General features: G+C 71.6%; 47 protein-coding genes and 4 pseudogenes (1 of these 51 cut by a window edge). 38 read left to right on the forward strand and 13 right to left on the reverse strand.

Going from position 1 to position 57,671, the window contains the following annotated elements; translation table 11 throughout:
* On the forward strand, positions 1-894 hold an 894-nt coding region (locus ACFV88_RS15395; protein ID WP_385490791.1), incomplete at its 5' end, for a DUF11 domain-containing protein.
* Between the two features lie 86 nt (positions 895-980).
* Here the strand turns inward: ACFV88_RS15395 and ACFV88_RS15400 are convergent.
* Complete coding sequence (locus tag ACFV88_RS15400; RefSeq protein ID WP_385490793.1) at positions 981-1,688, reverse strand: L,D-transpeptidase; 708 nt, start codon at positions 1,686-1,688, stop codon at positions 981-983.
* A gap of 383 nt (positions 1,689-2,071) precedes the next feature.
* Between ACFV88_RS15400 and ACFV88_RS15405 the strand changes: the two genes are divergently transcribed.
* Both ACFV88_RS15405 and ACFV88_RS15410 read left to right on the forward strand, forming a co-directional pair.
* Positions 2,072-2,845, forward strand: a complete 774-nt coding sequence (locus ACFV88_RS15405) for a class I SAM-dependent methyltransferase (protein ID WP_385490796.1) — start codon at positions 2,072-2,074, stop codon at positions 2,843-2,845.
* Positions 2,846-3,159: 314 nt separating this feature from the next.
* Positions 3,160-4,428 (forward strand): sulfite oxidase, encoded by a 1,269-nt coding sequence (locus ACFV88_RS15410; protein ID WP_385490798.1) that lies wholly within the window; start codon positions 3,160-3,162, stop codon positions 4,426-4,428.
* Here ACFV88_RS15410 and ACFV88_RS15415 read toward each other — a convergent pair.
* Positions 4,383-5,423, reverse strand: coding sequence for a zinc-binding dehydrogenase (locus ACFV88_RS15415; RefSeq protein WP_385490800.1), 1,041 nt, complete (start codon positions 5,421-5,423; stop codon positions 4,383-4,385). The two genes, ACFV88_RS15410 and ACFV88_RS15415, sit on opposite strands and share 46 nt — an antisense overlap.
* Positions 5,424-5,516: 93 nt before the next feature.
* Between ACFV88_RS15415 and ACFV88_RS15420 the strand changes: the two genes are divergently transcribed.
* From ACFV88_RS15420 to ACFV88_RS15475, 12 genes are all read left to right on the forward strand, one after another.
* Positions 5,517-6,158: a TetR/AcrR family transcriptional regulator gene (locus ACFV88_RS15420; RefSeq protein ID WP_385490802.1), complete on the forward strand. Its 642-nt coding sequence runs from the start codon at positions 5,517-5,519 to the stop codon at positions 6,156-6,158.
* A gap of 169 nt (positions 6,159-6,327) precedes the next feature.
* Positions 6,328-7,176, forward strand: coding sequence for an IclR family transcriptional regulator (locus tag ACFV88_RS15425; protein WP_385490805.1), 849 nt, complete (start codon positions 6,328-6,330; stop codon positions 7,174-7,176).
* A 393-nt stretch (positions 7,177-7,569) separates the two neighbouring features.
* Positions 7,570-8,289: an aspartate/glutamate racemase family protein gene (locus ACFV88_RS15430; RefSeq protein WP_385490808.1), complete on the forward strand. Its 720-nt coding sequence runs from the start codon at positions 7,570-7,572 to the stop codon at positions 8,287-8,289.
* 44 nt (positions 8,290-8,333) lie between these two features.
* Positions 8,334-9,317: a membrane dipeptidase gene (locus ACFV88_RS15435; protein WP_385490811.1), complete on the forward strand. Its 984-nt coding sequence runs from the start codon at positions 8,334-8,336 to the stop codon at positions 9,315-9,317.
* 52 nt (positions 9,318-9,369) lie between these two features.
* Positions 9,370-10,980, forward strand: a complete 1,611-nt coding sequence (locus ACFV88_RS15440; RefSeq protein ID WP_385490814.1) for a phytoene desaturase family protein — start codon at positions 9,370-9,372, stop codon at positions 10,978-10,980.
* On the forward strand, positions 10,977-12,623 hold the full coding sequence (locus tag ACFV88_RS15445) for an ABC transporter substrate-binding protein (RefSeq protein ID WP_385490816.1): 1,647 nt from the start codon (positions 10,977-10,979) through the stop codon (positions 12,621-12,623). The genes ACFV88_RS15440 and ACFV88_RS15445 overlap by 4 nt, the downstream gene beginning before the upstream one ends.
* A 13-nt stretch (positions 12,624-12,636) precedes the next feature.
* The gene (locus ACFV88_RS15450) at positions 12,637-13,587 is read left to right on the forward strand and encodes an ABC transporter permease (RefSeq protein ID WP_385490819.1); all 951 of its coding nucleotides are present in this window, start codon (positions 12,637-12,639) and stop codon (positions 13,585-13,587) included.
* Between the two features lie 19 nt (positions 13,588-13,606).
* Positions 13,607-14,554 (forward strand): ABC transporter permease, encoded by a 948-nt coding sequence (locus ACFV88_RS15455; RefSeq protein WP_385490822.1) that lies wholly within the window; start codon positions 13,607-13,609, stop codon positions 14,552-14,554.
* Positions 14,555-14,569: 15 nt separating this feature from the next.
* Positions 14,570-15,610: an ABC transporter ATP-binding protein gene (locus tag ACFV88_RS15460; protein ID WP_385490825.1), complete on the forward strand. Its 1,041-nt coding sequence runs from the start codon at positions 14,570-14,572 to the stop codon at positions 15,608-15,610.
* A complete protein-coding gene (locus ACFV88_RS15465; protein WP_385490827.1) occupies positions 15,607-16,662 on the forward strand; it encodes an ABC transporter ATP-binding protein in 1,056 nt (351 codons plus the stop codon). Before ACFV88_RS15460 ends, ACFV88_RS15465 begins: the two co-directional genes overlap by 4 nt.
* A complete protein-coding gene (locus tag ACFV88_RS15470; protein WP_385490830.1) occupies positions 16,659-18,137 on the forward strand; it encodes an aldehyde dehydrogenase in 1,479 nt (492 codons plus the stop codon). Before ACFV88_RS15465 ends, ACFV88_RS15470 begins: the two co-directional genes overlap by 4 nt.
* Positions 18,138-18,191: 54 nt before the next feature.
* Positions 18,192-18,509 (forward strand): muconolactone Delta-isomerase, encoded by a 318-nt coding sequence (locus ACFV88_RS15475; protein WP_385490833.1) that lies wholly within the window; start codon positions 18,192-18,194, stop codon positions 18,507-18,509.
* Positions 18,510-18,531: 22 nt separating this feature from the next.
* Here ACFV88_RS15475 and ACFV88_RS15480 read toward each other — a convergent pair whose 3' ends face one another.
* Complete coding sequence (locus tag ACFV88_RS15480; RefSeq protein WP_385490835.1) at positions 18,532-19,416, reverse strand: ANTAR domain-containing protein; 885 nt, start codon at positions 19,414-19,416, stop codon at positions 18,532-18,534.
* 334 nt (positions 19,417-19,750) lie between these two features.
* Between ACFV88_RS15480 and ACFV88_RS15485 the strand changes: the two genes are divergently transcribed.
* Positions 19,751-20,236, forward strand: a complete 486-nt coding sequence (locus tag ACFV88_RS15485) for an STAS domain-containing protein (protein ID WP_385490837.1) — start codon at positions 19,751-19,753, stop codon at positions 20,234-20,236.
* Between the two features lie 221 nt (positions 20,237-20,457).
* Here ACFV88_RS15485 and ACFV88_RS15490 read toward each other — a convergent pair whose 3' ends face one another.
* The gene (locus ACFV88_RS15490) at positions 20,458-21,651 is read right to left on the reverse strand and encodes an alpha/beta hydrolase family protein (protein ID WP_385490840.1); all 1,194 of its coding nucleotides are present in this window, start codon (positions 21,649-21,651) and stop codon (positions 20,458-20,460) included.
* 365 nt (positions 21,652-22,016) lie between these two features.
* On the opposite strand from ACFV88_RS15490, the gene ACFV88_RS15495 reads away from it, so the two are divergent.
* From ACFV88_RS15495 to ACFV88_RS15515, 5 genes and pseudogenes are all read left to right on the forward strand, one after another.
* Positions 22,017-23,783 carry a dihydroxyacetone kinase subunit DhaK gene (locus ACFV88_RS15495; protein ID WP_385490843.1) on the forward strand — a complete coding sequence of 589 codons (1,767 nt, stop codon included), beginning with the start codon at positions 22,017-22,019 and terminating at the stop codon, positions 23,781-23,783.
* Between the two features lie 148 nt (positions 23,784-23,931).
* On the forward strand, positions 23,932-24,174 hold the full coding sequence (locus tag ACFV88_RS15500; protein WP_385490845.1) for a DUF5133 domain-containing protein: 243 nt from the start codon (positions 23,932-23,934) through the stop codon (positions 24,172-24,174).
* A gap of 22 nt (positions 24,175-24,196) precedes the next feature.
* A pseudogene (locus ACFV88_RS15505) lies at positions 24,197-24,556 on the forward strand (IS5 family transposase); the annotation flags it as partial.
* A pseudogene (locus tag ACFV88_RS15510) lies at positions 24,556-24,701 on the forward strand (IS5/IS1182 family transposase); the annotation flags it as partial. The pseudogenes ACFV88_RS15505 and ACFV88_RS15510, both read left to right, overlap by 1 nt.
* Positions 24,702-25,117: 416 nt before the next feature.
* Entirely contained in the window at positions 25,118-28,369 is a 3,252-nt protein-coding gene (locus ACFV88_RS15515; protein WP_385490848.1) for a DNRLRE domain-containing protein, read from the forward strand.
* Between the two features lie 889 nt (positions 28,370-29,258).
* Here the strand turns inward: ACFV88_RS15515 and ACFV88_RS15520 are convergent.
* Positions 29,259-29,591: pseudogene (locus ACFV88_RS15520) on the reverse strand (transposase family protein); the annotation flags it as partial.
* Positions 29,592-29,841: 250 nt separating this feature from the next.
* On the opposite strand from ACFV88_RS15520, the pseudogene ACFV88_RS15525 reads away from it, so the two are divergent.
* The 4 genes and pseudogenes from ACFV88_RS15525 to ACFV88_RS15540 all read left to right on the forward strand — a co-directional run bounded on the left by ACFV88_RS15525 (position 29,842) and on the right by ACFV88_RS15540 (position 34,423).
* Positions 29,842-31,376: pseudogene (locus ACFV88_RS15525) on the forward strand (IS1182 family transposase).
* Positions 31,377-31,587: 211 nt separating this feature from the next.
* The gene (gene pcaC, locus ACFV88_RS15530) at positions 31,588-32,880 is read left to right on the forward strand and encodes a 4-carboxymuconolactone decarboxylase (RefSeq protein WP_385490849.1); all 1,293 of its coding nucleotides are present in this window, start codon (positions 31,588-31,590) and stop codon (positions 32,878-32,880) included.
* A gap of 47 nt (positions 32,881-32,927) precedes the next feature.
* Positions 32,928-33,560 (forward strand): MBL fold metallo-hydrolase, encoded by a 633-nt coding sequence (locus tag ACFV88_RS15535; RefSeq protein ID WP_385490852.1) that lies wholly within the window; start codon positions 32,928-32,930, stop codon positions 33,558-33,560.
* Positions 33,561-33,643: 83 nt separating this feature from the next.
* A complete protein-coding gene (locus ACFV88_RS15540; protein ID WP_385490855.1) occupies positions 33,644-34,423 on the forward strand; it encodes an exodeoxyribonuclease III in 780 nt (259 codons plus the stop codon).
* Between the two features lie 47 nt (positions 34,424-34,470).
* Here ACFV88_RS15540 and ACFV88_RS15545 read toward each other — a convergent pair whose 3' ends face one another.
* Positions 34,471-36,276 (reverse strand): GDSL-type esterase/lipase family protein, encoded by a 1,806-nt coding sequence (locus ACFV88_RS15545; RefSeq protein ID WP_385490858.1) that lies wholly within the window; start codon positions 36,274-36,276, stop codon positions 34,471-34,473.
* A gap of 239 nt (positions 36,277-36,515) precedes the next feature.
* Here ACFV88_RS15545 and ACFV88_RS15550 point away from each other — a divergent pair, with 239 nt between their 5' ends.
* From ACFV88_RS15550 to ACFV88_RS15570, 5 genes are all read left to right on the forward strand, one after another.
* Positions 36,516-36,956, forward strand: a complete 441-nt coding sequence (locus ACFV88_RS15550) for a DUF6278 family protein (protein ID WP_385490860.1) — start codon at positions 36,516-36,518, stop codon at positions 36,954-36,956.
* Between the two features lie 139 nt (positions 36,957-37,095).
* On the forward strand, positions 37,096-37,839 hold the full coding sequence (locus tag ACFV88_RS15555) for an amino acid ABC transporter ATP-binding protein (protein WP_385490863.1): 744 nt from the start codon (positions 37,096-37,098) through the stop codon (positions 37,837-37,839).
* 11 nt (positions 37,840-37,850) lie between these two features.
* Positions 37,851-38,786: a glutamate ABC transporter substrate-binding protein gene (locus ACFV88_RS15560; RefSeq protein ID WP_385490865.1), complete on the forward strand. Its 936-nt coding sequence runs from the start codon at positions 37,851-37,853 to the stop codon at positions 38,784-38,786.
* An 11-nt stretch (positions 38,787-38,797) separates the two neighbouring features.
* Positions 38,798-39,442: an amino acid ABC transporter permease gene (locus ACFV88_RS15565; RefSeq protein WP_385490868.1), complete on the forward strand. Its 645-nt coding sequence runs from the start codon at positions 38,798-38,800 to the stop codon at positions 39,440-39,442.
* Entirely contained in the window at positions 39,439-40,353 is a 915-nt protein-coding gene (locus ACFV88_RS15570; RefSeq protein ID WP_385490870.1) for an amino acid ABC transporter permease, read from the forward strand. Before ACFV88_RS15565 ends, ACFV88_RS15570 begins: the two co-directional genes overlap by 4 nt.
* A 293-nt stretch (positions 40,354-40,646) precedes the next feature.
* Here the strand turns inward: ACFV88_RS15570 and ACFV88_RS15575 are convergent, their stop codons facing one another.
* The 5 genes from ACFV88_RS15575 to ACFV88_RS15595 all read right to left on the reverse strand — a co-directional run bounded on the left by ACFV88_RS15575 (position 40,647) and on the right by ACFV88_RS15595 (position 46,735).
* Entirely contained in the window at positions 40,647-43,181 is a 2,535-nt protein-coding gene (locus ACFV88_RS15575; RefSeq protein WP_385490873.1) for an ATP-dependent Clp protease ATP-binding subunit, read from the reverse strand.
* 120 nt (positions 43,182-43,301) lie between these two features.
* Positions 43,302-44,558 (reverse strand): Ig-like domain-containing protein, encoded by a 1,257-nt coding sequence (locus ACFV88_RS15580; RefSeq protein WP_385490876.1) that lies wholly within the window; start codon positions 44,556-44,558, stop codon positions 43,302-43,304.
* Positions 44,559-44,714: 156 nt separating this feature from the next.
* Positions 44,715-45,041 (reverse strand): hypothetical protein, encoded by a 327-nt coding sequence (locus ACFV88_RS15585; protein ID WP_385490880.1) that lies wholly within the window; start codon positions 45,039-45,041, stop codon positions 44,715-44,717.
* A 38-nt stretch (positions 45,042-45,079) separates the two neighbouring features.
* Complete coding sequence (locus ACFV88_RS15590; RefSeq protein WP_385490884.1) at positions 45,080-45,463, reverse strand: hypothetical protein; 384 nt, start codon at positions 45,461-45,463, stop codon at positions 45,080-45,082.
* Between the two features lie 72 nt (positions 45,464-45,535).
* Complete coding sequence (locus ACFV88_RS15595) at positions 45,536-46,735, reverse strand: helix-turn-helix domain-containing protein (RefSeq protein ID WP_385490887.1); 1,200 nt, start codon at positions 46,733-46,735, stop codon at positions 45,536-45,538.
* Between the two features lie 96 nt (positions 46,736-46,831).
* Between ACFV88_RS15595 and ACFV88_RS15600 the strand changes: the two genes are divergently transcribed.
* The 3 genes from ACFV88_RS15600 (at position 46,832) to ACFV88_RS15610 (ending at position 49,437) form a co-directional block, all read left to right on the forward strand.
* A complete protein-coding gene (locus ACFV88_RS15600; RefSeq protein WP_385490890.1) occupies positions 46,832-47,515 on the forward strand; it encodes an HAD family hydrolase in 684 nt (227 codons plus the stop codon).
* Between the two features lie 91 nt (positions 47,516-47,606).
* Positions 47,607-48,371, forward strand: a complete 765-nt coding sequence (locus ACFV88_RS15605) for a helix-turn-helix domain-containing protein (RefSeq protein ID WP_385490892.1) — start codon at positions 47,607-47,609, stop codon at positions 48,369-48,371.
* 274 nt (positions 48,372-48,645) lie between these two features.
* Positions 48,646-49,437, forward strand: a complete 792-nt coding sequence (locus tag ACFV88_RS15610; RefSeq protein ID WP_385490895.1) for a class I SAM-dependent methyltransferase — start codon at positions 48,646-48,648, stop codon at positions 49,435-49,437.
* Between the two features lie 50 nt (positions 49,438-49,487).
* On the opposite strand, the gene ACFV88_RS15615 is transcribed toward ACFV88_RS15610, so the two are convergent.
* On the reverse strand, positions 49,488-50,246 hold the full coding sequence (locus ACFV88_RS15615; protein WP_385490897.1) for a hypothetical protein: 759 nt from the start codon (positions 50,244-50,246) through the stop codon (positions 49,488-49,490).
* Between the two features lie 142 nt (positions 50,247-50,388).
* Here ACFV88_RS15615 and ggt point away from each other — a divergent pair, with 142 nt between their 5' ends.
* Positions 50,389-52,218: a gamma-glutamyltransferase gene (gene ggt, locus ACFV88_RS15620; RefSeq protein ID WP_385490899.1), complete on the forward strand. Its 1,830-nt coding sequence runs from the start codon at positions 50,389-50,391 to the stop codon at positions 52,216-52,218.
* Positions 52,219-52,293: 75 nt separating this feature from the next.
* Here the strand turns inward: ggt and map are convergent, their stop codons facing one another.
* Positions 52,294-53,061 carry a type I methionyl aminopeptidase gene (gene map / locus ACFV88_RS15625; protein ID WP_385490901.1) on the reverse strand — a complete coding sequence of 256 codons (768 nt, stop codon included), beginning with the start codon at positions 53,059-53,061 and terminating at the stop codon, positions 52,294-52,296.
* Positions 53,062-53,093: 32 nt separating this feature from the next.
* Here map and ACFV88_RS15630 point away from each other — a divergent pair, with 32 nt between their 5' ends.
* From ACFV88_RS15630 to ACFV88_RS15645, 4 genes are all read left to right on the forward strand, one after another.
* Positions 53,094-53,345, forward strand: a complete 252-nt coding sequence (locus tag ACFV88_RS15630; RefSeq protein WP_385490904.1) for a helix-turn-helix domain-containing protein — start codon at positions 53,094-53,096, stop codon at positions 53,343-53,345.
* A 395-nt stretch (positions 53,346-53,740) separates the two neighbouring features.
* Positions 53,741-55,621: a hypothetical protein gene (locus tag ACFV88_RS15635; protein ID WP_385490907.1), complete on the forward strand. Its 1,881-nt coding sequence runs from the start codon at positions 53,741-53,743 to the stop codon at positions 55,619-55,621.
* 252 nt (positions 55,622-55,873) lie between these two features.
* A complete protein-coding gene (locus ACFV88_RS15640; protein ID WP_385490910.1) occupies positions 55,874-56,716 on the forward strand; it encodes a nitrilase-related carbon-nitrogen hydrolase in 843 nt (280 codons plus the stop codon).
* On the forward strand, positions 56,713-57,671 hold the 5' portion of the coding sequence (locus ACFV88_RS15645) for an aspartate aminotransferase family protein (protein WP_385490913.1). The gene runs 325 nt beyond the window's last position; only the first 959 of its 1,284 coding nucleotides appear in the window; it begins with the start codon at positions 56,713-56,715; its stop codon lies off the right edge, out of view. Before ACFV88_RS15640 ends, ACFV88_RS15645 begins: the two co-directional genes overlap by 4 nt.

The following is a 57,671-nucleotide window of genomic DNA, read 5'->3' on the forward strand; positions in this document are numbered from 1 at the left end:
GTGACCGGCACGGTTGCGTCGGATGCCACGGGCATCACCAACACCGCCAAGGTGACGGGCAAGGAGGACGACCCCGACCCGGGCAACAACACCAGCACGAAGACCACGGACGTGGTCGCTCCCGAGGCGGACCTTGCGGTGGTGAAGACCGGCCCGGCCACGGTGACCGCCGGTGGGCAGGTGACGTACTCGATCACGGTGACGAACAACGGTCCGCAGGATTCGACGGGTTGGACGTTGACCGACTCGATTCCGGCGGGGTTGACGGGTGTCACCACGGATTCGTCGGGTTGTGGCATCGGTGGTGGGGTGTTGACCTGCACCGGTGGTGCTCTGGCCAACGGTGACAGTGTGACGATCGAGGTGACCGGCACGGTCGCTTCGGATGCCACGAGCATCACCAACACCGCCAAGGTGACGGGCAAGGAGGACGACCCCGACCCGGGCAACAACACCAGCACCACCACGACCACCGTCGGCTCGGTGGAGGTCGTCAAGAAGCAGAACGGCCCCGCCACCGTCCGCCCCGGTGACACGGTGTCCTACACCGTCACCGTCAAGAACACCGGAGGCTCCACCACCGAGGCGTCCTTCACGGACGACCTCAGCGGTCTGCTCGACGACGCCGACTACGACGGCGACGCCACTGCCTCCACGGGAACCGTCACCTACGACGAACCCGTTCTGAGCTGGGAGGGCCAGCTCGACCCGGACGAGACCGCGACCATCACGTTCTCGGTCACGGTCCACGACCGTCCGTTCGGCGACCTGAAGCTCGACAACACGGTCGTGTCCCCGACGCCGGGCAGCAACTGCCCGGCGGACAGCACCGATCCGCGCTGCACGACGCACGGAACGGTCACCGTCAAGGACAAGGACAAGCGCGCGGCCTGACCGCTCGCCCACGAGAACGGCTCCCCCCGGCGCAACGCCGGGGGGAGCCGTTCTCGTACCCGGCGCACGCCGCCCGGGCGCTCGGCTCAGCTGTCGCGTGCACCCCAGACCCGTACGGTGTCCCCGATCCGTAGGGCCCGCCACAGCCGTTGGGCGTCCGCGTAGCGCAGGTTCACGCAACCCTGGGACCCGGGCTCCTCCCAGATGCCGCGGTAACTCCCGTGGAGGGCCTGCCCGCCGCTGAAGTACTGACTGAACGGCATCGGCGAGTCGTACAGGTCGGACCACTCCTCCTCGACCCGCTCGTAGATCGCGAACCGCCCGGTCCGCGTCGCGTACCCGCGCACGCCCGATCGCGCCGGCACCGGACCGTAGACCACTCGCCCGCCGTTCGTGACCCAGAGGATCTGGCGGGTGAGGTCGACGCAGACCACCACCCCCTTCTCCGGTGCGCAGCCCTTCAGGCTCGACGGGTCCGCGGCGGCCCGCTCGAACTGGATCATCCGCCACGTCTCCGGCCCGGCGAAGCCGTTGGCCGTCTCCATGCCGTTGCTGAACTGGAAGTGCTGGATCCCGGCGCAGTCGGCGGCCGACTGGAGGCCGTCGCGGGGGAGCCCGAGGTGTTCCTCGGCCTCCTCTTGGTACGGTCCCGCGCGCAGGTCGCACTCGACGAGCCGGACCGACGGGCCGGGCGTGCGCCCCAGCTGCCGGGGCGCGGCGGAGGCCGGACCGGCGAGCAGGGCCAGCGCGGACAGCGCCGACACCACGGACAGGACGCCGCACGCGGTCGCCACCGAGCCCGCGCGCCCGTCGACGGGACCGACGGGTGAACGCCTCCGCCATCCCGGACCACGCCGTGGACGCCTACGCAGGTGGTGCTGGGACATCGGCACAGGTCCTCTCCTCGGGCCCCGACGTACGATCCAGCGACTGCGCGTCGGGCCCGCAGCGGGCCCGACGCCTTCCCCAGCCTCCGTGCCCACCGCCGACCACGCACCTGCCGTTACGCCATGCGAGCGACCCCGGGGTCCCTCCAGGGTTCCGCGGACGAGTGCCCCCACGCCTTCGGGGAGGGCCAACCTTCCTGGCCGAAAAGCCAGTTGATGCGGACGCCGGCCGGACGCGTACGCGGAAAATGCAGTCGATCCGTGTGCGGCCGTCCGCATACCGTCGTCGCATGGCCGACCAAGACTTCGATGCCGCCGCCCTGTACGACGAGGACTACCTGCACTTCTACGCCGGACCCGGAATCCCGGCGGAACACGAACGTCAGGTCGGTGACGACCGCAGCGAAGCCGACGCGGACCTCATCGTCCGGCTCCTGGAACTCCGCCCCGGCGCCCGGGTCCTCGACCTGGCGTGCGGGCACGGCCGCATCGCCAACCGCCTCGCGGCCCGGGGCCACGCCGTCACCGGAACCGACTCCTCGCCGGCCTTCCTCACCCGGGCCCGCGCCGACGCGTCCGCACGGGGCGTCCACGTCGACTACCGGCAGGGTGACATGCGCGACCTGCCGTGGGACGGGGAGTTCGACGCGGTCGTCAACTGGTTCACCGCGTACGGGTACTTCGACGACGACACCAACCGCGCGGTGCTGCGGGGCGTCGCCCGGGCGCTGCGCCCGGGCGGCCGGGTGATCCTGGAGCTGAACAACCTCACCTCCGCCCTACGCGGACACCGGCCCGCCCGGGTCGCCGTCCACGACGACGGAGACCTGTTCGCGGACCGGCACCACCTCGATCCGCTCACCTCCCGTCTGCACGCGGAACGGACCGTGGTGCGCGACGGTCGGGCCCGCACGTTCTCCTTCCACGTACGACTGTTCGCCTTCCCCGAACTGCGGGACTGGCTCCACACCGCCGGGTTCACCGACGTCAGCGGACACGGCGAGGACGGCGGGCCGCTGCGCGCCGACCACGACCGCATGGTCGTCGTCGCCCGCCGGGCCTGACCGCGGCTCCCCGCCGGGCGGGTCCGCTCCCGACGGAACGGGTCCGCCCGGTTCGATGAAGTCCCGGTGCGCCCCGGCTCACCGTCGTACCATCACCGTCATGGCCCTTCGCCACGGACACTCGGAACCGGCCCGCTGCGCCCGCCCCGCGCACGGCTGTTGTTGACCCGAGCCCCACGCCGACCCCGAGCCCCAGGCCGACCCCGCGCGCCGCCCGCATCCGCCCGACCGGGTCACCGTCCCGCACCGGAACGGTCCGCGCGCCGCTCCGTCCGCCTCCCGTTCCGTTCCGTTCCGTCCGTGAGGGAACCGCCGTGCCCGTCACCCCCGAACACCGCTATGACCGGCTCAGACTGCGCCAGTGGCTCGACGGTCGGGCCCGCGCCGACGGCGTCGCCCGGCGGGACCTGTTCCGCCTGCTCGGCGCCAGCGCCGCCCTGAGCGCCCTGCCCACCGCACTCCAGGCCGCCCTGCCGGGTGCCGCGGCCCCGGCGCACGCCGCCGCCGGCATCCGCAAACCGCTGCCGCCCGAGTGGTTCACCGTGCGCGGCACCAACGCCGAGACGAAGTTCGACGCACTGGCGGGCACCGGCTACCACACCCCCAACGAGCGGTTCTTCGTCCGCAACCACACCAGCACGCCCGCGCTCGACCCGGACGACTGGACCCTGACCGTGTGGGGCAGCGGACTCCGCGGCGACCCGGCCGTCTTCGGACTGGACGACCTACGGGCCCTGCCCACCGTCACCCGCAGTGCGGTCGTCGAGTGCGCGGGCAACGGGCGCAGCCTGTTCGCGAGCCAGCAGGGGCAGCCCGTCTCCGGCACCGCCTGGACGCTGGGCGCGATCGGTGCCGCCCGGTGGCGCGGGGTACGGCTGGCGGACGTCCTGCGCCGGGCCGGAATCCGAGGCGACGCCGTGGACGTGATGCCCCGGGGCCTCGACGCCGAGTACGTCACGCCCGACGGGGCGTCCCTGGGCCGGGTGCGCCGCCCGTTGCCCGCCGCCAAGGCCCTGGACGACGTCATCCTCGCGTACGAGATGAACGGCGAACCCCTCCCGCCCGACCACGGCAGCCCGGTGCGCGTCGTCGTTCCTTCGTGGGTCGGCATCGCCTCCATCAAGTGGGTCGGTGACGTCGAGGTCTCCGCCGAGCCGCTCTACTCGCCCTGGAACACCGCCTTCTACCGGCTCTGGGGCCCCACCCACCCGGCCGAGGGCAGCCCGCCGCTCACCCGGCAGACCCTCAAGACGGCCATCGAACTGCCCTGGAACGCCAGCCTCCCGGCGGGGGAGCGGCACCGGGTGACGGGCCGTTCCTGGTCCGGCGCCGGTGGGGTCGTCCGGGTCGAGACCAGCGTCGACGGAGGCCACCACTGGCGGCCCGCGCGGCTCCTCGACCCGCCCCGGCGCGCCGGATGGGCCCGCTGGCACACCGACTGGCGTCCCGCGGTGCCCGGGCCCGCCGTGTTGCTGGCCCGCGCCACCGACACCACCGGCCGCACCCAGCCGCTCAGCACCGCGCACAACACCCAGGGCTATCTGTTCGACGCGGTGGTCCGCCACCCGGTCACGGTGACCTGACCGACGTCCCCCTCGACGCCCGCGGGCTCGACGTCCCCGACGACGAGCAGGGTCTTGCCCACGGTGGCCCGGGCTTCGATGGCGGCGTGTGCTGCTGCCGCCGAAGCGAGGGGGAAGGTCTGGCCGATCACGGGCCGCAGGGTGCCGTGCACCGCGAGCCGCAGGGCGTCGCCGATCAGGGCACGGGTCTCGGCGGGCGTCGGAGCCGCGGACAGGACGAGGGGTCGGACGCCCCGGGCGGCGAGCGCCGCCTCGTCCGGCTCGGCGTCCGCGCCGCTCGCCATGCCGTACCGGCTGATCCGGCCACCGGGGCGCAGCACGTCGGTCGCCTCGGTGCCGATCCTGCCGCCCACCCCGTCGAAGACGAGGTCGACAGCGCCGTCGGCCGCTTCCCGGACCCGGTCGAGCCAGCCGTCCTCGGAGTAGTCGACGGGGCGGGCGCCGAGCGAGGCGATGAGCTCGGCCTTCCGGGCGCCGCGCGCCGCACCCACCACGCGCGCCCCGGCGTGCACCGCCAACTGCACCAGGAGGCTGCCCACGCCGCCCGCGGCGGCCTCCACCAGGACCTTCTCGCCCGGCTCGACGGCCGCCTGGCGGTGGAGCAGCAGCGCCGTGCGGCCGTCCGCGAGGAGCGCGACCGCATCGCGCAGATCGAGGCCCGGGGGGACCGGCACCACGTCGTCGGCCCGGGCCAGGGCGCGTTCGGCGTACCCTCCGGTGCCACCCGTCGTGGTGACGACGGTCGCGTCCCGCAGGGCGGGATCCACTCCCGGGCCGACGGCGGTGACGCGTCCGCCCACGCCGTTGCCCGGCACCCGGGGCAGCGGCGGCCGACCGAAGGGACCGGTGCCGGAACGCACCTGGGTCTCGACGAACGTGACGCTCGCGTAGGCCACGTCGACGCGTACCTGACCGGGACCCGGCTCCGGCTCCGCGACCTCTCGCGCCTCCAGGACCTGTGGCGCTCCGAACTCCTGCATCACCACGGCCAGCACGGCAACCCTCCAGACGCATCCAAACGGATAACTTCGCTTCGTTTGGAAACGTATAACGGAGTGATTCGCTTCGCAAGCCGCTAGAGTGAGGCCATGGCCCGACGAGCTCCCCGGTACGCAGAAGCCGAACGCAACGACCGTGCGCTGCTGGAGGCGGCCAAGAAGGTCCTCGCGGTGGACGGCGCCCACGCCTCCGTGGCGACGATCGCGGCCCGCGCCGGAGTGGGGATCGCCAGCCTGTACCGCCGCTACCGCACCAAGGAGGAGCTGTTCCAACACCTGTGCACGCTCTCGCTCGGTCAGTGGATCGAAGCCGCGGAACACGGGCTGGAACACGAGGACCCCTGGGCGGGGCTCGTCCACTACGTGAGCGCCGCCGTCGAGTTCAGCGGCGGCGCGCTCGGGTCGCTGGCCGGCACGATCTCCGTCACCGACGAGATGGCGGAGCGGTTCACCCGGTCCGAGGAGCTGATGCTGGCCCTGGTGGCGCGTGCCCACGAGGCCGGGGTGCTGCGGGCCGACGCCACCGCGGTGGACGTCGCGCTGCTCATCGAACAGCTCGGGAAGTCCTCCCTGGTCGAGCAGTTCGAGCAGCAGGAGCGGGCGGACCTCCTCGAAGCGGCCGTCAGTGCCCGTCAGCGCACCCTCGCGATCGCCCTGGACGGACTGCGGGCGGGGCACCCCCCGCTGCCGGGTCGGCCGCCCGGCCCGGACCTGCTCACCGAGCGTTGGTGACCCGTCGGGGCGGCTCACTCGTACGGCCCACGGAGAGGGTGACTCCGTGTGGCCCCTGTGTGATAATCGCGAACGATCACGTCATCCAGCACTGACCGACGGCGGAGACCCCCTTCGCGCAAGGGCCCGGAACGGGCTTCCGTCGTGCACAGGGAGAGGACCGGCCGCCATGGCGACCGAGCACGGGCCGGAGCCTGCGGAGTCGGCCCCGTCGGGTCGTGCGAGCGGGCCCGCCTCCGCTGCGGACGAGCCCGTCGCCCCGGCCGGTGGCGCCACGGTGCAGATCGTGGACCACGCCCTGGCCGTCCTCAAGGCGATCGCCGAGGCCGACCGGCCCCGCGGGGTGCGCGAGTTGAGTCGCGATCTGGCCATCAGCAAGAGTTCGACGCAGCGCATCCTCGTCTCCCTGGAGCGCGTGGGCCTGGCGGTCCTGGAGGAGCACTCCCGCAAGTACGTCATCGGCCCGGCCGCGCTCACTCTCGCCTGGAAGCACGCCGCGAACAGCGACCTGGTGGGCGCGGCGGCGGAGGCCACCACCCGGATCGCCGCGGTCACCGGGGAGACGGCGTGCGTGTCCACCGTGGTCGACGGTCGACGCGTGACCGTCTTCGAGGCGGAGAGTTCGCAACCGCTGCGGTTGATCACCGGCGTCGGGCGGCCCTACTCCCTGTTCTCCGGCGCCACCGGCCGGGTGCTGCTCGCGATGGTGCCCGAGGCGGAGTTGGAACGGCTGGTGCGCGCCCGCGAGTCGGGAGACGGCGGCCCGCCCGCCGACTCCCGGGAGGTCGTCGAGCGCATCGCCGACGCCCGACGGCGCGGCTACGCGTTGAGTCGAGGAGAGTGGATCACCGGTGGTTGCGGGGTCGCCGTCCCCATCGGCACCCAGGGGAGCATCACCGCCGCGCTGAGCATCTACGGGCCCGAGGCGCGGCTCAGCGACGAGCGCATGACGGACCTGGTCCCGGCGCTGCGGTCGGCCGCCGCGCAGATCGCCGACCGGTGGCGCCTGCCCGCGTAGCCCACCGGGGGGCGCCCGCGCGGGACCACCGTCGCCCCGCCCCCGCGCCGTTCCTGTGAACCAGCCGCACCGAGTACTCGGTGCGGCTTCTTCGTGCCCGTGGTGTTCTTCGCGCTCGTCACGTTCTTCGTGCGCCCGGTGGCCTAAGTGTTCGTTTTTCGCCTGTGCGCACCCCATTGACCTGGCTTGAAGCCGTCGGTACGTTGTGCCGAACGAGGATCTGGTCCACTGTCCCAGATCATCGGTGGCCGTTCTGGGGGCGGCCGGATTCCCCCGTGTCGTTCCCTCCCGGGCCCGTAGCCCGGGTCCCTCCGTACCCCGGGGCCTCGGGCGAAACCCGACCCGGAGTCACGACCGTTCCCCACACCGTCAGTTGTTGAGGAGAAGTCGCATATGTTGCTCGGTTGGCGTGCACGAATAGGTCAGATCCGTCCGGCCACGGCCATCGAAGGCGCCGAGGAGTGGCGCTCCGTGGCCCCCACGGGCGTCGCGTTCGCCGATGCGCGGACCATCGTCCCCCGCGTGGACGCGGAAGGGCTCAAGGAGATGATGAGCCAGGTACTGGAAGCCTCGCGGCAGCTGGCGACCGCCAAGGTCGACCTGATCGTGCAGTGCGGCGCCCCGGGCACCTTCATCCCGGGACCCGGCACCGACGAGAAGGTCACCGACGAGATCACGGCCGAGACCGGCATCCCCGCCATCACCATGATGCAGGCGACCGTGGACGCCCTGCGGGCGGTCGGCGCCACCTCCGTCGCCGTCGGCAGCATCTACACCGACGAGGTCAACGACGCCCTACGGGACTACCTCACCGCGCTCGGCTTCGAGGTGCCGGTGATGGAGGGCCTCCAGATGACCGACCCCTACGAGGCCAGCGTGCACGACGCGGACAGCGCCTACCGGTTGGGCCGACGCCTGCACCGGGCGGCCCCCGACGCGGACGCCCTGCTGATCTCCTGCGGCACCTACCGCACCTTCGACGTCCTGCCCTACCTGGAGATGGACACCGGTCTGCCGGTGGTGACCAGCAACCAGGCATCGCTGTGGAAGGCGCTGCGCCACCTCGGGCTGCGCGACGAGATCGCGACCCTGGGCCGACTCGGCCGGCTCTGAACCGATCCCGTTCCCCCCTGCCAGACCAGTAGAGGAAGTCAACCGTGCTCGTAGACGCACTCCAGTTCGTCAAGCCCTCCCGCGAACGCTTCGAGGAGTGGCACGCCGCCCGGATCACCGCGGTCCACGCCACCGTGGCGATCTGGGAGGACTCCACCGAGACCCTGCGGGAGGTCGGCCGCTGGCAGCGACTGCTCGCCGAGAACGCCGATCTGCTCGGTGAGGGCCGCTCCGGCGACGACCTCCGGGCGGCCGAGCGGGACGGGCGCACCGCGGTCGTCCTCGGGTTCCAGAACAGCAGCCCGTTCGAGGACGACCTCGACCTCGTCGGCGCCTTCCACCAGGCCGGCGTGCGCATCGCCCAGTTGACGTACAACACCCAGAACTCCGCGGGAGCGGGCTGCTGGGAGGGCGACGACGCCGGGCTCTCCCGGACGTACGGCGTCAATCTGGTCCGCGAGATGAACCAGGTCGGCATGCTGATCGACATCTCCCACTGCAACGAGCGGACGTCACTCGAAGCCCTGGAGGCATCGGAACGTCCGGTCGCCGTCACCCACGCCAACCCCCGCGAATTCGTCGGCGAAAACGTGGAACTGCGTTTCCGCAACAAGTCGGACACGGTCCTGAAGAAGGCCGCCGAGAAGGGCGGTGTGGTGGGCCTGAGCATGTATCCCCGCATCGCCCCCAACGGAGTCGACTGCACCGTCGAGGAATTCTGCGACATGATCGCCTACACCGTCGAACTGATCGGCGTCGACCACGTCGGACTCGGTTCCGACTACTACGCGGGGCAGGGCGACGAGGAACTCCACTGGTGGCGGCAGGGTCGCTGGAGCCGCAAGCCGATGGTCCCCATTTCCGGACCGGTCGAATTCCCCGAATGGTTCGCCGCGGGCCGTGGCTACGCCCAGGTCCTGGAACGGTTGCGCACCCGCGGATTCAGCGCCGCGGAGGTCGAGAAGATCTCCGGCGGGAATTGGCTCCGGATGTTCGACGACGGATTCTCGGCCGTCCCGCAGAACTGACCCGCACGGCGAAATACACGAACACGACGAACACGAAGGGGCTGGGCGAGTCATGAACCGGTTTGACGCGGTGGTCGTCGGAGGCGGTCACAACGGGCTGGTGACGGCGGCCTATCTGGGCCGGGCCGGACTCAGCGTCGCCGTGGTCGAATCCCGCCCGGCGCTCGGCGGGCCCTGCGGCGGCTACGAGTTCCTGCCGGGACGCCGACTCGCCTTCACCAACTCACCCGGCTCCCTCGATCCCGCCGTGGTGCACGAACTGGCGCTCGCCGAGCACGGCCTGAGGTTCGTCAGGGCGGACCCCACGGTCGTCCAACAATTCGACGGCCGCTGCTTCCTCGGCTGGCGCGACCCGACCCTGGTCGACCGTCAGCTCGACGGGTTCGCCCCGGGCGAGGCCCGCCGCTACCGGGGACTGATCCGTTCCCTGGAACGACTCGGCGCGCGCCTCGGAGTCCGACTGGACGAGCCGCCGCCGACCCTGGACGCACTGCGGGGACGACTGACCGACCGCGACGAACGGGAGTTGTTCGCCGCCGTCTTCGACGGCAGCCTCACCGAGCTGCTCCATGCGCACCTGCGGTCCGACCAGGCCAAGGCGCTGCTCGGGATGCTCGCCCTGAACGCGCACCTCGTCCCGCCCTCGGCCCCCGGCACGGCCGTCGGACTGATGATGCGCCCGTTCGCCCTCGCCGCCACCGCGGCGGGCGGGCACCCGGGCCAGGCGGCCGAGCGGGTGGCGCTGCGCGGCTCCACCGGACTGCCCGTGGGGTCCATGAGTGCGATCGTCGACGCCCTGGAGGGCAGCTGCCGCCGCCACGGCGTGGAGATCCGCACCGGAACACCGGTGGCGCGCATCCTCCACGACGGGGAGTCCGCCCGCGGCGTGGTCACCGCCACCGGCGAGGAGATCACCGCCGACCGGGTGGTGGCGGCCGTCAACCCGGTCCACCTCTTCCGCGACCTGCTCGACGACGCGGCGATGGGGGCGTCCGTCCGGTCCGCCGTGACCGGGACCGAGATGCGGGGCTCCGCGTTCAAACTGGTCCTCGAAGTCGACGCGCTGCCCGCCTACGCCGGACTCGACCCCGAGGTCGACCCCGACCGGGTGCGGGCCTGTCAGTTCCGGGTCGGCTCCTCCCTGGGCCAGATCGAGGAGTCCGTCCGCGAAGCCCGCGCCGGACACCCCTCGCCCCGGCCCCTGATGTGGGGACTGATACCCACCCTCACCTCCCCCGGACTCACCCCCGGGAACACCCACCTCCTCAGCGTCAACGCCTGGCACGCCCCCTACCGCCCGCACGACGGGGACTGGGACGCCCGGCGGACCGAGGAGTTCGGCAGGACCTGCATCGAAGAGCTCTCGCAGCTGATGCCGGGCCTGGCGGACCGCATCGTCGACCACCGGCTGATGAACCCGGTGGAGATCGAAAGCGAACTGGGGCTCGTCGAAAGCAACATCACCCACGGCGACATGCTCCCCCACAGCCTCTTCGGCAATCGCCCCCATCCGGCCCTGGCGGGCTACCGCACCCCGCTCGACGGCTTCTACGTCACCGGTGCGGGGACCTGGCCCGGCGGTTACGTCACCGGAACACCCGGCAGGAACGCGGCCACCGCGATCCTCCACGACCTCTCCGACGAACGAAGGCGACCAGCATGAGGCTTTCGCACCGCAGAGTGCGCGCGCACCCACGAAGAAGAAGGCTGCGTACCGGAATCGGCTGTGCGGTCGCCGCCGTGCTCCTCACCGGATGCAGCACCAACCCCGGATTCGGCCGCGACGCCCACACCGTGGTCATCGGAGCCGAGGGCGAGATACCCGCCCTGGACCCGCACCGACTCTCCGGGACCGTGGGCCTGCGCCTGGTGGACGCGCTGTTCGACCCCCTCATCCGGGAGGAGCTGGGCACCAAGACCGACCGGGCACCCGCCCTGCGCCCCGCCCTGGCCGAGTCCTGGAAGGTCTCCCCGGACGCCCGTACCTACACCTTCGCCCTCCGCAAGGGCGTGGCGTTCGCCGACGGAGCGGCCTTCGACGCGACCGCCGTCAAGGTCAACTTCGACCGCATCACGGACGAGACGGCGGACGTCTACGACGCGACGGCCAGCGGGAACATGAAGTTCCTGACCCGCTGGATCGAATCCGTCCGGGTGGTGGACGCACACACCCTGTCCCTGAGGCTCACCCAACCTTACGCCGGACTCCCGCGCTTGCTCACCGACCGCCGGATGTCCATCGTCAGCCCCCGGGCGCTGCGCGAGCACCGCCCCGACGACATCGGACTCCACCCCGTCGGTACCGGCCCCTTCGCCCAGCAGGAGGCCGACCACGGCAAACGGATCAAGATGAAGCGCAACACCGCCTACTGGGGCGGCGCGCCCGCGGCCCCCTCCCTCATCGTGGAGTCGGTCACCGACCCCACCACCCTGGCCATCGCCGCCCAGACCGGTGAAGTGGACGCCATCCTGAGCGCCGGGGCCCAACAGGTCCAACAGCTCACCCACGACGACGTCATGTCCGTCCAGTACCCGGAACCGGCGAACCAGTACTTCCTCCGGCTGAACACCAAGATCGCGCCCACCGACAACACGACCTTCCGGCAGGCCCTGAACCACGCCGTGGACCGCGCGGCCATCGCCACCCTCACCGGCGGCCAGGTGTCCCCGTCCACGGGCCCCCTGCCGCGCGGCAACGAGGCGTACACCGACGACCGGACCCGAGCCGCCGGCGGGAACGCCGCGTACGCTCACGATCCGGACCGGGCCCGGCAGCTCCTGCGCGAGAGCGGGGTGAAGACGCCGGTGCGGCTGAAACTGCTCGCCCCGGACAGCGGACCGGGATTCTCCCAGGCCACCGAGATCATGTCCCTGGTCCAACAGGACCTCAAGGCGGTTGGCGTCCAACTCGACCTCCAGTACATGGAGTTCGCCTCCTTGGTCGCCGTGGAGGGCAAGGGGTACGACGACCGCACCCACGGCTCCTTCAACGGTTGGACCACCGGCGCCGACGCCGCGGACTTCCTCGAACGCATGTTCAGTGGCGCCCTGCATCCCCCCGACGGGGTGAACCGCGGCTGGTACCGCAACCCGGACGTCGACGCGCTCTTCGACCGGGCCCGCGGCGAACGGGACGACCGCCGCCGCATGGCGCTCTACCAGGACGCCGCGACCACCATCGCCTCCGACGCCCCCTGGCTCTTCCTGTACCAGGACCGACTGCCGCGGGTCCTCAGCCACCAGGTCCGGGGCGTCACCCCCGCCGCGTCGGTCTACGTCGACTACACCACCATCCGCCGCCGGTAGGGAGGCAACAGACATGCACACCACTGCGGCACCCGACACCGCCCCGGCCCCGCGCCCCCGCTGGCGCGCCCGACTGCGCCCCCTCGCCGGCGGCAACACCACCGCCGTCATCGGGGGCGCGATCGTCGCCGCCACCGTCCTCGTAGCGGTCCTGGCACCGGTCATCGCCCCCTACGACCCGCTCGCCACCAACCCCTCGTCCGTCGGGCTCGGCCCGCTCAGCGAAGGCCATCTGCTCGGCACCGACGAGGTCGGCCGCGACATCCTCAGCCGGCTGATGCACGGAGCCCGCCTCGCCCTCCTCGTCGCGGTCCTGCCCACCCTGCTCGCCCTGGTGGTCGGCGGCTGTCTGGGACTGCTCTCCGGCTACGTCGGCGGCTGGCTCGACAGCACCCTGATGCGGATCTTCGACGTGATGTTCTCGTTCCCGGGCATCCTGCTCGCGCTCGGCATCAGCGTGGCGCTCGGCCCCGGCACCACCTCGATGATCATCGCCATGGTGGTGGTGACGGTCCCCGAATTCGGCCGGATCGTCCGCGGATACGTCGTCTCCCTGCGGCAGGAACAGTACGTGGAGGCCGCCGGCGCACTCGGGTACGGCCACCTGCGCATCGCGTTCCGCCACATCGCCCCCAACCTGCTCGGCGGCCTGACGGTCTTCGCCACCCTCCAGACCGGCCGCAACGTCATCCTCAGCTCCAGCCTCGCCTTCCTCGGCCTGGGCGCCCAACCGCCCGCCCCCGACTGGGGCCAGATGCTCAGCGGCGGGCGCGCCCTGCTGGTGACGGCGCAGCACGTCGCCACCATCCCCGGGCTCGCGATCGTGGTGCTCGCCGTCGGCTTCAACCTGCTGGGCGACGGCATCCGCGACCGCCTCGACCCGCGCACCCGGCAGTCACGCGCCGCCCGCGGTGCCCGGGGGCCCGCCAAGACCACGCTACGGACCCGGTGGAGCCGGTCATGAACAGTCCTGGAGAAACGGCATGCTGACCTTCACCCTGCGCCGCGCCCTACAGATGCTCCCGGTCATCCTCGGGGTGACCGTCGCCACCTTCGGCCTCGGCCAGATCATCCCCGGCGACCAGGCCAGCGCGCTGCTGGGCCCGACCTCGTCGGAGGAGGACCGCCAGGCCCTGCGCGAGGACCTGGGCCTGGACGAACCCGCCCTCGCCCGCTACTTCAGCTATCTGGGCAACCTCCTCGGCGGGGACCTGGGCCGCTCGCTCTCCTTCGGCCGACCGGTCTCCGAAGTCCTGTCCGAACGGCTGCTCAACACGGTGCTGCTCTCCGGCACCGCCATCGTGGTGGCCGCCGTCGTCGGGGTGGCGATCGGGACCTGGGCCGCGCAGAAACCGGGTTCGGCCCGTGACCGCGGACTGACGGTGGGCGTCCTGTTCTTCAACTCCGTGCCCTCGTTCTGGTTCGGACTGGTGCTGATCGTCGTCTTCTCGCTCCAACTGCGCGTGCTGCCCGCGACCGGGATGACCTCCATCGGCGGCGGAGGCGCCCTGGACGTCGCCGCGCACATGGTGCTCCCGGTGACCACGCTCGCCGCCTGGTCGCTCGCCGTGATCGCCCGGATGACCCGCTCCTCGGTGCTGGAAGTCATCGGCAACGACTACGTGCGCACCGCACGCTCGCGCGGCGTCAGCGAGTTCCGCGTGATCGTCCGCCACGTACTGCCCAATGCGATGCCGTCGGTCGTCACGGTGATCGGCCTCCAGGCGGGCTTCCTGCTGAGCGGGGCGGTCCTCACCGAAACGGTCTTCTCCTGGCCGGGCATCGGACTCGCCCTCCACCAGGCCATCTCCACCCGGGACATCCCCCTCGTCCAGGGCGGAATCCTGGTGATCGCCATCGCCTTCGTACTGATCAACTTCCTGGTGGACGTGGTCCAGGCGTACTTCAACCCCAAGATCAAACTGGCTTAGCGGGAGGGAACCACCATGACCATCCTGGACGTAGCACACCTCAAGGTCGCCCACCGGGGCCGGAACGCGGGCCACGGCGAGCCCCTGGAGACCGTCCGCGACGTCTCGTTCAGCGTCGCGGCGGGCGAATCGCTGGGCGTCGTCGGCGAATCGGGGTGCGGAAAGAGCCAGACCATGCTCGCGGTCCTGCGGATGCTGGGCGACAGCGGGGTCGACATCTCGGGCCGGGTGGACTTCGACGGCAAGGACCTCACCCGGCTCACCCCCCGACAGATGCGCACCGTCCGCGGCTCCGGCATCGGCCTGATCTCCCAGGACGCGCTGTCCGCACTCAACCCCGCCATGACGGTGGGCGCGCAGATGGCCGAACCCCTGATCCACTACGACGGTTTGAGCCGGCGCGCCGCCGCCGACCGGTGCGCCGAACTCCTCGACCTCGTCGGACTCCCCTCGGCCCGGGAACGCCTGCGCAACCATCCGCACGAACTGTCCGGCGGCATGCGCCAACGCGTCCTCATCGCCATGGCGATCAGCCGCGACCCCCAGGTCCTCATCGCCGACGAACCCACCACCGCACTCGACGTCACCATCCAGTCGCAGGTGCTCCAGCTCATCGACCGGCTCCGCAAGGAACTCCGGATGGCACTGATCCTGATCACCCACGACCTGGGCGTGGTCGCCGGCATCACCGACCGCATCGCGGTCATGTACGCGGGACGGATCGTGGAGACGGCGCCCACCACCGCACTGTTCGACGCGCCCGGACACCCCTACACCCGCGCCCTGATGGAGTCGATCCCCCGGATGGACCGGGACCGCGTGGACCGACTGCCCGCCATCCCCGGTTTCCCGCCCGACCCCGCCGCACCACCACCGGGCTGCGCCTTCCAACCCCGGTGCACCACCGCCCACGCGCAGTGCGAGCGTTCCGTTCCGGACCTGATCCCCGTGACCGCGAACGACCCCGGGCACCTCGTCCGCTGCCCGTTCACCATCCCGACCGGTGACCGCGCCGCGGCGTCGACCGGCGGCCGTGCGACGGGAGACGGCGCATGAGCGTCGAAGCAGCAGCAGCCACCGGGACCGCAGCACCCGACGCCGTGGTCGTCGACGACCTCGCCGTCCGCTTCCCGATCCGCAGCGGCGTGCTGCGCTGGGTGACCGGCACCGCGCACGCCGTCGACGGGGTCTCCTTCACGGTGCCGGCCCGCAGCATCGTGACCATCGTCGGCGAGAGCGGCAGCGGCAAGACGACCACGGGCCGGGCCCTCGTCGGACTCTCGCCCGTCGCCTCCGGAAGCGTCCGGGTCCAGGGTGGTGAACTGGACCGACTCCGACGGGACGGACACCTGCCACGGCTCGCCCAGATCGTCTACCAGGACCCCTACGCGAGCCTCAACCCCCGGATGACCATCCGGGCGACGATCCGCGAGGTCGTCACCGTGCACCGGACCGTGCCCCGCGAACAGGCCGCGGAGCGGGTCGAGGAACTGCTCGGCCAGGTCGGGCTCCGCCCGGAGCTCGCCGACCGGTACCCGCACGAGCTCTCCGGCGGCCAGCGCCAGCGAGCGGCGATCGCCCGCGCCCTCGCGGTGGAACCCCGCTTCATCGTCTGCGACGAGATCGTCTCGGCCCTCGACGTCAGCATCCAGGGCCAGATCGTCAACCTCCTGAAGGACCTGCGCCGCGACCGCGACGTGAGCTTCCTCTTCATCTCCCACGACATGAGCGTGGTGCGCCACCTCTCCGACCGGGTGATCGTGATGTACGGCGGGAAGATCATGGAAACCGCCCCGTGCGAGGAGCTGTTCGCCGCGCCGCGCCACCCCTACACCCACGCCCTGCTCAGTGCCGTCCCCGTGCCGGACCCCAGGGCGCCGGGGCCGGGCAGCGCCGTGCGCACCCGGGCCGAACCACCCGACCCGGCGGCCCCGTTGCCGGGCTGCCGCTTCCAACGCTCCTGCCCCTTCGCCACGCAGGTGTGCCGGGAGGGCGACGCACCACCCCAGACACCCACCGGAACCGAAGGACACACCGTGGCCTGCCACCACTTCGACACCCCCGCCGTGCGCGACGCCCTGTCCGCGGAAAGGACCCAGGCCCCATGAACCCCTCACCCACGGCCGAAGACTTCACCTCCCACACCGGGGGCCGTCGCCGGGCACCCGCCGGTACGCCGGTGCCCCTGGTCGACCCGGCCACCGGGCGGACCTGGGCCCGGGCGCACCTGGACCCGGACGCGGTGGAGGACGCCGTGCGCGGCGCCCGTGCCGCCTTCCTCGACCCGACCTGGGCCGGGCTGCCCGCGCACGCCCGCGCCGATCTGCTGTACCGGCTCGGGGACGCCCTGGTCGCCCACACCGAGGAACTCGCCGCGTGGGAGACGCTGGCGAACGGCAAGCCGCTCACGGCCACCCGGGGGGAGGTGGCGGCCCTGGCCCGCTGGTACCGCTACTTCGCAGCGGTGGCCGAAACGCTGGAGAGTCGCTCCCGTGCGCTGAGCGGCACCGCGGACGCCCTGGTCACCCGGGAACCGCTGGGCGTGGTCGCCGCGTTGACCCCCTTCAACGGGGCGCTCTCGCTGGGCTCGTGGAAACTCGCGCCGGCCCTGGCCGCCGGCAACACGGTGATCCTCAAACCACCGCCGCAGGCCCCCGCGTCCTCCGTCCGCCTCGCGGAACTGGCCATCGAGGTGGGGTTCCCGCCCGGAGTGGTCAGCGTGCTGATCGGCGGCGCCGAGGAGGGCCAACGGCTGGTGGAGCACCCGGATGTCGCCATGGTGACCTTCACCGGGAGCACCACGGTCGCCCGGGCCCTCGGAGCCAGGGCCGCAGCACAGATGAAACGTTACGTCTGTGAGGCGGGCGGCAAGTCCGCGCACCTCGTCTTCGCCGACGGGGACCTCGACGCGGCCGTCAGCGCCGCCCGCCAGGGCGCCTTCTCGGCCGCCGGACAGACCTGTGTCGCCGGCTCCCGGATCCTCGTCCAACGCGAGGTGTACGCCGAGTTCGTCGACCGGTACGCGAGCGCGGTGCGCGCACTGCGCGTCGGTGACCCCCGCGATCCGCGCACCCACATCGGCCCGGTGGCCTCCGCCACCGCGCTCGCCCGCATCGAGTCCTTCGTGGACGACGCGCGCGGCCACGGCGCGAAGGCCGTGACGGGCGGTCGGCGCGCGCAGGTCGCCGGCGCCGAGCACGGCTTCTGGTACGAGCCGACGGTGCTGGTCGACGCCGACGTCGACCTCGCGGTCTGCCGCGAGGAGGTGTTCGGCCCCGTGGTCACCGTCCACCCCTTCGACACCGAGGACGAAGCGGTGGAACGCGCGAACTCCCTGGAGTTCGGCCTGGCCGCCGGCTTCTGGACCCGCGACGGCGCCCGCGCCCACCGGGTGGCCCGCCGCCTCCAGGCCGGCGTGGTCTGGGTGAACACGTACCGGCTGCTGCACTGGAGCGTTCCGTTCGGCGGCTACAAGCAGTCCGGCAGCGGACGGGAGAACGGCGTCGAGGCGGTCGCCGAGTTCCTCCAGACCAAGTCGATCGTCACCGAGCACGGCACCCCGGCCGACCCCTTCGCCCACTGACCTCGCTGTTCCGCCGCGCGTCCACGCACGACGCGCACCACCCCAAGGAAGACCGTGGAATTCCTCGTCAACATCCAGATCTCATGGCCCGAGGGCATGGACCCCGACCGCAAGGAGGCCGTATCCGAAGCGGAACGCCTGCGCGCGGCCGACCTCGTCGCCTCCGGTCACCTCGTCCGCATGTGGCGCGTACCCGGCCGCACCGAGAACTGGGGCCTGTGGCGGGCCGCCGACCCCACCGAGATGCACACCATCATCTCCTCGCTACCGGTGTGGCCCTGGATGGACGTCACCGTCCACGCCATGGCCAGCCACCCGGTCGACCCCGGCCCCGGCACGCCACCGGCCCGCCGCGAGTCCGACGGGGCCTGAGGAGTCCGGCGCCCGGGCGGCGTCACCGCCCGGGCCGCGGACGCTCCGGGGCCGTCGCGCCGGTCGCCCCCGCATGCAGGTGTTCGAGGGCGTCCAGGACGGTGGTGCGTCGGTACCACGACAGCCAACGCCCCACGGCGGTACCGGTCTCCTGGAGGGCACCGAGCTGCCCGGGGGACGGACCGGTCAACGGCCGGGAGTGGTGCGAGGAGACCATGCCCACGAGCGCGCCGAGCGGGCTCACCAGCGGGACGCTGTGACAGGCACGACTCCCGGCCCGCAGGATGACCCGCCGGGAGTGCTCGTCGAACAGCTCCTCCGTGCCCACCTCGCGGACGGTGACCTGTCGCCGCTCCCGGGCCGCGTGCGCACAGGAGGTGGTGGGGCCCTCCACGAAGGCGAAGTAATCGGTGAACTGCTGGTCCAGACCGGTGTGCGCCGCCATCCTGAGGACGCCGCCCTCCGCCAACTGGACGTTCCCCATGTCCGTGCCCGTGATCTCCAGGACGCGGTGCAGCGCACCCTTGAGGACGGTGGGCAGCTTCACCTGACCGTCCCGGTCGATCCGCCAGGGCAGCGGCGGCGGGACGTTGCGCGCCCGGCCGGGGAACCACACCCGCGCCCCGGGAGCGGGCCCGGGCACGCGCACCACGGCGTCGGCGAGGGTGTGCAGCTTGACGTTGTGGTGCTGCGACGCCGCGCGCAGCAACGCGAACGCCTCCTGCGGCGAGGCGAGACGATAGCGCTCCAGCAGGACGTCCTCGGCCGCCGCCACCGCGCCGCGCGCCAGGACGCGGTTCCGCAGCTCGGCACGCTGCTCCTCGGAGGGGACGGTTCCGTTCCGCCGGTCTCCGGCGCGCTCGTGCGGGGGTTCCCGGTCCGGTCTCTTCGGGGCTTCCTGGTGCATCGCTCGTCACTCCACGGGAGGCTGGGTTTGCGAGGGTGGTGCGGGGGCAGGTGCGCAGCAGGTGCTTCGGAAAGCAGGCACAACCGTGGGGCCCGGGGTCCACCCGGTGCGTGGGTGAGCCCTCGTTCGCGATCGGCCCCCCACGATACCGCCCCAGCCCTGTGGTTCCGTGTGCCTGGAGTTGGCCCATGAGTACGTCGTCCGCTGTGAGCCCCACCCGTCCCCACCAGGGGAAACGGCAGATCCGGGGCCGGTGCCCCGCACCGGTCGCGGCCGGCGGGCCCGCCCTGCCACTGGCCCCCGTCCAACCGCTGCGACCCACACCGGCCCCGGCGTGAGCGGGAACCCGGCCTTCGTGCACCGCACGACCTTCGCCCCGGGGCCGGCGTCGGACCCGGTGTGGGCCACCCTTCGCATCGGGGGCGAGTTGGACGTCGAATCGGGTCCCGAGTTCGACCTCGTGGTCGAGCTCGTCCTGGCGTGCGGGCCGGCCGGCATCCGCATCGACCTGACCGACCTCCAACTCCTCGACTGCGCAGGCCTGCGACACCTGGAGGGGGCGGCCGTCACGGCGGCCCGCCGCAAGGTGGCCTTCTCCCTCTGCGGAAGCCGTCAGCCCCTCGTCGACCGGCTGCTCCGTCTCACGGGGTCCCCGCTGCTGCCTCCGTCGCCGGGCACCAGGGGCATCGACGGGGGCCCGGGCCTGACCGGCACCCTGTACGGCTACTGGGAACGCGTCCTGAAGCGGCCCGTGCTCACCCTCGCCGGTGGCACGGTCCTCGGCTCGCTCCTCGTGGCGGCGCTGGTCCAGGCGGACTGAGGGGGACCGGGCGCGCCGAAGTGCCGTGGACCGCGGGCGCGGCGGGTGGACGACGGATGCCGCTGATCGGCTCGTCCCGGCGGACGCGGGCCGCAACCGGAACCGGCCGCCCGGCCGCTGGCGGGACCGGCCGGGCGACCTCCCGCGACCCCGTGTCGCGGTGGGTCCCGCCCACACCCAGTGCGGGACCTCGCGCACGCACGGGCCGCGGCGCCCCGGGCTCAGCGGGGCGCGTGGAAGACGACCTCCGGGTTCGCCCGGGTGGGGCCGTCCAGGACGGGCCGGTGCGCGGCCTTGAGGTGCCGGTCGAGGAAGGCCGCGACATAGGTACGGGTGATCTCCGCAGCCCGGTGGCCCGGGAGGGCGCCGGGCACGACGGGCCACCCGGGGATCTGAGCGGCGAGCACGGGCTCGTCGCTGAAGGTCGAGTGCTGGGTGCCGGTCACGGTGAGCCACCGCTTCCAGCCGTCCAGCCGCTGCCACGCCTCGTCCCAACTGGCGTCACCGCTGCCCGGCCCGGAGCTCTCGGCGCCCAGCAGCAGGAACGGCCGGCCGCCCAGCCCCTCGCGGGGGAGCGGCGTGAAGAACGTGCCGTCCATGTTCGCACCGGCGTCCACCCTCGGGTCCTGGGCCATGGTGCTCGCGGCCGAGGCCCCGCCGATGGAGTGCCCGACCATGCCGATCCTCGAAGCGTCGATCATCGCCGCGTACTTCCGGACGGCGGTCGGGCCGGTGAGCCGGTCGAGGACGAACGAGACGTCGCGGGCGCGCCCTGCGGTCACCGACGCGTGGGGGACCTCCCCGCTCTCCGTCTTCTGGCAGGCGACGCACGGCAGCAGGCCCCGGCGGGGGAACTCGGTGGCCACCGACTCGTACGCGTGGTCCACGGAAGCCACGACGTACCCCCGGGAGGCAAGGTCCTCGGCGAGCATCGTCTGGGTCTTGCGCGTCGTTCCGAAGCCGGGGGAGAGGACCACGAGGGGGAACCGCCCCTTGGCCGGCTGCGCGTCCTGACGCGCCCAGCCGCGGGTCCCGGCCAGCAGGTCCGCGCTGCCCGTCGGCAGGCTGCCGCCCTCGGCCAGCGCCTGCGCCTCGGCGGTGCTCAGATACCGCTCCGCCCGGCCGCCGGTGTGCGCGCGGGCGGGGTGGTGCACGGACACCAGCAACTCCCGTGCCCCGGCCCCCGGCACCCACGGGTCGGTACGGGACGGGTCGGTCAGGTGCAGGGTCGACACGCCCACGGAGTGGGGACCGGTGGGTCGGGAGAGCGTGACGGGCGCGGCCTTGCGGGCCGCGGCCGAGACCGCGGTGGTGTCGGCGCCGGGCGGTGCGGCGGCCGTGGCCGCCTGGACGAGGGGCAGGGTCATGGACAGGGCGAGCAGCGCGGCCACCGCACCGCGTCGGGTTCTGGTCATGCGGTCGACGCTAGACGGGAGCGGGGTGAGTGATCGTCAACTCCACAGCTGAAGCATGGTCGTTCACAGGTCGGGCCCTGAACCCTGCCGCCCTCCTCCCTGGGGCCCACCCCCGGTCCACCTCCAGGCTGACCCGGCGGCACCGCCGGACGCCGGCCCGGCGGTGCGCACCACGCGCCACCGGAGTCGCCCGGGTGGCGCGGAGCGGGTGCCGGTCCCGTTCGCGTTGCGGTCGCCCCACCACAGGTGACAATGAGGATCCGGGCGGAGTCCCCCGGGCGGACCGTACGGCCCGGTCGCGCCGGGTGCCGCCCCGCGGTAGCCCCGGGTGCCGCTCCTGCGCGGCCCCGCCCCTGGAGGTCCCGATGAGCTTCTTCCTACCCGATCGCGAGGCCGTGCTGACGGCCTGCCGGGGGCTGGCACTGTCCCACCCCGGGATCGGGGTGTGCCCGGACCCGCTGTACCTCCTGGCGACGCGACCGGACCCGCAACGCAGGGTGGCACTGGTCGCCGGGGGCGGAGCCGGACACGAGCCGCTCGACGTGGGGCTGTTGGGACGCGGCGGGCTGGACGCCGTGGTGCCGGGCCCGGTGTTCACGTCCCCGACGGGCGCTCAGGTGCAGGCGGCGGCCCGGGCCGCCACCGAACTCGGCGGACGGGACCGTGTACGGGACGGCGTACGGGACGGGGTCCTGCTGATCGTGAAGAACTACACCGGGGACCGGATCAACTTCGCCCTCGCGGCGGAGCGGCTCCGGGCCGCCGGGACCGGGGTCGCCGAAGTGGTGGTGGACGACGACCTCGCCACCGCGGGCACGGCCGAGGGGCGGCGCGGAACGGCCGGCGTCCTGGTCGTGGAGAAGATGCTGGGGGCGATGGCCGACCGGGGCGCCGGCCCTCGGGCACTGGCCGACCTCGGTGCCCGGGTGGTCGCGGCCACGCGCAGTCTCGCGGTCTGCGCCCGCGCCCACACCTCCCCGGCGCTCGGATCGCCCGCGTTCGCCCTGCCGCCGGGCACCCTGGACTACGGCGTCGGCATCCACGGCGAGCGGGCGGCCCGCACCGCCCCGGCGTCCCGGCCCGTTGCGGACACCGTCCGTCACATGCTCGACGAACTGCTGGCCGGCCTCCCGCACCCCGGGACCGGGCCCGCGGAAGGAGTGATCGCGGTGGTGTCGGGGCTGGGCGGCACCGGTGAGCTGGAACTGCGGGCGGTCAGCGCGCTGGTCCACGAGGACCTGACCGCCCGCGGCGTACGGGTGCGCTCCCTGGCCGCGGGCGTCTACGCCACCGCGCTGGACATGGCCGGGTTCAGCATCACCCTCACCCGGCTGGCCCCCGGGTGGCTGGAACTGTGGACGGCGCCCACGGACACACCGCTGCGCCTGCCCGGCGCGGTGGACCCCGGGAACATCCTGCTCACGCCCCCGACGGAGTTCCGCGGTGCCCCGCTCGACGCGCCGCCCGCCGGCGCACCCCGGGCCGTGGGCGCCTTCCTGGAGGAACTGCACCGGATGTGCCGGGCGGCGCACGCCGACCTCACCGCCCTCGACCAGGCATCGGGGGACGGCGACTTCGGCGACAACTTCTGCGGTGGTGTCACGGCCGCCGCACGCCGGGCCCGGGAGCACCGGCTCGCGGGGACGGCCGCGCTCGCCGACACGTTCCGTGACCGGGTGGGGGGCTCCAGCGGCCCGCTGTTCGGCGTCCTGTTCACCGCCCTGGAGCCCGTCGCCGACCGCACACCGCCCGACGTCCGCCAGCTGGCCGCCGCCCTTCGCCAGGCGCTCACCCGGATCAGCGCCGTCGGCGGCGCCGTGCCCGGTGACCGCACCCTGCTCGACGCCCTCGCCCCGGCCGTGCGGTGCCTCGCCGCCGCGCCACCGAACACCCACGACCGGGCGGTGACCGCTGCGGCGCGGGCCGCCGTCGACGGCGCCCTCGCCAGCGCCGCGCTTCCCGCCCGCCGGGGCAGGGCCAGTTACACCGGCGAACACGGCACCGGCCTGCCCGATCCCGGCGCGGTGGCGGTCGCCCTGGTCCTCATCGCACTGGCACGCGTCCACGAACCGGGTCCGGCCGCCCTGCTGCCCGACCCCGCCCGGGTCACCCGTGCCGAGGTCCCGGGCTGACCCGCCGCCCTCCCGCACCGAAGCGGGACCTCCGACGCCCCGGGTGTGCGCTGCCCGCCCGTGTCCGCCCGCCCGAGGTGGCGGGGTCCGGTCCCGCGCCGCACCATCGGAGGGACGCCCGGGGTGAACGCCGACCCGAGGAGGGCCCATGGCGCTGAAGGCCGACCCCGACGTCCTGCGCGAGCTGGTGGACCGCTACGACCGGCTCCGGAGCCTCGACGCCCTCATGGACTTCACGGCCCGCCCCGGGATCGAGGGCACCGTCTACACGCTCTGCGTCCTGACCGGTGTCCGCGACGAGACGAAGGCCCTGGCCACCGCTCGCCGTCTGCTCACCCACCCGGACCCGTCCCGCTCCGCACGTGCCCCCCGCGGCCCCGGCCCGCGCTAGGGCCTGTCTGATAATTGATCTTGTGGTTGGTCGTGGTGAGTTGACGGATGCGGCGTGGGACCGGATGGCGCCGTTGTTGCCGGGTGTGGACGGGCGGGGGCGTCCGTGGCGGGATCACCGGCAGGTGATCAACGGAGTGCTGTGGCGGTTGCGGACAGGGGCTCCGTGGCGTGACCTGCCCGAACGTCATGGGCCTTGGCAGACGGTCTATGAGCGGTTCGCCCGTTGGGAGACGGACGGGACCTGGGCTCGCTTGCTTGAACAGGTCCAGGTCCGCGACGACTCCGTCGTGGCTGTGGAGTGGACCGTTTCGGTTGACTCCACAGTCAGCCGGGCTCATCAGCACGCTGCCGGTGCCCTCAAAAGGGGGCGGCCGACGGGACCGGCAACCGTGCCCTGGCCGCGGCACGCGCACCCGTCCAACGTTGCGTTGCCCGCCTGAAGTCCTGGCGGATCTTCCGCAGGTCCCGATGCAGCCCTAACCGTCAATCGCCAAGGCGGTCCTCACGCCGGAGCTGCAACGCTGAAGAAGCTCAGTGCAGCGGAAACACTCGTGACGGCATCCGATCGGCGAGATCAGTCCGGCAGCGAATCCCACCTGTCCTGAATCGCCTCCCCTACGTTTCTATAGAACCTCAATCAAATCCCCTGAATAAATCCCAACAATCCACAAATATCGCGATCAATCCAACGCCTGACGTGTATGCCCCGATCAACTTGACGCCATTCTCCATCCACAACGCCGGGACCGGAGCATGCGACCTGAAATCATCTTCCTCAACCACCGATCCGCCTGACTAAGCTACGAACATCGGCGCAATTAGCGCGGGTGGGAATTTCCACCTGAATGGGAAGGGCACGGAACTCTATGGGTTTACCGATCGATGCGACTTCAAAAAGGCGGGGAAGGCGTAGTCGACTTGCTGCCGTCACCGCTTTGACGGTGATCGTCGAACTCTGCCTCGTCGGCGCTGGCGAAGCCGCAGTTCTCGATCCAGAGCCTGGTCGGGCCGCGCTCAAGAAGCCGACCGGGTCCTCCCCTCCCACAGCGGGCATGGGACCCCGAACTGGCGCGAAGAAGGCGCCTCGGCATCCCGAGGGCTCGAAAGCATGGGCCGTCAGGGAGGCGAAGAAGACCGGGAAGAAGGTGGCGATCCAGGACGAGACGACGGCGACCTCCTACACCGTCGCCAATCCAGACGGCACCCTCACCACAGAACTGACCCCCGGGCCCGAACGGGTGTGGCGGGCCGGAAAATGGCGCAAGGTCGATGCCACCTTAACCCAGTCCAGCGACGGTACCATCAAGGCCAAAGAACACTCGCACGGTCTCCGACTTGCAGGAAATGGCGGCTCGATACCCCGGTCGCTGGCCGACGCCCGGGACGCCGCGCCCCGCGATCTCGTCACACTGGGCACCGGTGACCAGGCAGTGACACTGCAGTGGAAAGGCGGCCTCCCCAAGCCGGAGTTGAACGGCACTTCGGCCCGCTACCGGGATGCCATTCCTGGCGCAGACGTCATTGTTGAAGCGACCCGGACCGGCTTCGAGCAGTACGTGGAAATCAGCAAGAAGCCTTCCGGCGCCTACTCCTACACCTTGCCGGTCAAGGCCAAGGGACTGAAGGCCAAGGCGAACAGGGACGGTTCGGTGACATTCACCGACGCCGAGACCGGCGAGCGGCGAGCAGCGATGCCCGCTCCGGTCATGTGGGACGCCTCCGTGGACAGACGGTCCGGCGAGCACACCCACCGGGCCCGCGTCGGCATGAAGGTCGTGGAAAGGGGCACCGACCGGATCGACTTGGTCGTCACGCCCAGCGCGGACTTCCTCTCCGACCCCAAGACCCAGTACCCGGTCACGGTCGACCCCTCGACATCTGGCCTCGCATCGACCTTCGACACCTACGTCCAGCGCGGCGAGACGGTTGACTGGTCGGCTGACACCGAACTCGACTTCGGTAACCCTGGCACCACCAACGCGGACGGTACAACCCGTGTCGCCCGCTCCTTCATCCACTGGAACACGACGCCCCTCCAGGACGCGTTGATCATCGACACGAACCTGGCACTGTGGAACTTCCACTCGGGCAACACAGACTGCAGCAACCAGCAGTGGACGGTCTGGGACACCACCCAGGCATCCACCACCAGCAGGTGGACCAGTCAGCCTACGTGGAATCAGCAATACCACGCTTCGGCCCAGACTCGGGGCAACTCCGGCTGCGCCGCGACCCAGCCCGCCGGTTGGATCAACGCCGACATCGACGCCCTTGTCCAGACCTGGGCATCGGCGAGGACGACCCGCGGCTACCTGGGACTGCGTGCTGCCGAAGACCACGCTCGCGGCTGGAAGCGCGTCAACTCTGGCAACGCGACCACGAACCAGCCGAAGTTGACGGTGACGCACAACTACCGGCCCTCCGACGGAACGGCACAACAGGCAGGCCCGCCGTTCCGAACCCACCAGAATGTCTGGGGCGTGAACACCCTCACTCCGACACTGCGGGACAAGTTCACGGACGCGAACGGTGACAAGGTCAACGGCACCTTCCAGGTCTATGACGCGGAAACCAACACGCCCATCACCACGCCGGCCGGAGACGGCGCGATCGTCTCCGGCTTCGTCACTCCCGGCGAGTGGGCAACCGTCCAGGTTCCAGCAGGACAGCTCGTGGACGGCAAGATGTACAAGTTTCGGACCAACGCCTACGACGGCACCCACTACAACCTGGGCTGGTCTCCTTGGCGGACGTTCGGGGTGGAAACGGCAGCAGCCGGTGTTCCCACCTCCCTTCAACCCGGCAACACCTACACGATCAATGACCCCGCTCTGATCGCCAACCCCGCCCATGTCGAGCAGGTGCTCACCAGGGACGGCAATCTAGAAGCACTGGGCATCAAACCGCGCACAGGCCCAGCCGCTGGCCAGCCCGCATCCGGCCCTGTACCGACACCGTCAGTCGGTCCGAAGGCGGTCTGGGAGCGTACCTACACCGTTCCCAGCCACCGGTTCAACCGGGGGCGCAAGCCCGAGAACAACGGCCAGCACCCGTACGAATACATCGCGAGTACAAGCGAATGCCGCAACGCGGACGACGCGGACAACGCATCGGGGTGGATAAAGAACCGGTTCTCCTACTGCCAGGAAAGTATGACGGTCATGCCAGCGATCAGGTGCGGCTGGTGGCCCCCCGGCTGCTACCTACAAGGCACGTTCATCTCCACCAACACCCTGATCGGCCGTGGAAAGATCGGAGGCATGGACGGAAGCACTTTCACTCGATTCGCCGAATTCGACTTCAATGTCGATGTCGCCCTATCGACCGGGGACTTCAACAAGGCCGGCACCACGCTGGAAGCACGTCTAGAATGCAAGGGCGACTGGGCCATCGGGGTGCCCGGAAACCCAACAGCACATGACGCCTGCCAGGCCGGCCTCCACGTGGGTCGTACGGACTCCCCCAACCAGTGGAAACAAAACGGCGACACCAAATTTGACCTGTGGTCGCTTGCACCCAAGCTACCCGATGTCACCCATGGCGATCAGATCGCCACAGGCCAGTTCAAGCCCGTTCTCAAGTTCACCATCCCCGGCTACTCACAAGTCATACCCGCGAACGGCGAGCAGGGGGAAATACGATTCGACAGCGCTGCCTACAATCAACGGGCGCAAGCCGGTTCCGTTTTCCCCGATGCCACACCCGCCCTCCGCTACGACCGAAGTGACAAGTCCGTTCCCACTGCTCCCAACGAGCCGTACCACGGAGTGGCAGCTGTGGCGGAGCACATAGGGGATGCCCTTGGTAATCCGGGCAGCACGTTTCCCACGAAGAGCAACAAGAAGATTCCTGGTGGGAGTGCCCTGGACCCGATGCACCGACTAGTGCCCGGGTCCAGCGCGAACGCAAAGACGCGTTACGACCAAAATCGCTCCACCGTCACCTCCACCTGCAACGACCCCGCCACCCCAGGTATCCCCGGAGGGCAGCGCGACTGCGATGAGTTCCCCTTCGCCTCAAGCTACCAAGGAGCCGCACGCCATCTGTACGAAGGCGCTCCGTACCTCAACGACTTCTCCGTCCGCTACATAGACCCCACCGAGAATCAGGAAGCCGGAGGACGCCTCGGGGCGTGGTACGACAATGACCGCATCCTGAGCTACGACCCGTTCATCATCAAGATCGGCAACTGACCGACAACTGCCGTCTGGATCATGCCAGGGGGAGGGGGCGGCCCATGGGAACCGCCCCCTCCGTCACCCCGTTTCCCCACTAGCAGCGATACGCCAGATCTGGACAAGGCAATACTGATCCGCACCGTTCAGTTCCTCCTCTCTCTCAGGAACTGTGAGAAGAGGTTCCCTGGGGCCTTCCAGCGGAGAGGTGAATGGGCCCCTCCCAGGATTAAAGACCCAATGCCATCGCATTCCGTATAATCCAGCCGAAGGAAGAATGAGAGGGACACCCCTCTGGCCTCCATCGATAGTGCGCCATGCAAGCTCCCCGCTGGGAAGTTCAACCTCCACGTCTGCCTCCCCGGACCACTTGGCACTGTTCCGAGGTGGTGCAGTCGACCAACTCTCCAACCGTACGGACGCCTGGATAACCTGTGGCGGCACCTGAAGATAAACCATACCCGGAGCAAAGAGGAGCCAGTTGGAGCGATCCGTATTCGGCAAATAAGCGTCCACACTCGCGTCCACCAGGCCAAAAATTCGATAACTCGGCGAAACTTCGACCTCGCAGGAATCAAGCATTCTCTTCAAGGGAACCTCACACGTCGACGACTGAGTCACCAGCAGCATAGTTCGCCTGCGTGCGCGCACGGGCAAGAAAGCGAGAACCATACTCGGCTTCGATCCGCCGCGTGACGGTCGGGGGTTCCGGAGGAATAAGGCCGGAGAAGTGTCCGCGGACCTGGGGTGACGGGAGTTACCCGTTTCGATCATCCCGAGACGGCGAAAAACCCCGATATCGGCCGAAGTGACCCCGCTGCTGCCCGCCGAAGCGCTGGTCGGGGCACATGGTGCGGGGGCATCGACGGATATCCTCGACTGAGCTTCTTCAGCGTTGCAGCTCCAGCGTGAGGACCTGCACGTTCACCCCAGGGCGCCGGTGTTTGCGGGAGTAGTCGGCCCGGCTGTCGCCGACCCGGTCGCACTCGGCGAGAGTCCCGGCGAGTAGGACGAAATCGGGATCATGCTCGCGCAGAGTCTTGAGCAGGCCCGGTGCACGAGCGGCAAGCAGGCCGACGACCGCGCTGGGCTAGGCGTGGGCGGTGGACTCGCTGATTCCGAACCCGGCGGCAATCTTCGCCAGAGTGATGTCTTCGCGCAAGTACACCAGTGCCGCCATCGCGCGCTGAGACGGCCGGAGCTTGCAGCGTCGGTCGCCCTCACGGGTGACGATCAGCATGGTGACCCACTCCACCAGTGCATGTCGAGGACCACAGTGACGGACGGCGGCGGCACGGTGAGCGGCATGGCGGTGGGGTGGTCAGCCAAGGCGGCTGAAAGCCCAGCGCAGCAGCTCCTGGTCCACGCGGGGGCGGCCGGTGCGTGCCAGGGCGGTGCGGGTGTGGGCGGTCAGCTGGGCCTAGAAGGCTGATGAAGATGTTGGGTTTTGGCCTCGTCGCGTCAGCGGCGGGGCCAAACTCGTTGTTGTGGTGCAAGGGGAGTGGGTCGGGGAGACGGTCGGACCGGATGTGTGGGAGACCTGCCGGGAGTTGATCCCGGCCGGGAGTGTGTTCGCGTTCCTGGCCGAGCACCGTGGCCGGTTGTTCCCCGCGGCGATGTTCGCGGACATGTATCCGTCGGCGAACGGGTGGCCGTCCATGCCCCCGCAAATCCTGGCCGCGGCGATCACCGTGCAGGCCCTACGGCCTGTCGGACTTTGAGACGGTCCAGGAACTGCGGTGTGACCTGCGATGGAAGGCCGCCTGCGGGCTCGGACTGCACGACATGGCGTTCGACCCGTCGCTGCTGGCCTACTTCCGGCGCCGGCTGGCCCGCTCCGCCCGCCCGAACCGGGTCTTCGAGGCGGTCCGCGAGGTCGTGAAGGTCACCAGTGTCCTCAAAGGCAAGCACCGGCGGGCGCTGGACTCCACCGTTTTAGACGACGCGGTCGCCATCCAGGACACCGTCACCCAGATCATCGCCGTCATCCGAGCCGTGATCCGTGAGGTCCCCGGCGGCGCCGAAGCGGCCGGGGTGCGGTGCTCCGCCCACGACTACACCGACCCGGGTAGACCCCGCATCGCCTGGAACGACGAACAGGCCCGCGCCCCGCTCGTGGACGCCCTGGTCACGGACGCACTCAGGTTGCTGGGGCATCTACCCGAACAGGAACTCGGCGAGAAGGCCGCCAACGCGGTGGGCATCCTGGCCCTGGTCGCGGGCCAGGACGTCGAACCGGACGAGGACTCCGACGGCCGCGACGGACGCTGGCGCATCACCCAAGGGACCGCCCCCGACCGGATGATCTCCACCGTCGACCCCGCCTCCCGGCACATCCACAAGACCCGCTCCCACCAGCAAGACGGATACAAGGCCCACCTCGCCATCGAGCCGGAGACCGGGATACTCACCGCCGTCGGCCTCGACCTCCTCGCCAGCGAGGACGAGCCGGTGGAGGCCTTCGGCGACACCGCCTACTCCACCGGCGACGCCCGCCAGGCCCTCGAATGCCGGACACCGGCTGTTCCTCAAGCCCGCCCCGCTACGGCCCGCCGTCCCCGACGGTTTCACCCTCGACGACTTCACCATCGACACCACCGCCAACGCGGTGACCTGCCCCCAAGGACACACCGTCACCCTGTCCGATCCCCGCGGCCGACACCACCAGCGCCGAGCCGTGTTCAAAGACCTATGCACCCGATGCCCACTGCGTGAGCAGTGCACCAAGGCCAAGGCCGGACGCGTCCTGACCATCCGCCCACACCACGACCTCCAAGCCACGGCCCGCCGCCAAGCCACCACCGACCCCGCCTGGCAGGCCGACCACCGCCGATGGCGACCACCCGTCGAACGCGCCGTCGCCTGGCTCGTCCACCACGGCAACCGCCGACTCCGCTACCGAGGCACCACCAAGAACGACACCTGGCTCCACACCCGAGCACCCGCCCTCAACCTCCACCGACCGATCAACCTCGGACTCACCCACACAGACGGCACCTGGCTCCTCGCCCCGGCCAACACATAACCCAGAGAAGCCGACCGGCCTGAAGCCGAACAGCCCCTCAACAAGACCTTCATCAGCCTTCTAGGAAGCCCGGCCCCCCGAGCCGCCGCCACCCTCCACGGGCCCACGGCCGAGCCCGCCGGTTCCGGGCTCGATGCCCGGGGCAGGCGCCGGAGCCGATAGGTTCGACTCGGCGATGTACGAGATTGTGAGAGACGAGAGGGGGTAGCGGGTGAGTGTGACACCGACGAACTCCCTGCAATACCGCGTGGACGGGCCGGACGACGCACCAACCCTGGTGATCGGCCCCTCCCTCGGTACGACATGGCACATGTGGGATCGCCAGGTGCCGGAGCTCTCCGGTCAACTGCGGGTGCTCCGCTTCGACCTGCCCGGACACGGAGGCGCGCCCGCCCGCCCCGCCGGCTCGGTGGGTGAGTTGTCCGACCGGCTGCTCGCCCTCCTCGACGAACTGGGTGTCCAGCGCTTCGGGTTCGCCGGCTGTGCGTTCGCCGGCGCGGTCGGCCTCGACCTCGCGCTGCGCCACCCGCACCGGGTGGCCTCGCTGGCGCTGATCGCCTCGTCCCCGCGGTTCGGCACCCCCGACGAGTTCCGCCAGCGCGGTGTCGTCGTCCGGACGAACGGCCTGGACCCGATCGCGCGTTCCTCGCCCGACCGCTGGTTCACCCCCGGATTCGCGGCGGCGCAGCCCGCGATCACCGAGTGGGCCGTGCAGATGGTCCGCACCACCGACCCCGGCTGCTACATCGCCGCGTGCGAGGCGCTGGCCACGTTCGACGTGCGGGCGGCCCTCAGCCGGATAGGGGTGCCCACCCTGGTCCTCGTGGGCTCCGAGGACAAGGTCACCGGCCCCGCCGAGGCCCGGACCCTGGTCGCCGGGATCCCGGACGCCCGACTCGCCGTCGTCCCCGGCGCCTCGCACCTCGCACCGGTCGAGCAGCCCGCGGCGGTCACCGACCTGTTGGTGCGGCACTTCGCCACCCCCTGGGGCGCCGCCACCGACGCGACCGGTCAGCACCGCGTCGTCAGCCAGGCCGCGCCCCCGCTCACGGTCCCGCCGCCCGCCGCCGCACCGGTCGCCGCCATAGCTCCCGCTGCGGAACAGTCCGGTGGCCACCGGCTCGGCGACCGCTACGACGTGGGCCTGAAGGTGCGTCGGGAAGTGCTCGGCGACGCCCATGTGGACCGGACGCTCGCCGCCGCCGACGAGTTCTCCGAGGACTTCCAGCGCTTCGTGACCCGGTACGCATGGGGCGACGTCTGGGACCGCCCGGGCCTCGACCGCAGGATGCGCAGCACGGTCGCGTTGACGGCCCTGGTGGCGGGGGGCCACCCCGACGAACTCGGCACCCACATCCGGGCCGCCCTGCGCAACGGACTCACCCCCCGGGAGATCAAGGAGGTCCTCCTCCAGACCGCCGTCTACTGCGGGGTGCCCGCCGCCAACCGGGCCTTCAGGGTGGCGCAGGGGGTCATCCGGGAGGAGACCACGCCCCAGGAGTGAGCGGGCGCAGCGGCCACGGTGCCCGGGGCTGGGCCAGGATGATCCCCATGAAGCTCACCAAGCAGACGCATTCCTGCGTTCGGCTCGACAAGGACGGCCAGCGCCTCGTCATCGACCCGGGCGGGTTCACCGAGGCGGACGCGGCGGTCGGTGCCACGGCGATCCTGGTCACGCACGAACACCCCGACCACTTCAGCGAGGAGCACCTCCGGGCCGCCCTGGACGCCGACCCGGCCACCACCGTGTGGACGCTGCGGTCGGTCGCCGACCAGCTCACCGGGGCCTATCCGGGGCGGATCCGCACGGTCGGGCACGGTGACGCCTTCACGGCCGCCGGCTTCGACGTCCAGGTGCACGGGGAGTGGCACGCGGTGATCCACCCGGACATCCCGCGGGTCACCAACATCGGGTTCCTGGTCGACGGTGCGCTGTTCCACCCGGGGGACGCACTGACGGTGCCCGACCGGCCGGTGGACACGCTGATGCTTCCGGTGCACGCCCCCTGGAACAAGATCTCCGAGGTCATCGACTACGTCCGGGAGGTCGGTCCGCGCCGCGCGTACGACATCCACGACGCCCTGCTCACCGAGCTGGCCCGCCCCATCTACGACCGTCAGATCGGCGCGCTCGGGGGCGCCGAACACCTGCGGCTGGCGCCCGGCGGCACGGTGGAGCTGTAGCGCGCGGCGACGGGGCGGCCGGTCGGTGTGAGCGGCCGGTCGGGGAAGCGGCGCTGTCACACCCGCCCGGTAGGTTGGGGGTCATGCGCATCGCCACCTGGAACGTGAACTCGATCACCGCACGGACCCCCCGCCTGCTGGCCTGGCTGGAGAGCACGGGGACGGACGTGCTGTGCCTCCAGGAGGCCAAGACCACCGAGGAGCAGTTCCCGACGGCCCCGCTGCGCGAGCTGGGCTACGAGGCGGCGGTCCACGCCACCGGCCGCTGGAACGGCGTCGCGGTGATCTCCCGGGTGGGCCTGACGGACGTGGTCAAGGGCCTCCCCGGCGATCCGGGGTACGAGGGCGTCCAGGAGCCCCGCGCCGTCGCGGCGACCTGCGGCCCGGTCCGCGTCTGGTCGGTGTACGTGCCCAACGGCCGTGAGGTCGACCACGCCCACTACGCCTACAAGATCCAGTGGTTCGAGGCGCTGAAGGCGGCCGTCGCGGGGGACGCCGCGGGCAGCCGCCCGTTCGCCGTCCTCGGTGACTACAACGTCGCCCCGGCCGATGAGGACGTCTGGGACATCGGCGCCTTCGAGGGGGCCACCCATGTGACCCCCGCCGAGCGCGCCGCCCTCGCCGCGCTGCGCGGGACGGGCCTGTCCGACGTGGTCCCGCGCCCCCTGAAGTACGACCACCCGTACACGTACTGGGACTACCGCCAGCTCTCGTTCCCGAAGAACAAGGGCATGCGCATCGACCTGGTGTACGGGAACGAGCCCTTCGCGAAGGCCGTCTCCGACGCCTACGTCGACCGTGAGGAGCGCAAGGGCAAGGGCGCGTCCGACCACGCCCCCGTCGTCGTGGACCTCGACCTCTGACGGCGACCTGACCGCGGCCCGAGCGCTGCTCCGGCAGCGGTCCGGGCTCAGGGGCTCAGCGTCCTCAGGTCCACGGAGTCCGCCATCGCGACCAGCCCCGGATCGTTGGGGTGCAGATGGTCCCCGCTGTCGTACGCGGGGAGCAGGCGCTCCGGGTGCTCGGGGTCCCGCAGCACCCGGTCGAGGTCGAGCAGCGCGTCGAAGCGTCCCGGGTCGGCGCGCAGCGCCGCGTTGGCGGCCCGGCGCCGGGTGTCGACGGCGGGGGTGCAACGGTCCTCGCCGCCGCACGGCGCCATCGTCGACACGACCGTCCGCAACCCCCGCTCCCGGGCCCGCGCGGCGATCTCCCACAGCCCGGCGACGACCTCGTCCGCCGTGGCTCCCCACCGCAGGTCGTTGACCCCCTGGAAGACGAGCACGGTGCGCGCCGAGGTCTGGGCGAAGGCGTCCCGGTCCAGTCGGTTGAGGACACTCACCCCCGAGGAGTCGCGTGACTCCCCGTCCCCCGGATAGCGGTCGGAGACCACACGGTTGGCGGAGATCGCCTGGTTGAGCACGCCGTACCGGGGGACCGCGCGCTGGCGCTGCAACCGCGCGGAGAGCAGGTCCGTCCAGCGGCGGTGGGTGTCCCGGGTCCGTCGGGAGCCGTCGGTGACCGAGTCCCCGATCACGACCACCGACCCGGGGCCGCCGCTCACGTCGACCCCGGTCAGCAGCGGCCAGAACGTGATCGTCTTCGGGTACGCGGTCCCTCCTGCCTCACGGGTGCGGTCACCGGGTTCGCTGACGTAGGAGGTCTGTGCGGCCTCCCGGTGCAGGGGTGCCGCGCGGACCGTGCCGGGCAGGTGGAAGCTGACCAGCAGCTCGGTCTGCGGCCGGACGTCGAGCTCCACGGGGTCGCTGAAGACCTGCGCCCCGGCCGGCACTTCGACCCCGCCGCGCCCGCCGAAGGTCACCGGCACCGGCCGCCCCCGCGCCGCTGCACCGGTCGCCCGCGGGGCCACGCTCGCCGCTCCGATCCGGACCGGTGCCCGGGCGAAGGTGTTGTCGAACCGCAGGCGGAGCCGGGGCCCGCCCGCCGTGGTCCGCGTCACCAGCCGCAGGGTGCGGTCGGTCCAGGGGCCCACCGGGGCGTAGGTGCCGGTGGCGGCCGACCAACTGCCGGTCCAGCCGCCCGCGGTGGGTCGCACCCCGAGGGCGAACACATGCAGATCGGGTCCGGACGGATCGTCGCGCGGCAGTGTCACCGAGGCGAGTTCGTGGCCGCTGCGGAGCGGAACGCTGACGGCGTACAGCCGGGACCGCTCCTCGACCCGCCCGGCCGGCTTGTTCACGTGGGGGAGTGCCAGGGCCTTCGCCGCGAGGGGCCCGCGCCGCCAGTCGGGTGCGCCCAGCCGGAAGGGGGCGCTCACCCCGTCCCGGTAGTGCACGGTGCCGGTGCCCGTCGCGGTGCCCCGGGTGCCGGCGACCAGCAGGACCAGCGCCTCGCCCGCCCCGTCGACCAGCACCGACTGCCCGTTGGCCCGTACGTTGTCGAAGCCCTCCGCGGTGGGGCGCGGCCAGGTCAGCGGGGCGCCCGCCAGGGTCAGGGTCCGTCCCGGGGTCCACCCCGCGGCTGCCAGGTCGCCGGCGGACAGGGAGGAGCCGGAGCCGTCGAAGTCGGCGTACTGGCGGCGTGCGTCGTGGCTGACGCCCCGGTTGTCGAGCAGTCGCCCGAGGGGGAGCGGTGCCCCGGCGGCGCGGGTGCCCGGTGTGCCGCCCGCCGAGGCCGCGGCCCCCGGTCCCGGTACGGTGCCCACCACGGCGGGCGTCATCGCCGACGCGACGGCGAAGAACACGGTCGCCGTGCGCATCGGCCACCGTCTGGCGGTGCCGGGGTGGGTGGACCACACGAGGGGGCGGGCTCCTTGACTCTCGACGGCGTCGGGAAGCCGCAGGTGAACGCCGCACCCGGGCCCGCCACGGTCCCGTTGACGCTAGGCAGCCCGCTCCGATGCGTCAACTTGCGACGCGCCGTCACCCGGTGAACACGTGATGACACGGTCGTGCGCGCCTGTGGTGCGATAGACGGAACGAATGTCAGGCTGTGGGTATGAAAATTCACTTCCTGGACAAATGGCGCACCCGGCGGCCCGATCGGTCGACCGCCGTGCTCGCGTCCGCGTTCGAGAGTGACCCCGAAGGGGTGGGGGAGCTGTTCGGGGAATGCGATCTGCTGCGCTCCCAGGCGGACGCCGCGGGCCTCGAACTCGACGACACGGTGGCGTCGTTGAGCGGCCTCGACCAGCTCCTGCCGCGCTGGCGGGACGATCCCGAGCTGCTGCCCTGGCTCGGCAACGACGCCGGCCTCTACCTCGGCACGGTCGTCGTCCGGACGGTGTCGGGTGCCTCCTGGCGACTGCGGTCGGACGGGGTGCCGCTGGTGCGGCTGGCGTCGGGTCGGGAGATCCCCGTGGTGCAGGCGGGGTTGGACTGGGCGGCGAACGGTGCGCCCGGCCTGTCCCAGGTGTACGCGGAGGCGGCGGAGGATTGACGGAACGGGCCCGATCGTCAGCCGGGTCGCTTGGCTTCAAATACGGTTAATGCCCATACGTGCGTGTCGTCTGTTAAGTCCCGTATTGCCGTGGATAGTTTGCGCGGACCGAGACCGCCGAGAGTGGGCAGGGCAGGGCATGGCCGTCGATCCGTTGATCGAACTGCGTGACGTGAACAAGTACTACGGAAAGCTGCATGTCCTCCAGGACATCAACCTCACCGTCGGCAAGGGGGAGGTGGTCGTCGTCATCGGCCCTTCGGGGTCCGGCAAGTCCACGCTGTGCCGCACCATCAACCGACTGGAGACGGTCGAGTCCGGTGCGATCTTCCTCGACGGACAGCCGCTGCCCGAGGAGGGCAAGGCCCTGGCGAAACTCCGGGCCGAGGTCGGCATGGTCTTCCAGTCGTTCAACCTCTTCGCCCACAAGACCGTCCTCCAGAACATCTCCCTCGCCCAGGTCAAGGTCAGACGGCGGGGCAAGGCGGAAGCGGAGCAGCGCGCCCGGGAGCTCCTCGACCGGGTCGGACTCGTCGGGCAGGCCGACAAGTTCCCCGCCCAGCTCTCCGGCGGTCAGCAACAGCGCGTCGCCATCGCCCGCGCCCTCGCCATGGACCCCAAGGCCCTGCTCTTCGACGAGCCCACCTCGGCCCTCGACCCGGAGATGATCAACGAGGTCCTGGAGGTCATGCGCCAACTCGCCCGGGACGGCATGACCATGGTCGTCGTCACCCACGAGATGGGCTTCGCCCGCTCCGCTGCCAACCGCGTGGTCTTCATGGCCGACGGCCGGGTCGTCGAGGACCGCACGCCCGAGGACTTCTTCACCCACCCGGAGAGCGAACGCGCCAAGGACTTCCTCTCCAAGATCCTCAAGCACTGAGGGGTGACCGCATGATCCGCAGCCTGCCCCGGCGGACCCCCGCTCCGCGGCTGACCACCGCCCTCCTGCTGGTCGCCCTCGCCCTCCTCGGCTCCGCCTGCGGCAAGGACGGCAGCCCGCCCGTCAAGGGCCCCGCCGCGGGCGCACTGCCGCAGTACGCGGTGAACGAGGGCTTCCAACTCCCCGACTCGCCCACCTGGGAACGCGCCGAACGCCGCGGCCACCTCACCGTCGGCGCCAAGGAGGACCAGCCCTACCTCGGCGAGAAGGACCCGGCGACCGGCGCGTACTCCGGGTTCGACATCGAGATCGCCCGGATGATGGCCGCCTCCCTCGGATTCGAGCCCGACACCATTCACTTCCGCACCATCGCCTCCGCCAACCGCGAGACCGCCCTCCAGAACGGTCAGATCGACTACTACGTCGGCACCTACACCATCAACGCCAACCGCAAGAAGCTCGTCGGCTTCGCGGGCCCCTACTACCTCGCCGGGCAGGGCCTGCTGGTCCGCACCGACGAGAACGACATCAAGGGCCCCCAGGACCTCGCGGGCAAACGCGTCTGTTCCGCGGCGGGCTCCACCCCCTACCAGCGCATCCAGCGGGACTACCCCAAGGCCACGCTCGTCGCGTACGACACCTACTCGGTGTGCGTGGACAACCTGCTGACGTACCAGGTCGACGCCGTCACCACCGACGACGCCATCCTCATCGGATACGCCGCCAAGGTCCCGGAGGAACTGAAGGTGGTCGGCAAGCCCTTCTCCGAGGAGCCCTACGGCATCGGCGTCCCCCGGAGCGACAACGCCCTGCGCTTCGCCCTCGACGACGCGCTCGCGGCCCGCGAGAAGGACGGCGACTGGAAGAAGGCGTACGAGGCGACCCTCGGCCTGTCCGGGGTCCCCGCGCCGAACCCGCCCGCCATCGACCGCTATCCGGCGAGCTGAACGAGGCCCCCTTGAACGTACTGATCGACAACTTCGACACCTACGCCCAGGGATTCCTCGGCACCGTCGAACTCACCGTGTACTCCTCCGTGCTCGCCCTGGTGCTCGGCTTCGTCATGGCGTCCTTCCGGGTGGCACCCATCGGCTCGCTGCGGATGTTCGGCACCGCCTGGGTGACCATCCTTCGCAACACCCCGCTGACCCTGCTGTTCTTCGCGGTCCTCCTCGGACTGCCCCGCTTCGGGCTGGTGCTGCCGTTCGAGGTCTTCGCGGTCCTCGCGCTCGGCTGCTACACCTCCGCGTTCATCTGCGAGGCGCTGCGCTCCGGCATCAACACCGTGCCCAAGGGCCAGGGCGAGGCCGCCCGCAGCCTCGGCATGACCTTCGGGCAGTCACTGTCCCTGGTGGTGCTGCCGCAGGCGTTCCGCTCGGTCATCCCGCCGGTCGGTTCCACGCTCATCGCGCTCGCCAAGAACTCCGCGATCGCCGGCGCCTTCAGCGTCACCGAACTGCTCGGCACCTACAAGACCCTCAGCGAACTCGGCTACAACATCATCTGGACGTTCGTCTGGATCGCGGTCGGCTACCTCATCATCACCCTGAGCATCAGCGCCCTCTTCCACCTGATGGAACGCCACTGGGGGGTGGCCCGATGACCACGGCGTCCCCGGTCGTGCACACCGCCTCCGCCGAGGAGTCGACCGCCCTCTACGACATCCCCGGCCCCAAGGCCCGCCGCCGCCACCGCACCTACGGCCTGATCGCCACCGGACTCCTCCTCGCCCTGTTCGGCTGGATCCTGTACCTCCTCTTCGACACCGACCAGTTCACCGCCACCAAGTGGACGCCCTTCGAGTACAAGGGCATCCAGGAACTCCTGCTGAAGGGCCTCGCCAACACCCTCAAGGCCTTCGGGATGGCCGCCGTGCTGTCCCTGGTGCTCGGCGCGCTCCTCGCCACCGGCCGGCTCTCCGACCACGCACCGGTGCGCTGGGTCTCCACCCTGATCGTGGAGTTCTTCCGCGCGATGCCGGTCCTGGTCATGATCTTCTTCATCTTCGTGGCGCTGAAGGTGCAGCCGCTGCCCGCACTGGTCGCCGGACTCACCCTCTACAACGGCAGCGTCCTCGCCGAGGTCTTCCGCTCCGGGGTCAACGCCGTCGAACGCGGTCAGCACGAGGCGGCGTTCGCGCTCGGCATGCGCAAGACCCAGGTGATGACGTACGTGCTCGTACCGCAGGCCGCGCGGGCGATGCTGCCCGCCATCATCAGCCAACTCGTGGTGGCCCTCAAGGACACCTCGCTCGGATACCTGATCACCTACGAGGAGTTCCTGCACGCCGGGAAACTGATCGCGTCGAACCTCGACTACGATCTGCCTTTCATCCCCGTCGTGATGGTGATCTCACCGATCTACATCGGGATGTGCATGCTGCTGTCGTGGTTCGCCCATTGGGTGGCCCGTCGCCAGCGCCGCAATCCCAGGACGGAGGCCGTCGAAATCGCACCGGCCGAACCAGGGACGCTGCTGCCGGGCGGGGGACCCCCCGCGGCCCCGAGGCGGTAAACGGGGGGCAGCGGCTCACCGGGCCATGCTCGACCGGCGGCGGCCGGAGATCACTGCCCGTGCGGCGGTACGGCACACGACGTGTGTCGCACCCCGGGCGGGACGAAGGTCAGCCGTGCGCCGGACGGGTCCGCTCCGAGCGGAACGGCCGTGCCGTGGACCAGGGCGTCACCGCGCCCCAGGGACGCGGCGCCGCCGGACCGCAGCCGAAACCGGGCGGCCCGCGGGGTGGAACCCACCCCGCAGGCCGCCCGGTTTCGTACCCGGACCCCACGCCACCGCCCGGACCGCCGCTACGCCTCGGCGGCGGCCTCTGCCGGGTCCTCGGCCGGCTTGCGCACCGAACACACCAGCGAGTCGTTGACGACATCGGCGACGACCGTGTCACCCGGGTCCGCCTCCCCGCTGAGCAACAGCGACGCCAACCGGTTGTCCAACTCGGACTGGATCGTCCGACGCAACGGCCGCGCCCCGAACTCCGGCTTCGTCCCGTGCGCCACCAACAGGCGCTTCGCCGCGTCCGTGACCTCCAGATGCAGCCCCTGGGCCCGCACCCGACGCTCGCTGCGGTCCAACAACAGGTCCAGGATGCGCGTCAGGTCGTCCGGGCCCAGACCGTGGAACACGATGATCTCGTCGATCCGGTTCAGGAACTCCGGCAGGAAACGCTCCCGCAGGTCCTCCATCAGCTCGTCCTTCAACTGACCGCTCAGCACCCCGCTGCCGTCGTCCACCTCCCCGCGCCGGGCCAGGATGCGCTGGGCGCCGATGTTGCTGGTCATGATGACCACCGTGTGCCGGAAGTCCACCGTCCGGCCCCGCGCGTCCGTCAGCCGCCCGTCGTCCAACACCTGGAGCAGCGCGTTGAAGACGTCCCGGTGCGCCTTCTCGATCTCGTCGAAGAGCAGCACGCTGTACGGCTGTCTGCGCACCTTCTCGGTGAGCTGACCCGCGTCCTCGTGACCCACGTAACCGGGCGGCGCCCCGACCAGCCGCGACACCGTGTGCCGCTCCTGGAACTCGCTCATGTCGAACCGCGTCATCCGGCTCTCGTCCCCGAACAGCAACTCGGCCAGCGCCTTCGCCAACTCCGTCTTGCCCACCCCCGTAGGACCGAGGAACAGGAACGAGCCGACCGGCCGGTCCGGATCGCCCATGCCCGCCCGGTTGCGGCGCACCGCCTCCGCGACCGCGACCACCGCCTCGTCCTGCCCCACCACCCGCGAGTGCAGGGCGTCCTCCAGCTTCAGCAGCTTCTCCTTCTCGCTCTGCGTCAGCTGCGAGACCGGGATGCCGGTACGCCGGGACAGCACGTCCGCGATGTCGTCCTCGGTGACCCGCATCACCCCCTCACGGCGCTCCGCGACACCCGCGATCTCGTCATGCGTCGCCGCGATCCGCCGCTTCACCTCGGACGCCCGCTCGAAGTCCTCCGCCGCGATCGCCTGGTCCTTCTCCCGCTGGAGCCGGGCGATCAGGTCCTCCCGCTCCACCACCTCCGTCGAGCGGCCCAGGGAACGCAACCGGACCCTCGCCCCCGCCGTGTCCATCAGGTCGATCGCCTTGTCCGGCAGGAACCGGTCGGTGAGGTAACGGTCGGACAGCTCGGCGGCGGCCACCAACGCCTCGTCGGTGAAGCGGACCTGATGGTGCGCCTCGTAGGAGTCACGTAGCCCCTGGAGGATCTCCACGGTCTCGGCCACCGTCGGCTCCGGCACGGTCACCGGCTGGAAGCGGCGCTCCAACGCCGCGTCCTTCTCGATGTGCTTGCGGTACTCGTCGATCGTCGTCGCCCCCACGACGTGCAGCTCACCGCGGGCGAGCGCCGGCTTGAGGATGTTGCCCGCGTCCATCGCCCCCTCGCCGCCCGAACCCGCCCCCACCACCGTGTGCAACTCGTCGATGAACAACACCGTCGACTCCGAGGCGCCCCGCACCTCGTCGATCACGTTCTTCAGCCGTTCCTCGAACTCGCCCCGGTACTTCGAACCCGCCACCAGCCCCGACAGGTCCAGGGCCACCACCCGGCGGTCCTTGAGGGTGTCCGGAACCTCCCCGGCGACGATCCGCTGCGCCAACCCCTCCACGATCGCCGTCTTGCCCACACCGGGGTCACCGATCAGCACGGGGTTGTTCTTCGTCCGACGCGAGAGCACCTCGACGGTCTGCTCGATCTCGTCGGCGCGGCCCACCACCGGGTCCAGCCGGCCCGCCCGCGCCTCCTCGGTGAGGTCATGGCCGTACTCGTCCAGGGTGGGGGTGCCGCTCTCCTGCTCGGGTGCGGAGCCCCGGCGGGCCGGCGCGTCCGCGGCCCGCCGCAACCGGGCGGCGTCCGGGACGTGACGGGCCAGGGCCCGGGCGGCGCCGGAGCTCCGGTCGTCCAGCAGCGCCCCGAGGACGTGCTCCGGGCCGATGTACGAGGAGCCCGCCGCCTGCGACCGGGTGTGCGCACCGATCAGCACCCGTTTGGCGGCGGGCGTCAGCCCCGGCTCGGCGGAGGGCGAGGCCGACTCGCCCGGCAGGGCGTCGGCGATCTCCTGCCCCAGCTCGTCCGGATCGGCGCCCGCCTGGGCGATCAGCGCACGGGTGGGCTCCGTCCGGGTGGCCGCCCAGAGCAGGTGCTCGGTGTCCAGGTCGGCGCTGCCGTCCTTCTCGGCCCGGGCCGAGGCGGTGGCCAACAGTTCCCGTGCCGACTCGCTGAGCAGCCGCCCGATCGGCACCCGCTGCACGGCTGGCGGCGCCGTCCCCGGGGACATCCCGAAGAACCGGTTCAACAGTTCGGAGAACGGGTCCGGGCCGCCGGGCGACCCGAAGGAGGACAGCGACATGGCACGCTCCGAAGGTGTGCGTAGGGGAACACACCCACACAAACACCGCGTGACCCGCCTCGCAATCGGGCTCCGCACCCGGAGCCCGACCGCGCGTCCCGCATCCTTCCGACGACCGGATCAGCGCAGCGCGCTCCGCTGCTGCCAGTCGGCCCACGACAGGTTCCACTCGCCGTACCCGTTGCCCGGCGCGGGAACGCCCTTGTGCCCCTCACCGGTGACCTCGAAGGGGTCGCCGGCGCGGACCTGCCCGTACAGCCAGCCGGCATTGGCGTCGCTCATGCCGATGCACCCCGAGCTGCGGTTGGCGTTGCCGAAGTACGCCGCGTTCCACGGAGCGGCGTGCGCGTACATCCCCGACCAGGTCAGCCGCATCGAGTAGTCGACCATCTTGTCGTAGGCGTCGCCGAGGCCCACGGTCTCGGAGTTCATCCGGATGGTGCCCTCCTTCGACATCAGCACGGTCGTGCCGCCCCACGACCGCTTCTTGCCGCCGGGCGTGCCCGCCGACATCGGCAGGGTCCGCACCGTCTTGCCGTCCCGCTCCAGCCGCAGCTGCTTGGTGTTGAGGTCCACCTTGACGATCTGCGCCGCGCCGATGGTGAAGGAGGTGTCGTAGTCCCGGACGAAGAAGCCGCCCGCGGTGCCCGAGTCGACGCCGTTGAGGTTCGCCCGCAGCTGCACCTTGGTGCCCGGCTTCCAGTACTCCTCGGGCCGCCAGTCGATGCGGTCCTTCCCGTCGTAGTGCTCGATCCAGCCCCAGGACCCGGTGGTGTCGTTGGAGGTGGTGACCTTCAGCGCGCGCTCGACGGCCGCCTTGTTCTTGACCGGGTGGTCGAAGGTGATCGAGAGGGGCTGGGCGATGCCCACGGTGGTGCCCTTGCCGGGGGCGAGGGTCAGCTTGTTGACCTTGTCGGCGGCGACCGTCGTGAACGCGGCCGTCGCCGAGCCGCCCTCCTTGGTCGTCGCGCGCACCTGGTACGCGGTGCCCGGCGCGGCGACCCGCTCCGAGGTCCAGGTGCGGCCGTCCGCGGAGACCTTGCCCGTCAGCGGGGCGCCCGCCTTCGCGTCCTTCTTCGAGGTGACCGTCACCCCGCGCAGCTCCCCTTCGGCGAGGCGCACCGTCACGGGCTTGCCCGCGGCAGCACGCTCGCCCTTCAGGTTCACCGATATCTCGGCCCGCGCGGGGGCGCCGGCCGCGGTGCTCCCGCCGCCCTTGCCGTCGTCGTCCGATCCGCCGGAGCAGGCGGTGAGCAGGACGGTGAGTCCGAGGGCCCCGGCCCCGACGGTCAGGTGTCGTCCGCGGCGGCCACGGACGGGCGCCACGCCGGCCTGCGTGCTCGGACGCGGTGCGGACGGGAGCGGTGAACTGAACATGGGGTCGTACCTCCGTGCGATCGGAATCGACCGGAGAGAGGGTGCGTACGGCCGCGGGGTTCCTGCGGAACGGCCCCGTTCCACCGTTGTCACAGAATCGGGACATACGTCTTGGGACGGACACATTCCGAAGGGCCCGCGCCCCGGCCCGTGCGCTCAGGCCCGCGCCCGGGTCCGGCAGGTGCACGGGCAGGGCCGCGGGCGGTTGCGGAGGCTCAGCTTCAGCGTCGCCCGCCGGCGGTGGACCTGGTGGGTGCCCGGGGCCCACATGCGGCAGTCGTGTTCGTCCGTGCCGAAGATGCGGGCCTTGACGCACGGCGCGCAGGGAGCTGTCTCGGGGAGGCAGCGGCGGTGGAGGTGCACGGTGGTGCCGGGCCCGGACGGGGAGAAGCGCAGCTTGGTGATCTGACGTTGCCACCACCGGATGGGTTCGCTGCAGCGTGCGCAGTATGCGCGGGCGGTACGGGTGTGGGTACGGGGCATCGGTGTCCTCGTGGAGGGAGGGGCGGGGGGTGCCCGCCTCAGGGGTGCCGCGGCCCGAGCACTGCTTCCAGTGCGGCGCGCAGGACGTCAGTCCGAGTGAGGCGCGGACGGTGGTCCGGCCGGGTGAGCCAGTACGGTCCCGGTGGGGTGAGTCGGCCCGGAGGGGGGAGCGCCACATGGGCTGTCTCGCTCAGTGCCGTGGACTGCGGGACGCTCCAACCCTCCGTGCTCTTCGGCGGTACGAGGAAGTGCAGAAAGGGGCCGGCGGGGGTGGGGTCGACCGCGATCGCACCGTGAACCGGCAGGTGCTCCAGTGACTGGAGGGCGAACGGCCGACTGACCTTCACTGCGTCCCAGTGCACACCGGCCGCCACGATGCTGATGCCCGCGGGACCCGGCGTGGGCGCTTCACGTCTGTCCATGGCGTGACCGTAGGCGTGTAGTGCAAGGGGAACCCGAACGGTGAGTTCGGGTGTGCCCCCGGTTCGGGGCGGTCACAGCATGCCGAGGCGCCCCGCCAGGCAGGTGGTCTGGTGCCGGAACGTGGGGCGGACCCGTTGCACCAGACCTGCGACCATCTCCCGGGCCACCGGACTCCGGGCGAGGTCCTCCGGCGCCAGCTCCTCCAGGCCGAGAAGGTGGACGAGAACAGCCGCATCGTCCCTGCGGAGGTCGTGACAGCGCGCGACCTCCAGTCCGAACGTGAACCGCCGTTCCCGACTGGGCAGTCCGCTCACGTCGATCCGGTCCGCCAGGTGCAACGCGTCGGAGGCCTGGCCCGCGAGCATCTCGATGGACAGGGCGTGGAGGTCCACGTTCGTCGGGCCGAACAGCGTCCACATCGGATGGAGTTCGCCTGACCTCTCGGCCAACGGTCGTGCCCGTTTCTCCAACCGTTCGCGGGCCGGCCACGGGCGTCGGGCGCTCGCATCGGCGACGACGGCGACCAGTTCGAGGGCGCCGCGCACTGCGACGGCCTCCGCCGTCTCGATGCTCCGCGCGAGTTCGTCGGCGGCACCCAACGCGACCTCGGCGGCGGCAGACGCGCCCTCGGGGCGGGAGAGCAGGGCGTGCCCGAGGTTCCACTGGGCGCCGGCGATGCGTAGCGGGTCATCGGCGTCCTCAGCGGCGCGCAGGCCACGGTCGGCAACCATCAGCGACAGGTCGAGCCGTCCGGCGCGGCGGCAGTAGGAACGCAACAGCCCGTAGAGGTCTGCCGCCGTGCGCATGACCGCGCGGCGTGCGACGGGGTCGGTACTGCGACGGAGCACCCTCGCGGCGTGCTCGGTGTCGGTGATCAGGGCGGGGAGGAGCGCTTCGGCCTCGGTGAACCGCGTCCTGCTGCTCTGCCAGATACGCCAGGCAGCCGCGACGCGCTTCCCTAGGTCGACCGGATCGGCCGGTGGGGTGGACAGCGGCAGGCCGTACCCCATGAGGGCCCGCTCGACATCCGGCGCAGCCATCGGGACCGCCGTCGGCGTCGGCGCCGGGTCGTCGCTCAGCAACGCGGCCACCGACACGCCCAACTCTGAGGCGAGGCGACCCAGAACCTCGGGGGATGGCGTCTTCTTGCCGTTCTCGATCAGAGACAGGTACCGGTCGCTGATACCGCACAGCCCCGCCACAGCGGCCTGAGTACGCTGGGCCTTCTCACGGAAGTGGCGAACCCGGGCCCCGATCGGCAGACGGCCCACGGCAGCCTCCTGGTGAGTGGGAACGCGCTCAGAGTAGTCGTCGGGCTCCGTCCCGGCCCCGGAACAGAGCACTTCAGACCCGTCTAGGGGGCGTCCGTGCCACACCTGGTGCTGTGGGACATCGACCACACGCTGCTCGCGACGCGCGGCGTCGGTCGGGAGCTGTCGGCCGTGGCCTTCGAACAGGTACTGGGCGTTCCCATGGCTGAGCAGGCGATGGTCGACGGCGTCACCGAGCCCGTCATCTTCCGGGAAACGGCCCTGCTGCACGGTGTCACGACCGACCGCGCGACGTTCGCGCGGTTCGCGGCGGCCCTCGCACATGCGCACCTCCGTAGCGTCGCCGACCTCCGTGAGCGGGGGCACGTCCTCCCCGGGGCCGCCGCAGCGCTCACGGCACTAGCTGCGGCAGGAGTCCGGCAGACGGTGGCGACGGGGAACGTGCGTGCGGTGGCGGAGATCAAGCTCGCCGTGTTCGGACTGGACCGACACGTCGACCGGGACGCCGGGGCGTACGGAGAGGACGCGGACCTGCGTCCCGAACTCGTGCGCACCGCACTGGAGCGGTCGGCGGCCGATCCGGCAGACGCGGTGGTGATCGGTGACACCCCCGCGGACGTGGAGGGAGCCCGGGCCAACGGTGTACGGGTCATCGGCGTCACCACCGGACGCTCCGACGCAGCGACCCTGCAACGGGCCGGGGCCGACGTGGTGTTGCCCGGCCTGGAGGACACGGGCGGCTTGGTGGATCTGGTCGTCGGGAGCCGACCGTGCCGCTGATGTCCAGGACGCCCGAACGGGAGGCCATGCGACGGCGCCACAGGGCGACATTCCGACGTCAGTGACGGCTCTGCGGGGCTACCGTGAGCGCATGACGACTCCGAACAGCACCCTTCGGGCGGTCCGTATGGGGCTGCTCATGAGCCAGGACGAGTTCGCCCGCGCACTCCACGACGCGGGGAACCACGCGGGCAGCCCCAACGACGCCAACAAGCGGCTGGTGCAGCGCTGGGAGAGCGGCACGACGAGCGCTCCCCGGCCGCTGTACGCGCGCGCCTTGGAGGCCGTCACCGGCCTCCCGATCGAATCCCTCGGCTTCCCGTCCCCCGTCCTTGCCCGCATCGCCGATGACGGCAACGGCGGACACGACCTCAAGGACCCGCCCGTAGCGATGCGCGCACCCGGCACGAAGCCGGCCGCGCAGACGGCCCCGCAGGGCAACTACTCCGGCGTGTGGCTGTCCAGCTACGAGTACGTCTCCAGCGGTCGGGGCAACGAGGTCTTCCCCGGCAAGCACTACGTCCTGCTCCTCCAGCACGGCAACCGGATCACCGGCCGCAGTCTGCCGGGCGCCTCCCTCAACCCGGACAGCCCGCTCACCCTTGATCTCCAACGCGACGGAAGCACCGTCACGGGGACGTGGACGGAACAGACGGCGACCGAGGGGTACTACCGGGGGGCTCGGTACTTCGGGGCGATTCAGATGCTGGCGGAGCCCACCGGCAGACGGATGGCGGGGAAGTGGGTCGGGTTCGGCAAGGAGTTCGACGTGAACACGGGGCCGTGGGAACTGCGCCTGATGGAGGCGTCGACCACCAAGGCGACCCTCAGCAAGTACAACCGGCCGCCGGAGTGAGACGCCCTCGGCAACAGCCCGCGCGGAAGCGGTCGACCGGGTCAGGGAGGCGGAGGTGGGCGGTGCGACCATCGCCCGCGAGGCCCACGGCTTCCGCAACCCCGACAATCAGCGCTTGCGCACCCGCTGCGCGACCACTCGCCGAGTCCGCGGACGCCTCGGTGCCCGCAAATTCCGTTGAGCCCGCACCCTGCGATCGTGTTGACTAGCGGCGCGGCGCCGAACGGTCAGTACCGCAGGTGTCCGCTCGGCCGGCCGTAGCAGGGAGTCAAAGGTGCAGGACAAAGGTGTCGACCCCGTTGCCCACAATCGGGCAGCCTGGGACAAGTACGTCCAAGAGGGCGACGAGTGGACGAGGCCGGTCAGTACTGAGGACGTCGAGCGCGCCCGCAGGGGCGACTGGTCGATCGTTCTCATCGGGCACGAGCCGGTCAACCGCTCCTGGCTGCCGGCGGACCTGACCGGCAAGGACGTGTTGTGCCTGGCCGCCGGCGGCGGCCAGCAGGGTCCGATCCTCGCCGCCGCAGGGGCGCGGGTCACCGTGTTCGACAACTCACCCGGCCAGCTCGGCCAGGACCAGATGGTGGCGGAGCGCGACGGACTCGACCTGCGCACCGCCCTGGGCGACATGCGCGACCTCAGCGCCTTCGGCGACGCGACGTTCGACGTCGTGTTCCATCCGGTCTCCAACCTCTTCGTACCGGACCTGGCGCCGGTGTGGCGTGAGTGCTTCCGCGTCCTGCGACCGGGCGGGACCCTGCTCGTGGGCTTCCTCAACCCTGATGTGTACTTGTTCGACCACGAGGCGCTCGACGAGCGCGGCGAGCTGAACGTCGTGCACAAGCTGCCCTACAGCGACGTCACGCACTACTCCGCCGAGGAACGCGCCACGAAGTTCGGCGCGGACGCCGCTCTGGAGTACAGCCACACCCTCACCGACCAGATCGGCGGGCAACTCGCCGCGGGGTTCCTCGTCACCGGCTTCGAGGAAGCGCCGGACCGGTCCAACGCGGCCGGTCACTACATGTCGAACTACTTTGCGACGGCGGCGGTCAAGCCGGGCTGACCCGGCCGTGGGACCGGCCGTGACGGCCGGTCACGGGGGCGGGACGCACCTCAGGACGCCCGGTGCGAGGTGCGGGTCACCGCGGTGGGCACCGGTTCCTGCGCCGCGGCCGTCACGTCCGCCACGAGTTCCACGACGTCCGGCCCGTACGCCTGGGAGTTCACGACCTTCAGCAGCAGCACCAGGGACGACCCGGCGCCGTGCTTGCGGGCCAGCCTCTCGTGGTGGCGGGCCAGGTAACGGGTCGCCGCCTGGTTGGTGATGGCACGCTGTCCGCAGAACAGGAACACCGGCCGGGCGTCCTGCCCCTGTCCCGCCGTCAGCCGCGCCAGCAGCACGTACTCGGTGCGGCCGGCCTCCAGCCGGTACCGTTCACTGCCCACTTGGAAGGCGCCCCGGTCCGGTCCGGCCTCCGGATCGGCGTTGACCCGCACCCCGGGCAGCAGGCTCGCCATGTGGGCGGCCATCCGGCGGTTGACGGCCGGATTGCCCACGCAGAACTCGGTCCGCTCGCCGAACCCCTGGCGGGCCGCGTCGTGCGCGACGACCTGGGCGTGCGCCCCGCAGTCCTGGACGAGCGCGGAGAGTTCCAGCAGCGCGGACATGTCGAACCGGTTCACCGACAGATCGGGTCCGCCCGGGTCGCGGCTGACGACGAGCAGCGACTCCGCGTGCTCGGGCAGCCCGAAGAACGCCTGCTTGCGGCGGAGCTTGCGCCGCCACGACTGGGTGCGGGCGGTCCAGCCGAGCGCGAAGCCGAGCACGGTGGCGGCCGAACCGAACACGATCAGGGGTACGACATCGGTCATGGGCGCGCATGTTAGCGGGCGTCCGCACGGAAGTTCGAGTCGGGCCGTACGGCTGGTTCCCGTGCAGGTGGCGAGAAGACGTCCTGTCGGGGGGCCGGTGGCGAAGCTACGCTGCGCGGACGCCCGTTGACCGGAGGTACGCATGCGCCGTTCCGTCAGGCGGAACCTGTTCTCGCTGGCCGTGGCCGTCGCCACCGTGGTCAGCGCCGGTGCCGCAGCCCCGACCTCCACGGAAGCAGCCGCGACCGGGTCCGCCCGGGGCGCCGGTGGCGCGCAGAAGGTCCCGGTGGCCGTCGGTCACGGCGGCGCGGTGTCCAGCGTCGACGCGGACGCCTCCGCGGCCGGCATCGAGGTCCTGCGCAAGGGGGGCAACGCGGTGGACGCGGCCGTCGCCACGGCGGCGGCCCTCGGCGTCACCGAACCGTACTCGGCGGGCATCGGCGGAGGCGGCTACTTCGTCTACTACGACGCCGAGTCCCGTACCGTGCGCACCCTGGACGGCCGGGAGACCGCCCCGCGCTCCGCGGACTCCGGACTGTTCCTGGAGGACGGGCGGCCGATCCCCTTCGCGGAAGCGGTCACCAGCGGGCTCGCCGTCGGGGTGCCCGGTACCCCCGCCACCTGGCGGTCCGCCCTCGACGCCTGGGGCAGCCGTAGCCTCGCCACGCTGCTGCGGCCCGCCGAGCGGCTGGCCAGGGACGGCTTCACCGTCGACGAGACGTTCCGCGCCCAGACCGCGGCCAACGAGGCCCGGTTCCGGGACTTCCCCGACTCCGCCGAACTGTTCCTGCCGGGTGGTGAGTTGCCCGTCGTCGGCTCCACCCTCAAGAACCCCGACCTCGCCCGCACCTACGCGGAGTTGGCGCGCAAGGGCGTCGGCACCCTGTACCGGGGCGACCTCGCGAAGGACATCCTGCGTACGGTCAACGAACCGCCCGTCGACCCGACCTCCGCACGGGTGGTGCGCCCCGGCGACCTGACCGGGCGCGACCTGCGTTCCTACCGGGCCGAGTTCCAGGCACCGACCCGGACCTCGTACCGGGGCCTGGGCGTCTACTCCATGGCGCCCTCGTCCTCCGGCGGGACGACGGTCGGGGAGGCCCTCAACATCCTGGAGGGCACGGACCTGACCGCTGCCGGCCGGGCCGCGTACCTCCACCGCTACATCGAGGCGAGCCGGATCGCGTTCGCGGACCGGGGCCGCTGGGTCGGTGACCCCGCCTTCGAGGACGTGCCGCAGCGCGAACTGCTCTCCCAGCGGTACGCCGACTCGCGCGCCTGCCTGATCAAGGACGACGCCGTCCTGCGCAGCCCGCTGGCGCCCGGTGACCCGAGGCGCCCGGTGCCGTGCGCGGCGGGCGACAAGGCGGCCCCGACCACGTACGAGGGCGACAGCACCACCCATCTGACGACGGCCGACCGGTGGGGCAACGTCGTCGCCTACACCCTCACCATCGAGCAGACCGGCGGCAGCGCGATCACCGTGCCGGGGCGGGGCTTCCTGCTGAACAACGAGCTCACCGACTTCTCGTTCGCCCCCGCCGATCCGGCCGTGCACGACCCGAACCTGCCGGGGCCGGGCAAGCGTCCGCGTTCCTCGATCGCCCCGACGATCGTCCTGGACGGCAAGGCGCGGCCCGTGCTCGCCCTGGGCTCGCCGGGTGGCGCGACGATCATCACCACCGTCCTCCAGACCCTGACCGGGGTCATCGACCGGGGGCTGCCGCTCGTCGACGCGATCGCCGCGCCGCGCGCCAGCCAGCGCAACCAGAGCACCACCGAGCTGGAACCGGGCCTGTGGAACAGCCCGCTGCGGGCGGAGCTGGAGGCCATCGGCCACGGGTTCCGGCAGAACCCCGAGATCGGTGCGGCGACCGCCGTCCAGTTGCTGCCGGACGGGCGGGTGCTCGCGGCGGCGGAACGGGTCCGCCGGGGCGGCGGTTCGGCGATGGTGGTCCGTCCCACCGGATAGCGCGTCCCGCCGGGTGGCACGTCCCGCGGGGTGGCGCGCACCGGCCGCGCCGCCCCGGACAGCGGCCTACAGCGGCTACAGGGCCGTCAGCACCCGGGGGCCGTCGTGCGTGATGGCCACCGTGTGTTCGGCGTGGGCGGCGCGGCTGCCGTCGGTGGTGCACAGGGTCCAGCCGTCGGCCGTGGTGACGTAGTCGTCCGTGCCGCCGCCGATCACCATGGGCTCGATCGCGAGGACCATGCCGTGCCGCAGGGGCACCCCGCGGCGCGGGCGGCCCTCGTTGGGCACCGCCGGGTCCTCGTGCATCTGGCGGCCGATGCCGTGGCCGCCGAAGCCGTGCGGGATGCCGTACCCGGCCTCCCGGCACACCGTGCCGATCGCGTGGGCGATGTCGCCGATCCGGTTGCCGACGACGGCCGCCTCGATGCCGGCGGCGAGCGCGCGTTCGGCGGTCGCGATGAGTCGCAGGTCCGCCGGCCGGGGCGTGCCCACGGTGAAGCTGACGGCTGCGTCCCCCGCCCAGCCGCCGAGCAGGGCGCCGAAGTCCGCGGAGACGAGGTCCCCGTCCCGGAGCGGCTGGTTGGTGGGGATGCCGTGCACGATCGCGTGGTTCACGGAGACGCAGAGCACCGCCGGGAACGGCACCGGGGCGAACGAGGGGCGGTACCCGAGGAACGGGGAGGTGGCCCCCGCCTCGCGCAGCACCTCGTGGGCCACCGCGTCGAGGTCCTGCGGGGTGAGGCCCGGTTTCGCCGCCTCGCGCACGGCCGCCAGGGCCTCGGCCACCACGCGTCCGGGCAGCCGCATCGCGTCCATGGACGCATCGGTCTTGAGTTCCATCATGCCAATTACTATACCGGTATTAGAATGGGGTCATGGTGCGAACTCCCCTGACCCCCGAAGAGCGCGAGCGCGGTGAGCGGCTCGGCCGTCTGCTGCGCGAGGCGCGTGGCGCGCGCAGCATGGCGGAGGTGGCCGCCGAGGCGGGCATCTCCGCCGAGACGCTGCGCAAGATCGAGACCGGCCGGGCTCCCACCCCGGCCCTGTTCACCGTGGCCGCGCTGGCGCGGGTGCTCGGACTCTCGCTGGACGAATTGGTGCTCCGCTGCGCATTGGTGCCGGTTTGACGTCTCGGCCGGTCGGTGTGTTGCGGAGGTGGCCGGGCGGTACTCTCCCGGCCCTCCGTGACGTGCGGTTCGTGCGGTCGGAGTGCTCCGCAGATCGTTGGCCTGGGCATCTTCCTTTTCGTGTCATCTCGCTCGCGTAGTCGCGCATCCGTATCCATGCGTAGGTGAGGTGCGACGGATGATGTGTGTGTGCAAAGGGTGGAGGCGTGTTTTCCGTGCGCGTCCGGTGGTGCGGGAGCGCTCCCGCACCCGGACGGAGTCAAGGGTGCTGTCCGCTCTGTAGTGCTTCGTCTGGAGTTTCGGGTCTGGCGCGAAAACCACGCGTAGTCATGCTGTAACACCGTGGGTGTTGGCTACCGGACTGGGGGACTCCAGTCGTACGGGGGCGGGCTTCGATGACATTGCATCAACTCCCGGAACACATAAGGGAGTTCGCTTCATATTTCAAGGGCCTTCTGGCGCGCGTGGACCAGGGCGCCGGTTGGTGCGGGGTGTTCTGGCAACGGGACCCCGAAGGGATGCGCGCCTGCCTGGACGGGCGGGAGGTGCCGCCCTGGGACGTCCTGGAGGCCCTTCTCCAGGACCTGGCGGCCGACCAGGGCGCCCGGGTGGCCCGGATGGAGGTCGCCCGCGCCCGTGCGCTGCACGCCGCCGCGCTGGCCGCCTTCGACGCGCGCCCCGGCGGGCGCGAGATCCTCGGCGACCGGCTCGACGCCATGCTCGGCGAACAGCGCTACGCGGCCGACCGGAGACTCGAACTGAGTCGACTCCTGGACGCCACCGAGGTCCCCGAGGAGGCCGAGGGGTACCGTCGTGATCTCGCCTGGGCCCAGGACGACCACGAACGGGCCACCGCGCGCTGCGCGGAGCTACGGGCGCGGGTGGTGGCCTACGACCGACTGGCGGGCCCGGTGCGCACCGCCCCCTCCGGGTGGGAGGGCGGCCGGATCTCCTCGGGAGGCAGACCGGGGCAGCTCGGCCGACCCGCCCCCGGACGCCCCGCGCCCCGCGACGGTCAGCGGGGACCCGGGGGAGCGGCCGAACCGACCGGCTCCGACGCGCGCCCCGCCCGGGTCGGTCGCCAGGGTCGGGAACACGCCGCGCCGGCCGCGACCGGGGCGCCCGGCGGCGTCCCGGAGCACCCGTACGCCGCGCGTCCGGCCCGTGCGTACCGTTCCGGGCCGGACGGCGAGCGCACGCCCGCCGATGCGGACTCCGGGCGTCAACTCCGGTCCGGGGCGCGTCCCGCTCCCAGCCCCTACGCGCCCGGGACGCCGGGGGGCACCCCGCTGTACGACCCCCGGGGCCACACCGTCCCGGCCCCCGGCGGCCCGTACACCCCGCCCGGCAGCGCGAACGGCGACCCGAACGGCGGTCCGTACGGCAGCCCGAGCGGCCTGCCCGCCGAACGAGCCGCGCCTACCCCGCAAGCCTCGGCCCCCCGCCCCGCCGCGGACCTCCCGACGCCCGAGCCGCCCGCCGGCGCCGCCGACCCCGGTCCCGCAGCCGACGCACCCGGAGCCGGCGAGCCGACCGCCGACGAGCCGCCCCCCGCCCCGAGCCCCCGGCGAGGGCTGCTCCAGCGCTCCCGCCGGCTGCGCGGCGCCCGCTCGGCCGGGGCCGACGACACCGGCGAGCCCACCGGAGGGATGGCCCTGCCGCAGGGCGGTGGCAAGGCGCCGCGCGGTGCGCGGTTCGCCGGCGCCACGCCCCGACGGACGCCCGACGCGGCGCCCGATCCCGACGCGGAGGCCCGGCAGGCCACCGTCGCGGCCGTCGAGTCCCTGGTGCGGCTGCGGGCCGAGGGGCGCGGCGGCGAGGCGCACGGGGTGCTGGTGGAAGCCGCCTACGGCCCCGCCGACCGCTTCCCGCTGCTCGCCGTGGAGCTCCACCGGGCCGGACTCGCCGCGGACTGGGCCACCCTGCTGTGGGAGGCGGCCTCCCTGCCGGTCGAGCGGCTGGTCTCGATCGCGGACAGCCTCGCTGCGGCCGGGCGCACCGACGACGGCGCACTGCTGCTGCGGCAGGGCGTCGGGCGCCCGCCGGCCGAGATCGGCGAGGTGATCACGGACCTGATCGGGGAGGGACGGCGACGCGAGGCGCGGGCCCTGGTCGACGCGTACGTACGGGTGCGCACCCCCGAGGAGATCGCCCGGTGCGCGGGGACCGACCCCGGCCGGCTGGTGCCGTTGCTCCTCGACGCCGCGGGCCGGGTGTCCGAGCAGCGGCGCTGGGACCTGGTCCACGCCTTGCGCGTGGCCGGTCTCGACACCTGACCCACCCGCCCGCGCGGCCCTGCGCGCGGGCCCGGCGGTGCCGCTCTTCCCGGCACCGCCGGACCGGTACCGCCACGCCGGTACCGGGTCACGGCGCGGGGGGTCTCGCCCACCCGGGTGCGAATCGCGATCGACTCGGCCGGTTGACGGCGATGACCTTGCTCCACCCGATCGACGGGCTTACGTTCGTCCCCCTACGTCCCGTATGTGCAGGCGTAGAGGCTCTCTGACGTCCCGTCGAAGGAGCAGCCCATGGCCGCCGTCGTCCGCGCCGCACTCGTCCAGGCCACCTGGACCGGCGACACCGAATCCATGATCGCCAAGCACGAGGAGCACGCCCGCGCGGCCGCCCGGCAGGGAGCGCAGGTCATCGGCTTCCAGGAGGTCTTCAACGCCCCGTACTTCTGCCAGGTCCAGGAGCCCGAGCACTACCGATGGGCGGAGCCGGTGCCGGACGGACCCACGGTCACCCGGATGAAGGCGCTCGCCGCCGAACTGGGCCTGGTGGTCGTCGTCCCCGTCTTCGAGATCGAGGGGCCCGGCCTCTACTACAACACCGCCGCCGTGATCGACGCCGACGGCAGTTACCTCGGCAAGTACCGCAAGCACCACATCCCGCAGGTCGAGGGGTTCTGGGAGAAGTACTACTTCAAGCCGGGCAACCTGGGCTGGCCCGTCTTCGACACGGCAGCCGGTCGGATCGGCGTGTACATCTGCTACGACCGGCACTTCCCGGAGGGCTGGCGCGAACTCGGGCTGAACGGGGCGCAGCTCGTGTACAACCCGTCCGCCACCTCGCGCGGACTGTCGGCCTACCTGTGGCAGCTGGAACAGCCCGCCGCGGCCGTCGCCAACGAGTACTTCGTCGCCGCGATCAACCGCGTCGGCCGTGAGGAGTACGGCACCAACGACTTCTACGGGACCAGCTACTTCGTGGACCCGCGCGGTCGGTTCGTCGGCGAACCCGCGGCGGACGACGCGGAGGAACTGCTCGTGCGGGACCTCGACTTCGCACTCATCGACGAGGTGCGCACGCAGTGGGCGTTCTACCGGGACCGCCGGCCCGACGCGTACGAGGGGCTGGTGCGGCCGTGAGCGGTCTGCACGCCCGGCACCGGGCCGTCCTGCCGGACTGGCTGGCCCTCTACTACCGTCAGCCGATCGAGCTGGTCCGGGGCGAGGGCCGGCACGTCTGGGACGCGGACGGCACGCGGTACCTCGACTTCTTCGGCGGCATCCTGACCACGATGACCGCGCACGCACTGCCCGCGGTCACCCGGGCCGTCGCCGAACAGGCCGGGCGGCTCCTGCACTCCTCGACCCTGTACCTCGACCGGCCGATGGTCGAACTCGCCGAACGCGTGGCGGTGCTCTCGGGCATCCCCGACGCACGGGTGTTCTTCACCACCTCCGGCACGGAGGCCAACGACACGGCCCTGCTGCTGGCCACCGCGTACCGGCGCTCCCACCAGGTCCTGGCGATGCGCAACGGCTACCACGGCCGTTCGTTCAGCGCGGTCGGCGTCACGGGCAACCGCGCCTGGTCCCCGACGGGCCTGTCCCCCCTCCAGACCCTCTACGTGCACGGCGGCGTCCGCACCCGCGGCCCGTACGCGCACCTGTCCGACGTCGAGTTCACCGCGGCGTGCGTCGCCGACCTGGAGGACCTGCTCGGCCAGGTCTCCGGGTCCGTCGCCGCGCTCATCGCCGAACCCGTGCAGGGCGTCGGCGGCTTCACCTCGCCCCCCGACGGGCTGTACGCGGCCTTCCGCGAGGTGCTGGACCGGCACGGCATCCTGTGGATCAGCGACGAGGTGCAGACGGGTTGGGGCCGCACCGGCGACCACTTCTGGGGCTGGCAGGCCCACGGTGCCAACGGCCCGCCGGACCTGCTCACCTTCGCCAAGGGCATCGGCAACGGCATGTCGATCGGCGGCGTGGTCGCCCGTGCGGAGGTCATGAACTGTCTGGACGCGAACTCCATCTCCACCTTCGGCGGTTCGCCCGTCACCATGGCCGCGGGCCTCGCCAACCTCGGCCACCTCCTCGA

Origin of the sequence: Streptomyces sp. NPDC059816, assembly GCF_042732055.1 — a bacterium.
Taxonomy (GTDB): domain Bacteria; phylum Actinomycetota; class Actinomycetes; order Streptomycetales; family Streptomycetaceae; genus Streptomyces.

Bases quoted from the DNA above. Each gene is read 5' to 3' on its own strand.
- ACFV88_RS15550 (WP_385490860.1), top strand. From the start codon at position 36,516: ATGAAAATTCACTTCCTGGACAAATGGCGCACCCGGCGGCCCGATCGG.
- ACFV88_RS15420 (WP_385490802.1), top strand. From the start codon at position 5,517: ATGGCCCGACGAGCTCCCCGGTACGCAGAAGCCGAACGCAACGACCGT.
- ACFV88_RS15405 (WP_385490796.1), top strand. From the start codon at position 2,072: ATGGCCGACCAAGACTTCGATGCCGCCGCCCTGTACGACGAGGACTAC.
- ACFV88_RS15570 (WP_385490870.1), top strand. From the start codon at position 39,439: ATGACCACGGCGTCCCCGGTCGTGCACACCGCCTCCGCCGAGGAGTCG.
- ACFV88_RS15495 (WP_385490843.1), top strand. From the start codon at position 22,017: ATGAGCTTCTTCCTACCCGATCGCGAGGCCGTGCTGACGGCCTGCCGG.
- ACFV88_RS15630 (WP_385490904.1), top strand. From the start codon at position 53,094: ATGGTGCGAACTCCCCTGACCCCCGAAGAGCGCGAGCGCGGTGAGCGG.
- ACFV88_RS15465 (WP_385490827.1), top strand. From the start codon at position 15,607: ATGAGCGTCGAAGCAGCAGCAGCCACCGGGACCGCAGCACCCGACGCC.
- ACFV88_RS15540 (WP_385490855.1), top strand. From the start codon at position 33,644: ATGCGCATCGCCACCTGGAACGTGAACTCGATCACCGCACGGACCCCC.
- ACFV88_RS15605 (WP_385490892.1), top strand. From the start codon at position 47,607: ATGACGACTCCGAACAGCACCCTTCGGGCGGTCCGTATGGGGCTGCTC.
- ACFV88_RS15430 (WP_385490808.1), top strand. From the start codon at position 7,570: ATGTTGCTCGGTTGGCGTGCACGAATAGGTCAGATCCGTCCGGCCACG.
- ACFV88_RS15545 (WP_385490858.1), bottom strand. From the start codon at position 36,276: ATGCGCACGGCGACCGTGTTCTTCGCCGTCGCGTCGGCGATGACGCCC.
- ACFV88_RS15445 (WP_385490816.1), top strand. From the start codon at position 10,977: ATGAGGCTTTCGCACCGCAGAGTGCGCGCGCACCCACGAAGAAGAAGG.
- ACFV88_RS15480 (WP_385490835.1), bottom strand. From the start codon at position 19,416: ATGCACCAGGAAGCCCCGAAGAGACCGGACCGGGAACCCCCGCACGAG.
- ACFV88_RS15585 (WP_385490880.1), bottom strand. From the start codon at position 45,041: ATGCCCCGTACCCACACCCGTACCGCCCGCGCATACTGCGCACGCTGC.
- ACFV88_RS15440 (WP_385490814.1), top strand. From the start codon at position 9,370: ATGAACCGGTTTGACGCGGTGGTCGTCGGAGGCGGTCACAACGGGCTG.
- ACFV88_RS15500 (WP_385490845.1), top strand. From the start codon at position 23,932: ATGGCGCTGAAGGCCGACCCCGACGTCCTGCGCGAGCTGGTGGACCGC.
- ACFV88_RS15580 (WP_385490876.1), bottom strand. From the start codon at position 44,558: ATGTTCAGTTCACCGCTCCCGTCCGCACCGCGTCCGAGCACGCAGGCC.
- ACFV88_RS15590 (WP_385490884.1), bottom strand. From the start codon at position 45,463: ATGGACAGACGTGAAGCGCCCACGCCGGGTCCCGCGGGCATCAGCATC.
- ACFV88_RS15425 (WP_385490805.1), top strand. From the start codon at position 6,328: ATGGCGACCGAGCACGGGCCGGAGCCTGCGGAGTCGGCCCCGTCGGGT.
- map (WP_385490901.1), bottom strand. From the start codon at position 53,061: ATGATGGAACTCAAGACCGATGCGTCCATGGACGCGATGCGGCTGCCC.
- ACFV88_RS15635 (WP_385490907.1), top strand. From the start codon at position 53,741: ATGACATTGCATCAACTCCCGGAACACATAAGGGAGTTCGCTTCATAT.
- ACFV88_RS15555 (WP_385490863.1), top strand. From the start codon at position 37,096: ATGGCCGTCGATCCGTTGATCGAACTGCGTGACGTGAACAAGTACTAC.
- ACFV88_RS15575 (WP_385490873.1), bottom strand. From the start codon at position 43,181: ATGTCGCTGTCCTCCTTCGGGTCGCCCGGCGGCCCGGACCCGTTCTCC.
- ACFV88_RS15460 (WP_385490825.1), top strand. From the start codon at position 14,570: ATGACCATCCTGGACGTAGCACACCTCAAGGTCGCCCACCGGGGCCGG.
- ACFV88_RS15640 (WP_385490910.1), top strand. From the start codon at position 55,874: ATGGCCGCCGTCGTCCGCGCCGCACTCGTCCAGGCCACCTGGACCGGC.
- ACFV88_RS15560 (WP_385490865.1), top strand. From the start codon at position 37,851: ATGATCCGCAGCCTGCCCCGGCGGACCCCCGCTCCGCGGCTGACCACC.
- ACFV88_RS15470 (WP_385490830.1), top strand. From the start codon at position 16,659: ATGAACCCCTCACCCACGGCCGAAGACTTCACCTCCCACACCGGGGGC.
- ACFV88_RS15535 (WP_385490852.1), top strand. From the start codon at position 32,928: ATGAAGCTCACCAAGCAGACGCATTCCTGCGTTCGGCTCGACAAGGAC.
- ACFV88_RS15450 (WP_385490819.1), top strand. From the start codon at position 12,637: ATGCACACCACTGCGGCACCCGACACCGCCCCGGCCCCGCGCCCCCGC.
- ACFV88_RS15455 (WP_385490822.1), top strand. From the start codon at position 13,607: ATGCTGACCTTCACCCTGCGCCGCGCCCTACAGATGCTCCCGGTCATC.
- ggt (WP_385490899.1), top strand. From the start codon at position 50,389: ATGCGCCGTTCCGTCAGGCGGAACCTGTTCTCGCTGGCCGTGGCCGTC.
- ACFV88_RS15615 (WP_385490897.1), bottom strand. From the start codon at position 50,246: ATGACCGATGTCGTACCCCTGATCGTGTTCGGTTCGGCCGCCACCGTG.
- ACFV88_RS15490 (WP_385490840.1), bottom strand. From the start codon at position 21,651: ATGACCAGAACCCGACGCGGTGCGGTGGCCGCGCTGCTCGCCCTGTCC.